Raw genomic sequence first — 56,485 nt, 5'->3', positions numbered from 1 at the left:
CTGACGGGTTACTTCCGTACCTTCGAACAGTCGATCACCACCCCGCACGGTGATGAAGTCCGTGGTTACCACAAGCCAATCATGTTGGCCGGCGGCATGGGTAACATCCGCGAGGAACACGTCAAGAAAGGCGAGATTCTCGTTGGCTCCAAACTGATCGTCCTCGGCGGCCCGGCCATGTTGATCGGTCTGGGCGGCGGCGCGGCCTCGTCCATGGCCACCGGCACCAGCTCGGCGGATCTGGACTTCGCTTCCGTACAGCGTGAAAACCCTGAGATGGAGCGCCGCTGCCAGGAGGTCATCGACCGTTGCTGGCAACTGGGCGACCAGAACCCGATCAGCTTCATCCACGACGTCGGCGCGGGCGGTCTGTCCAACGCCTTCCCGGAACTGGTCAACGACGGCGACCGTGGTGGCCGTTTCGAACTGCGTAATATTCCAAACGACGAGCCGGGCATGGCCCCGCACGAAATCTGGTCCAACGAATCCCAGGAACGTTACGTTCTGGCGGTCGGCCCGGCTGACTTCGAGCGCTTCCAGGCGATCTGCGAACGTGAGCGCTGCCCGTTCGCCGTCGTCGGTGAAGCCACCGCCGAGCCGCAACTGACCGTCACCGACAGCCATTTCGGCAACAACCCGGTGGACATGCCACTGGAAGTGTTGCTGGGCAAGGCGCCGCGCATGCACCGTTCGGTGGTTCGCGAAGCTGAACTGGGCGATGACTTCGACCCGAGCACGCTTAACATCGGCGAAAGCATCGAGCGGGTCCTGCACCACCCGGCCGTGGCGAGCAAAAGCTTCCTGATCACCATCGGCGACCGCACCATCACCGGCCTCGTGGCCCGTGACCAAATGGTCGGCCCGTGGCAGGTGCCGGTGGCCGACGTTGCCGTCACCGCCACCAGTTTCGACGTCTACACCGGTGAAGCCATGGCGATGGGCGAGCGCACCCCGCTGGCATTGCTGGACGCGCCGGCATCGGGCCGCATGGCCATCGGCGAAACCCTGACCAACATTGCCGCGTCGCGCATCAACAAGATCTCCGACATCAAACTGTCGGCGAACTGGATGTCCGCCGCCGGCCACCCGGGCGAAGACGCACGCCTGTACGACACGGTGAAAGCGGTCGGTATGGAACTGTGCCCTGAGCTGGGCATCACCATCCCAGTGGGCAAGGACTCGATGTCCATGGCCACGCGCTGGAACGATAACGGCGAAGACAAAACCGTCACCTCGCCGATGTCCCTGATCGTGACCGGTTTCGCGCCAGTGGCTGACATCCGTCAGACCCTGACCCCGGAGCTGCGCATGGACAAGGGCACCACCGACCTGATCCTGATCGACCTCGGTCGTGGCCAGAACCGTATGGGGGCCTCGATCCTCGCGCAAACCCACGGCAAACTCGGCAAGCATGCGCCGGATGTCGATGACGCCGAAGACCTGAAAGCCTTCTTCGCCGTGATCCAGGGCCTCAACGCCGACGGTCACCTGCTGGCTTACCACGATCGTTCCGATGGTGGTCTGTTGACCTCCGTGGTGGAAATGGCCTTCGCCGGCCACTGCGGTCTGAGCTTGAACCTGGACAGCGTTGCCGAGTCCTCGGCTGAAATCGCCGCCATCCTGTTCAACGAAGAACTGGGCGCCGTGATCCAGGTTCGCCAGGACGCCACGCCTGACATCCTCGCGCAATTCAGCGCGGCCGGTCTGGGCGACTGCGTGTCGGTGATCGGTCAGCCGATCAACAATGGCCAGATCAACATCACCTTCAACGGTGACACCGTGTTCGAAGGCCAGCGTCGTCTGCTGCAACGTCAGTGGGCCGAGACCAGCTACCAGATCCAGCGTCTGCGTGATAACGCCGAGTGCGCCGAGCAAGAGTTCGACGTGCTGCTGGAAGAAGATAACCCGGGCCTGAGCGTCAAGCTCAGCTACGACGTCAACCACGACGTTGCGGCGCCTTACATCAAGAAAGGCATCCGCCCACAAGTTGCCGTGCTGCGTGAGCAGGGCGTCAACGGTCAGGTGGAAATGGCGGCTGCGTTCGACCGTGCCGGATTCAGCGCGATTGACGTGCACATGAGCGACATTCTTGCCGGCCGTGTCGACCTGAACGAGTTCAAAGGTCTGGTGGCGTGCGGTGGTTTCTCCTACGGCGACGTCCTCGGCGCCGGTGAAGGCTGGGCCAAGTCGGCGCTGTTCAACAGCCGCGCCCGCGATGCGTTCCAGGGCTTTTTCGAACGCAACGACAGCTTCACCCTCGGCGTTTGCAACGGTTGCCAGATGATGTCCAACCTGCACGAACTGATCCCGGGCAGCGAGTTCTGGCCACACTTCGTGCGCAACCGCTCCGAGCAGTTCGAAGCGCGCGTGGCGATGGTTCAGGTTCAGGAATCGAACTCGATCTTCCTGCAAGGGATGGCCGGTTCGCGCATGCCGATCGCCATCGCTCACGGTGAAGGCCATGCCGAGTTTTCCAGCGAAGAAGCACTGCTGGAAGCGGATCTGTCCGGTTGCGTGGCGATGCGCTTTGTCGACAACCATGGCAAGGTCACCGAGAAGTATCCGGCCAACCCGAACGGTTCGCCGCGCGGGATCACCGGCCTCACCAGCCGCGACGGCCGCGTGACCATCATGATGCCGCACCCGGAACGTGTGTTCCGTGCCGTGCAGAACTCGTGGCGTTCGGAAGACTGGAACGAAGACGCGCCGTGGATGCGTATGTTCCGTAATGCTCGCGTCTGGGTGAACTAAGGCCTGTGTATAAGCTTGGTTTTTTTGTTCCCGACAGTCACGTCGAGGTGGTCAAAGAGGCTGTGTTTGCTGCCGGTGGCGGGCGAATCGGTGACTATGACCACTGCGCGTGGCAAGTGCTTGGCTCTGGTCAGTTTCGACCTCTGGACGGCAGTCAGCCGTTCATTGGCGAGGCGGGGCAGGTTGAGCAGGTCGAGGAATGGAAGGTTGAGCTTGTGGTGGCGGATGAGTTGATTGTGGCTGTTGTGGCCGCTCTCAAATTGAGCCATCCCTACGAGACGCCGGCTTATGAGGTGTGGCGGCTGGAAGAATTCTGATAGCCGTCTAAGCAAGAAACCCGCTGAAAGAAATTTCAGCGGGTTTTTTGTTGCCCTCAATTTGCTTTGTGAGCTGCCGCAGGCTGCGATCTTTTGACTCTGAGCCCCTACACAAAACTATGTTGATGCTTTTCTAATCGATGAGGCGTGGCGAAGGGTTCAGCGGTTGCCGGGGTTAACGGCGTTTGGGTATTACAGCTAACCGGGCTTTCCTTTGGCTTGCATGTGATTACGGCGAAAAACGAATGCTTGGTTTCCCCGCCGCTAACCTTCACGGTCGTACCGGGCTGATGTTTAAATTTGGAAGTCCTGTGCCTCTGCGACGGAGGTCGCGGGGCTCAGCTGATCATTTTCCTTGTGAGTGCTGGCTTGCTGGGCACCTTGTCCCTGTAGGAGATGCCGAAGGCTGCGATCTTTTGATCTGGTTTTATTGCCGACCAATGTCTACCAGCCGCATGGAGTGCAAACACAGGCGCTAATCTGCTGGGGTGTTCCGCGTCAGAAACTTTTCTAAATGTCAGTAATTGCCAGATTTTTCCTACCACTCTTTCAGGTTGTCCCTAGGAAGTTGCATCCCTACCTTGGTCGGGTCGCTATCAATAAAGCGACAGAACAACTCGCCGAAAGTGGCGATCAGCTCTTCGTTGAAGCAATTGATAGGACGCTGAGGTTCGTAATGGAATTATTTGATGTCATCACGCCCCGCATCAATACAAGTACTGCACTGGGGCAGGCGCTGGTATCGATGTCGATGCCGAGATTTACGAGGCTTGTGTTCCAAATGGGTTCGACCTTCAGGCGTTGCTTGCACAAGTTCCGGAACCCTTTATGGATGAGCGATCCGCTCGGATGATGGAGCTGAACTACGACCTGCAATACAACACAAGTTTTGGTCCGATTCATGAGGATTATTGGGCACGAAGTATGCCGTTGCCGGAATTTGCGCCGACGTCGCCTCTCCATGTTCACATCGCAGCGCCGGTCGATATCGCGATTTCCAAACTCGGGAGGGCTACCGATCACGATATTGGGGATATCAACGCGCTCCTCAGATCCGGTTCCATTCTGACCAATGACTTCCGTCGCCTGGCGTTGCAGGCAATTGATATATATGTTGGCAACAAAGAATCACCGACCTCGGTGCTAACCAATATTTTACGAGACTACTTGGAGGAACCCGATGTCAAAGTCCTTTGATGGTCAAGTCCTCTCATCAGCATTGGACGCGTTGGTCTGTCGCCCTCTGGATCAAGCCGATGGTGTGGCGCTGGTGAACGCGGCGAAAGAGGTCTGGTATTCGAATTCGAATCTTGAACACGAGATTAAAACGTTTCTGACGTCTCACAGCGATGAAATCGAGCTCCGTCGTGCGGCTTATCTGCTCGAACGATTCACTCGGTTTGCCTGTGTATCGGATGACCGAGTGTCGGAAACGTTTCACGCGCTTCAGTTGTTCACCCTGTCCACAGTCAAGCAAGATATACCGCAACATGCGGTTTCGCTGCGTAATCGCCGTGATGAGTTGGCCGTTGCCTGGGGTTTGAAGGAAAGTCTGGGATTGAAGGTTCAGGAACTCATGCCTTTCCAGACTCGGCATTACGAGGCAGAACAACGCTCGAGAGTGTCTTAAACCAGGCGGGCGTATCTAGAACCCGGCTGAACCGGTTTTTTAAGTCAGTGAAACCAACTCAAATCACCCCCGTATGTATTTGTTTCTGTAGGAGCGGCCGAACGCGGCCCGAGCCTGCGGCAGCTCCTACACGTTATGCGCTCTCTACACTTTCGCGCTGACTTCACTGCGATTGACCAACGCTTCAATCGCCCCGCTCAGGCTCTCAGCCTTTTCCCCCACCAGCAGATGCCAGACCCGATCTTCCAACTGGCTGACACCCTGACACCCCAATTCTTTCAACCGTGCTTCGGACATCGCTTTGCCATCCGCCAGTTGCAGACGAACTCGGGTCATGGCGATGCAACCCAGTTGCAGCACGTTGTCGCCGCCGCCGAGTGCTGTCAGCCATTGTTGGGCCTCGGGTGCGGCGACTATTTCGGGTTTCGACGCTTCAACAGCTACAGCAGGAATCGTCATAACTCCGAGTGCTGGCATCGCCAGACGAATTTCATCAGCAATGCTGTCCGCCATCGGCCCCACGACAACCTGCAAACTGCCGCCCTTGCCCGGGCGAACCACGGCCATGGCACCCAACGCTTTCAGGTCAGCGTCCGAAGCCTTGTTGCGATCAACCATTTCCAGTCGCAGCCGAGTGGTGCAGGCGCCCACTGTGAGCAGATTCTGCGCGCCACCCAGTGCCTTGATATAAGCCCCGGCGCGTTCGTTTTCGGTGACCACGGATTTTTCCGCGCCCGCGACGATGTCTTCACGCCCCGGTGTTTTCAGGTTGAAGCGGCGGATGCAGAAATCAAACACAAAGTAGTAAACGACCGCGTACGCCACGCCCACCGGCACCACCAGCCAACCATTGGTGGACTTGCCCCAGCCAAGCACCATGTCGATGAAACCACCTGAAAACGTGAAGCCCAAGTGGATGTTCAAGCCATTGGTGATCGCCATCGACAGCCCGGTCAGCAACGCATGCAGCAAAAACAACAGCGGCGCCAGGAACATGAAGGCAAATTCTATCGGTTCGGTCACGCCGGTGAGGAACGACGTCAGCGCCATCGACAGGAAGATCCCGCCCATGACTTTGCGGCGTTCCGGCAGGGCGTTGCGGTACATCGCCAGGCACGCGGCGGGCAGGCCGAAAATCATCATCGGGAACATGCCGGTCATGAACTGGCCGCCCTTCGGGTCGCCGGCGAAGTAGCGCGACAGGTCGCCGGTAACCAGTGCTCCGGTGGTCGGGTCGGTGAAGTTGCCGAAGACGAACCACGCCATGTTGTTGAGGATGTGGTGCAGGCCGGTGACGATCAGCAGCCGGTTGAACACGCCGAACACAAACGCGCCGAGGCTGCCGCTTTCCATCATCAGGGCGCCGAAGCTGTTGATGCCTTGCTGGATCGGCGGCCAGATGTAGCCGAACACAACGCCGAGGCCGACTGCCGCAAAACCAGTGACAATCGGCACGAAGCGGCGGCCGCCGAAGAACGCCAGGTATTCCGGCAGCTTGATGTCCTTGAAGCGGTTGTACAGCGCGCCGGCCATCAGACCGCTGACGATCCCGGCGAGCATGCCCATGTTGATCGTTGAGTCGAGCACCTTCAGCGTCGAGATCATCACCAGGTAACCGATCACTCCGGCCAGACCTGCGGTGCCGTTGTTGTCTTTGGCAAATCCGACGGCGATGCCGATGGCGAAGATCATCGCCAGGTTGGCGAAAATCACCTGGCCGGCATCGTGGATGATTGCGATATTCAGAAGGTCGGTATCGCCCAGACGCAGGAGCAGACCGGCAATCGGCAGGATGGCGATCGGCAGCATCAGTGCGCGGCCGAGGCGTTGCAGGCCTTCGATGAAGAGTTGATACATGGCGAGACTCCTTCTTGTTGTTATTAGCGCAAAGGCCAGTGCTGATGGCAGGCGTGGCGCACCGCCGCCGCGCTGTTCAGCTTGAGCAGGTCGCGGCTCAGGCGCGTGCAGTCGGCGACGTTCAGGTGGCGCACGCGATCCTTGATTTCACCGATCTGCACCGGGCTCACCGACAGTTCGGTGACGCCCAGTCCGATCAGCACAGGCGTCGCCAACGTGTCAGAAGCGAGCGCCCCGCAGACGCCAACCCAGCGTTTGTGTACGGCCGCGCCTTCGCAGGTCATGGCGATCAAACGCAGCAACGCCGGATGCAGGGCGTCGACCCGTGCGGCGAGGCCGGCGTGGTCGCGATCCATGGCCAGGGTGTATTGCGACAAGTCGTTGGTGCCGATGGAGAGAAAGTCCGCGTGCTCGGCCAGTTGTTCGGCCAGCAGCGCGGCAGCGGGGACTTCGATCATCACGCCGATTTCCGGGCGATCCTCAATGCCCAATTCAAGGCACAGCATCTCAACGCGTTGGCGGACGTGCAGCAATTCATCGACCTCGGTGATCATCGGCAACAGGATCCGGCAACGCAGCAGCGGGCTGACCCGCAACAAGGCACGAAGTTGCTGATCGAGGATTTCCGGGCGCACCTGAGCGAGGCGAATGCCGCGCAGGCCGAGCACCGGGTTCGCTTCAACCGGCAGCGGCAAATAGTCGAGTTGCTTGTCACCGCCGACGTCGATGGTGCGGATGATCACCGGCTGGTTGCCCATCTCATCGAGCACGGCTTGATAGGCGCTACGTTGCTCGTCCTCGTCCGGCGCAGTGTGGCGGTCGACGAAGAGGAATTCGGTGCGCAACAGGCCTACGCCATCGGCACCGTTGGCATGCGCATCCACCGCTTCGTGGCGGGAGGCAACATTGGCGGCGACATCGATTTGCACGCCGTCGCGGGTCACGGCCGGGGTGTGGGCCTGGGCTTGTTGTTCGGCGCGGCGTTGCCGGTGTTCGACTTGTGCCTGGCGCACGTCGGCCAAGCGCTCCGCGTTGGGTGTCAGTTCGAGGCGACCGCCATCGGCGTCGAGCACCACCGCTTGACCTTGCTCCTGATCGAGCAGCGCGGCGCCCAACGCCACAATGCACGGCAAGCCTTTGCCCCGGGCCAGAATCGCGACGTGGGAGGTCGCGCCGCCCTCGGCCATGCACAACCCGGCGACACCCTGGGCGCTGAGTTGCAGCAGATCCGATGGTGTCAGTTCATGGGCGGCCACAATGGCGCCGGTCGGCACGTCGTAATGCCAGGCTTCACCCAGCAAGGCACGCAATACCCGCTGCTTGAGATCGCGCAAATCGTTGGCACGTTCGGCGAGCAGAGCGCTGCCGGTTTGCTGCAAGACGTTGCACTGGATGTCGATCGACTGGCTCCAGGCATGCGTCGCTGCCGTGCCTTGGTCGATGGCGTCGTGTGCGGCATCGAGCAAGGCCGGATCTTCGAGCAAGGCGAGGTGCGCGGCGAAGATCGCTTCTTCGTCGGCGTTGTTGTGCTTTTTCGCTTGAGCGAGCGTGCAGTCGATTTCTCCACGCACCTCAATCAGCGCCGCTTCGAGTATTTGCCGTTGTTCTGCGCAATCATGGTTGCCAACGTCGGCCGGCAAGCTGATTTCGTTCAAACGAAACAGCGGGCCGGCGACCAATCCCGGCGCTGCGCAAACACCCTGCAACACACCGGCTTCAACCGAACGGTTGCGCGGAGCCAAGTTGACCGGCGCTGCAGCGTGGTGATCGTCCGGCAGGGCGGTGGCGAGTGCGGCGAGCAAGGCTTGCAACGCGGCGTTGGCATCCGGGCCCTGGCAACTGACGTAGACTTCGTCCTGCTCGCCAATCGCCAGCCCCATCAACCCGATCAGGCTGTTGCACGGCGCGGATTTGCCGGCGAAATGCAGGTGTGACTGACTGTTGAATCCTTGTGCGGTCTGGCGAATCAGCGCCGCAGGGCGGGCATGCAAACCACCGCGATGAGCGACGCGCATTGAGCCTTGAACTGATGGCCCGCTGATGTCTTCGGACTTCATTGCTGCCGTGTTACGCGCGACGATGTGCAGCAGCGGCTCACCGACGTTCACCGATTTGACCGTGATCGGCCGGGCCTGAAAATCGTTGCTGTTGGTGAGGATCAGCAGACTGACCAGGCTTTTGCATTGTCGGCCAACCTTGTCCAGGTCATAACGCAACAACGGCTGGCCGCTGCTCACCCGCGCGCCTTCCTTGACCAGCATCGAGAAACCTTCACCCTGCAATTCAACGGTATCGAGGCCCAAATGCAGGAGCAATTCGGCGCCATTGTCAGCGCGCACGGTCAATGCATGGCCGGTACGCGCGACGTGGATCACCACCCCGGCGCACGGCGAATACAGGGTGTCGTTGATCGGGTCGATGGCGATCCCGTCGCCCATCGCACCGCTGGCGAACACTGCATCCGGGACGTTGGCGAGCGTCAGCACCGGCCCGCTGAGCGGGGCGCTGAGGGTCAGCTCTTTATTGTTGTTGTGCATGGCTCGGTCTCATATGAAATTCACAGGGGCGCGTCCGTTTTTCAGTGGGTGCGGGTGACTTTGCTCAGGTGTCTTGGCTGATCCGGATCCATGCCGCGCGCCACGGCCAAACCGGCGGCCATCACGTAGAAACTCTGAATCGCGAGAATTGGATCGAGCGCCGGGTGTTCGGCGCGGGTCAGTGTCAGGTCACGTTCGAGCACGTCATCCGGCGCAGCCAGTAACACGCGGGCACCGCGCTGGCGCATTTCTGCCGCCAGGCTCAACAGACCGGCCTGCTCTGCGCCGCGCGGGGCGAAGACCAGCAAGGGGTAATGCTCGTCGATCAGCGCCATCGGGCCATGACGGACTTCGGCGCTGCTGAACGCTTCGGCCTGAATCGCCGAGGTTTCCTTGAACTTCAATGCCGCTTCCTGAGCGATGGCAAAACCGGCGCCACGGCCGATCACCATCAGTCGCTCGCAATCGCGCAGAACGTCGATGGCCGCGCTCCAGTCCTGTTGCGCGGCCTCGCGCAAACCTTGGGGCAGGGCGTTGCCCGCTTCGAGCAATTCGCTGTCCTCTTTCCAGTGTGCGATCAACCGTGCGCTGGCGCTGAGGGTGGCGATGAAGCTTTTGGTCGCGGCGACGCTGCTTTCGGTGCCCGCCAGCAGCGGCAGACTGAATTCGCACGCGGCTTCCAGTGGTGAATCGGCGGCGTTGACCATCGATACGCTGAGGGCGCCGCGTTTGCGCAACAAGCGCAGGCTATTGACCAGATCCGGGCTCTGCCCCGATTGCGAAAACGCGAACGCAACCTGGCCGCTGACCTTCAACGGCGCCTGTTGCATGGTCACCACCGACATCGGCAACGACGCCACCGGAATGCCCAGTTGCTGCATGGTCAGGTACGCGAAATAGCTCGCCGCATGATCGGAGCTGCCACGGGCGACGGTCATCGCCACCTGCGGCGGCTGCCGGCGCAGGCGCCCGGCGATCTCGATCATTGGCGGGTCGATCTGCTGCAACTGGGCTTGCACGGCCTCGAACGAGGACAACGCCTCTTCAAGCATTTTTGAAGTCAATGTCTTCTCCTTCGACCATGACGGCGGTCAGTGTCAGTGAGCGATCGAGCCGCACGCAGTCGGCCCAGGCGCCAGGTTCCAGGCGCCCGCGTTCGGTGATGCCGAGGTAGTCGGCGGGGAATTGCGAAAGACGTTGCGAGGCTTCGGCAATCGGCAAGCCGATCTTCACCAGATTGCGCAGCGCCTGATCCATGGTCAGGGTGCTGCCGGCCAGAGTGCCGTCGGGCAGGCGCACACCGCCCAGGCATTTAGTCACGGTGTGGCTGCCGAGCTTGTATTCACCATCGGGCATGCCGGCGGCGGCGGTCGAGTCGGTCACGCAATACAGGCAGGGAATCGAACGCAGGGCCACGCGAATCGCGCCGGGGTGTACGTGCAGCAAGTCCGGAATCAGCTCGGCGTACTTGGCGTGGGCCAGTGCCGCGCCGACGATCCCCGGCTCGCGGTGATGCAGCGGGCTCATGGCGTTGTACAGATGGGTAAAACTGCTGGCGCCGGCCTCCAGCGCAGCCACGCCTTCCTCGTAACTGCCGAGGGTGTGGCCGATTTGCATGCGGATGCCACGGCCGCTGAGTTCGCGAATCAACCCGTCATGGCCGGCAATTTCCGGAGCAATAGTGATCACCCGGATCGGCGCCAGCGCCAGATATTCTTCGACTTCCGCCATTAGCGCGCTGTGGGCGAAGTTCGGTTGTGCGCCGAGTTTGCCGGGGTTGATGTACGGGCCTTCGAGGTGCACGCCGAGTACCCGGGCGTTGCCTCGCGGACGCTGTTCGCAAAATTCGCCGACCGCTTTCAGGACACTGGAAATCTCCGCACTCGGGGCGGTCATGGTGGTGGCGAGCAGCGATGTAGTGCCGAACCGCACGTGGGTTTTGGTGATGGTTTCGAAGGCGCTTGCACCTTCCATGATGTCTTTGCCGCCACCGCCATGAACGTGCAGGTCGATGAAACCCGGCAGCAAATACGGCAGATCGTTATCGCTCGGGTCGCAAGGCACGCCTTCAATCGACACGACTCTGCCATATTCATGGATCAGCCGGCCACGAATCCAGCCGTGGGCGGTGAGGATGTTGTCTTCGGACATGTTCGGGTTCTCGGGTTAGCGGCGCAGCTCTGCGACAAAGTCGTAGTAATCGTTGCGGCAATAGGTGTCGGTGACCTCGATCGGCGTGTTGTCTTCGAGGTAGCCGACCCGGGTCATCAGCAGCATGGCAGTGCCGGGCGCAATGCCGACCAGCGCGGCGAACTCGTCCGAGGCATTGATCGCCTGGATGTGCTGCAAGGCGCGGACGATCGGTTTGCCAATGCTGTCGAGGTATTCGTAAAGGGAATCGCCGACCTGTTGTGGCTTGGGCATGATCGAGGCGGGCAGGGTGCTCATCTCGATAGCCATCACCGTGTCATCGGCTTTGCGCAGGCGTTTCATGCGCGCGACTTTGTCGTTCGGCGATAGGCCTAGGCGGATCAGTTCTTCGTGGGTTGGCAGCGTGATGTCGCGTTCCAGCCATTGAGAACTGGGCGCAAAACCCTTCAAGCGAAGCATTTCGCTGAAACCGGACAGTCGCGACAGCGGTTGTTCGAGGCGTGGGGTGATGAACGTGCCGGAACCCTGAAGACGACGGATCAGGCCTTGCTCCAGCAGGACTTCCAAGGCTTTGCGTGCGGTGACTCGGGAGATGCCGAGCAACTCACTGAGGCTTCGTTCCGACGGCATGGCCTGTTCGGCTTTCCACTGGCCGGCGTGAATCGCCGCTTCCAGATTGCGCGCCAGTTGCAGGTACAACGGCGTCGGCTGGGTGTCGTTCGGACGTAGGGCCTGAATGTCGATCATGTAGGTTTTGTCCGATGCGGATGTAGGTTTGTTGTAGCCCGCTTGTGAGGCGAAACCTAATACCACTTGAATACCATGTCAACGGAGTGAATTGGCGTTTGAGGCAGTAAATACGGCGGTTTTCGAGGGTTTTGAGAGAGGATGGTCTGGAGTGGTATTAGCGGTGGGTATTTCAAAAGCAAAGATCGCAGCCTGCGGCAGCGCCTACAGGTGAGAGTGGTATCACCTCTGTAGGAACTGTCGCAGGCTGCGATCTTTTGATTTATTTTTTTGCGGACGACCAACGGTCGGTCGTTATGGTCGAATCTCGATCATCGTCCCGTCCGGCACCAGTTCCCACACTTCGCGCATGTCGATATTGCGCATGGCGATGCAGCCGTCGGTCCAGTCCAGCGTATGCAACAGGTCTTCGGGATTTTCTTCAGAGTCCGGCGTGCCATGAATCATGATCATCCCGCCAGGGTCAACACCCTCACGACGGGCGCGGGCCGAATCGCTAATGTTCGGGTAGGAAATGTGCATCGACAGGTTGAATTTGTCACTGGTCTTGCGCCAGTCGATCCAATAGAAACCTTCGGGTGTGCGTTTATCGCCTTCAATCAGTTTCGGGCCTTTCTTCGCGCCCCGACCCAGCGAGATCCGATAAGTCCTTAGCGGCTTACCGTCGTTGATCAACTGCAATTGGTGGGCCGATTTGAGAACCAGAACTTTCTCGATGACTTTGCCGTTCAGGGTTTCCACGGCAGACGCCTGGGAGAACGTAACGAACGACAGGCAAAACAGGGCAAGCAACCAGCGCATTGAAACGATTCCCAAGGATTGACGCGAAGAGTGTAGGAGCTGCCGAAGGCTCGGGTCGCGTTCGGACGATCTTTTTGTCGGCCAACAGGCCGATGTCTTGATCAAATAATCACAGGCTGCACCAACGGCGGAATCGATTCCGACCGAACCGGATAAACCTCAACGCGCCGATCAGCAAAAAAGCATTCTAAAGTGCGGCCCACCGTGCGGAAAGCCAGCTCGTCCCAGGGAATGTCCGCTTCGTCGAATAGTTGCACTTCAAGGCTCTCCGGCCCGGCGGCAAAGTCAGGATCAATCAGTTCGGCGCGAAAGAACACATGCACCTGGCTGATGTGCGGCACGTCGATCAGGGTATAGATGCTCAGGTTGCGCACCCGCGCACAGGCTTCCTCGGCGGTTTCGCGGATGGCGGCCTGCTCGATGGTCTCGCCGTTCTCCATGAAGCCTGCCGGCAGCGTCCAGTAACCGAGGCGCGGCTCAATGGCGCGGCGGCACAGCAACACTTTATCGCCCCAGGTCGGCACGCAACCGGCGACGATATTGGGGTTTTGATAGTGAATGGTCTGACAGCTGCCACAGACAAATCGCAGTCGCGAATCGCCTTCGGGAATGCGCTGGGTGACCGGGTTACCGCACTGGCTGCAAAATTTCATGCTGAGGTTCCTGAATGCAGCGCCTATCTTGGCGTGCGGCGGTGCCGGTCGGCAAGTTGTCGTTTCGCGACACGCCACGATCCGGGGGCTTGGGCGGTCGCGGCGATTGGTGCATGATGCAGGGCAAGGATCAGATCGAGAACACTCATGCTGGATGAGCTACTGCATCGGGTAAGCAATCACACACCGCGCACGCTGGAGACCGACGCACGTTTTCCGGAAGCCGCCGTTCTGGTGCCGATCACCCGCAGTGACGAACCGGAACTTGTCCTGACCCTGCGCGCCAGCGGGCTCTCGACCCACGGCGGTGAAGTCGCTTTCCCTGGCGGGCGGCGCGATCCGGAAGATCCGGATTTGATCTTTACCGCGCTGCGCGAAGCCGAAGAAGAAATTGGCCTGCCGCCCGGCCTGGTCGAAGTGATCGGGCCGCTCAGTCCGTTGATCTCACTGCATGGCATCAAGGTCACACCGTACGTTGGGGTGATTCCTGACTTTGTCGAATACCAGCCCAACGATGCCGAGATCGCCGCCGTGTTCAGCGTGCCGCTGGAGTTCTTCCGCAAGGATCCGCGTGAGCACACCCATCGCATCGACTACCAGGGCCGCAGTTGGTACGTACCCAGTTACCGGTTTGGCGAATACAAGATCTGGGGGCTGACCGCGATCATGATTGTCGAGTTGATCAACCTGCTCTATGACGCGAAGATCAGCCTGCACCATCCCCCGAAAAGCTTTATTAACACCTGAAGCCATCGTTCGAATGGCCGACATCGAAAGCCCTGAGGAAACCGTCATGAAATACCGCTTGGGCGACGCCCGTGTCGACACCCATCCACAGAGCTGGGTTGCGCCCAATGCCGTGCTGGTGGGCAAGGTCAAACTGGAAGAGGGCGCCAGCGTCTGGTTCAACGCCGTGTTGCGCGGCGACAACGAACTGATCCTGATCGGCAAGAACAGCAACGTCCAGGACGGTACGGTCATGCACACCGACATGGGCTATCCACTGACCATCGGCACTGGCGTGACCATCGGCCACAACGCGATGCTCCATGGCTGCACCGTCGGCGACTACAGCCTGATCGGCATTAACGCGGTCATCCTCAACGGCGCGAAGATTGGCAAAAACTGCATCATCGGCGCCAACTCGCTCATCGGTGAAGGCAAGGAAATCCCTGACGGTTCGCTGGTGATGGGCTCGCCCGGCAAGGTCGTGCGTGAACTGACCGAGCCGCAGAAAAAAATGCTCGAAGCCAGTGCCGCGCACTATGTGCACAACTCGCAGCGCTATGCGCGGGATCTGGTCGAGCAGGAAGGATGAACGATTGCGAGAAACCGGTGAAATCGCCCTGCGTGAATATTTGTGCGCTGGATGACGATGATATCTGCACCGGATGTCAGCGCACGGTGGCAGAGATCACGGGCTGGAGCCGTATGAGCAACGAAGAGCGCCGTGTAGTTTTAGGGTTGTGTCATGAGAGGGCGGAGGCGAGTGGGATGGTGTGGAAGGTGCCCAAGTCGTCTTAAGATCAAAAGATCGTCCGAAGGCCCGGGCCGCGTTCGGACGATCTTTTGATTCTGCGCAGGCTAACGTAATCTGTGCGCCAATCTGACAGGCCGCCCCCATGATTTTCCTGATTTCCTACATCAGCAGCGTCGTGCTGATCAACTTCGCCTTCTCCACCGCCCCCCACCTGGACATCATCTGGTCGGCCTGGGGCGGGCTGGTGTTCGTGCTGCGCGACATGGTGCAAACCCGTTTCGGCCACGGCGCCATCGTGGCAATGCTGGCGGCGCTGGTGTTGTCTTACGTCACTTCCGATCCGTCCATCGCATTGGCCAGCGCCACGGCGTTCGCGGTCTCCGAGTGCATCGACTGGCTGGTATTCAGCATCACCAAACGCCCGCTGCACGACCGTTTGTGGATCAGTTCGGCCCTGAGCATTCCGCTCGACACCTTCATTTTCTTCGGCATGATCGACTTGCTGACACCGCCGGTCATCATCACCGCCCTGGCCTCGAAGTTTGCCGGTGTTACCGCCGTCTGGCTGATCATGGCCTGGCGCGTGCGCAAACAGGCTGTCGCTGGCTGAAGCCAAACCCTGCGGTTCATGTAAAATGCCGCGCTTTCTCCCTATGGAAAGCGTGCATGGCGCCGCTTTCCTCGATGATCCGCTTCCTTGAGGACCTTCAGATGACCCGTATCGGAACTCCATTGTCGCCAACCGCGACCCGCGTATTGCTGTGTGGCTGTGGCGAGTTGGGCAAGGAAGTGGTGATCGAGCTTCAACGCCTGGGCGTTGAAGTCATCGCTGTCGACCGTTACGCCAATGCGCCGGCCATGCAGGTTGCCCATCGCAGCCACGTCATCAACATGCTCGACGGCGCCGCGCTGCGTGCCGTGATCGAAGCCGAGAAGCCACACTTCATCGTGCCGGAAATCGAAGCCATCGCCACCGCGACCCTGGTTGAGCTGGAAGCCGAAGGCTTCACCGTGATCCCGACCGCGCGCGCCGCGCAACTGACCATGAACCGCGAAGGCATCCGTCGCCTGGCTGCCGAAGAGCTGGATCTGCCGACCTCGCCGTACCACTTCGCCGACACCTTCGAGGACTACAGCAAAGCCGTTGAGGATCTGGGCTTCCCGTGCGTAGTCAAACCGGTCATGAGTTCGTCGGGCAAGGGCCAGAGCCTGCTGCGCAGCGTCGATGACGTGCAAAAGGCCTGGGACTACGCGCAAGAGGGCGGTCGTGCCGGCAAGGGGCGCGTCATCGTTGAAGGCTTTATCGATTTCGACTACGAAATCACTCTGCTGACCGTGCGCCACATTGGCGGCACCACGTTCTGCGCGCCGGTCGGTCATCGTCAGGAGAAGGGCGATTATCAGGAATCCTGGCAGCCACAGGCCATGAGCCCGGTTGCATTGGCCGAGTCCGAGCGTGTTGCCAAAGCGGTGACCGAAGCGCTGGGCGGTCGTGGCATGTTCGGCGTCGAGCTGTTCATCAAGGGCGATCAGGTGTGGTTCAGCGAAGTGTCGCCGCGCCCGCATGACACGGGTCTGGTGACGCTGATTTCCCAGGATCTGTCGCAATTCGCCCTGCACGCCCGGGCGATTCTGGGACTGCCGATTCCGTTGATCCGTCAGTTCGGCCCTTCGGCTTCGGCGGTGATACTGGTGGAAGGCCAGTCGACCCAGACCGCATTCGCCAATCTCGGCGCTGCGCTGAGCGAACCGGATACGGCGCTGCGTCTGTTCGGCAAGCCTGAAGTCAACGGCCAGCGCCGCATGGGCGTGGCGCTGGCGCGGGATGAGTCGATTGAAACTGCACGCGCCAAGGCGACCCGTGCTGCTCAGGCTGTGGTGGTAGAGCTGTAAACCGAGTCGCGACATTCGCGAGCAAGCCCGCTCCCACAGGGAAATGCATTCCAAATGTGGGAGCGGGCTTGCTCGCGAAGCTTTTGCTCTTTCTGTCAGGCAACCTGATTCAAATCGTTATTCCTCGTCTCTTTCAGGCACAGCACGGCGATCAAGCTAAGCACCGCTGCCCCCGACACATACCCGCCGACATAACTCAAACCACCCATCGCCACCAGTTTCTGCGCGAAGAACGGTGCCGCCGATGCGCCGACAATACCGCCGAGGTTGTAGGCTGCTGACGCGCCGGTATAACGCACGTGAGTCGGGAACAGCTCCGGCAGCAGCGCGCCCATCGGTGCGAACGTCACGCCCATCAAAAACAGCTCGATGCACAGAAACAGCGCCACGCCCCAGGTCGAGCCTTGGGTCAGCAGCGGTTCCATCAGGAATCCGGACAAAATCGCCAGCACGGCACCGATGATCAGCACCGGTTTGCGCCCGTAGCGGTCGCTTGCCCAGGCCGACAGTGGCGTGGCTGCGGCCATGAACAACACCGCAAAACACAACAGGCCGAGGAACGTCTCGCGGCTGTAGCCCAGGGTCGAAACACCGTAGCTCAATGAAAACACCGTCGAGATGTAGAACAACGCGTAACACACCACCATGGCCGCCGCGCCCAGCAGGGTGGGCATCCAGTACTGGCTGAACAGCTCAACCAGCGGCACCTTGACGCGTTCCTGACGCGCGACTGCGTTGGCGAACACCGGGGTTTCATGCAGCTTCAGGCGCACGTAGAGGCCGACCATCACCAGCAACGCACTCAGCAGGAACGGAATGCGCCACCCCCAACTGCGGAATTGCTCGTCATTGAGCGTCATCGCCAGCGTCAGGAACAGACCATTGGCCGCGAGAAAACCGATCGAAGGGCCGAGTTGCGGGAACATGCCAAACCACGCCCGTTTGCCCTTCGGTGCGTTTTCGGTGGCGAGCAGCGCGGCGCCGCCCCATTCACCGCCAAGCCCCAATCCCTGGCCGAAGCGCAGCACGCAGAGCAAGATTGGCGCCCACGCGCCAATGCTGTCGTACCCCGGGAGTACGCCGATCAGGGTCGTACAAACACCCATCAGCAGCAAGGATGCAACCAGTGTGGACTTTCGTCCGATACGGTCGCCGAAATGGCCGAACAGCGCCGAACCCAAGGGACGGGCCAGAAAGGCAATACCAAACGTGAGAAACGCCGAAAGCATCTGCGCGGTGCCGGAGGTCTGCGGGAAGAAAACAGGCCCGATCACCAGCGCAGCGGCGGTGGCGTACACATAGAAATCGTAGAACTCGATGGCGGTGCCGATGAAACTCGCGGTGGCCACACGGGTGGCGGAGTTGGTCGGCTGGGCCGGCGCCGTGGCGCTGTAGGCGGTGCTGGTCGTCATGCGGTTTATCCCTGACAGTCATGTGCTCCGTTGGAGCGAATTATTATGGTCGAACACCCAGGGATGTGGGATGAGGCGCGAGCGCTGTCTCAGGTAGGAACAGTCGTCGGTGTGATGCGGATATTGCCGTTACACCTGCCGGAAGCTGTCGGGTGCGGGGTAAGCACGGAGCGCGGCGGGGCTTGGGTAAGCGACTCGATTATAGGAAGGACGCTAACAATCAAACAAGAGCAAAGATCGCAGCCTGAGAACCCATTCCCCCTGGGATCTTTTGATCTTTATCGCGCGCCCGCCAGGGCCGGAACCGAGCTCGTATGCCAGACCAGCACCTTGCTCACCCGATTGTCCTCTGTCTCCAGAATCTCCAGCCGATACCGCCCGATCTTCAGGCACACCGCACTCTCGGGAATGGTCTCCAGCGCTTCGGTCACCAGCCCGTTCAGGGTTTTCGGCCCATCGCTGGGCAGATGCCAGCCAAGGCTCTTGTTCAATTCGCGAATCGACGCCGTGCCATCAACGACCAGGCGACCATCGGCCTGCGGATGAATATGCGGATTGTCGAGGCTGTGCTCGCTTTCGAACTCGCCGACGATCTCTTCGAGAATGTCTTCCAGGGTGACGATGCCGAGCACTTCGCCGTACTCGTCCACCACCATGCCTAAACGTCGCTGCTGTTTGTGAAAGTTGAGCAGTTGCAGTTGCAGCGGCGTGCTTTCCGGTACGAAGTAAGGTTCGTAACTGGCGGCCAGCAGCGCTTCGCGGGTCAGGCTGTCATTGTCCAGCAGATGGCGAACCTGGCGAGTATTGAGCACCGCCTCGACCTGATTGATGTCGCTGTGGAACACCGGCAGGCGCGTACGCTTGTTATGGCGCAGTTGTTCGATGATCTGTTCGAGCGGGTCGTCGAGATTGATCCCGTCGACATCGCTGCGCGGCACCAGAATGTCATTGACCGTGATGTTGTCCAGCGCATGAATGCCTGAAACCGGGTGTGGATGGCTGGCCGGTTGTTCCGGATCGTCTTGGCGATCCATGGGCATGTCATCTTCACTTTGTTGCACCACCTGCGGCTTGCGGGCGAACGGCCGCATCAGCGCACGGCTGATGCCTGCCAGCAACCAGGCGGCGGGGTAGAGGATTTTCAGCGGCACCGCCAGCAACGTGTTGCCGAATGAAAGAACGGCATCCGGATAGCGCTGGGCCAAAGTGCGCGGCGCGTAGTCGGCGAATATCAGCAGCAGGGCGCCAGCACCAAGGCACCCCAGCCACGGGCCGTTCTCTTCGCAGAGAAAAAAAGCCAGCAGTGTGGCGACCACCATGGCGAGTGCGCGGCACAGGGTATTGCAGAGGATCAGGCTGTCGAGCGGGAAGCTCAGCTGCGCCAGCGGCTTGTCGCTGGCGCGGGTGGCGGTGCGCTGGGCCAGCAAATACTGCTGGGCGCTTTCAACGGCGGTAAATAGCCCCGACCATAAAATCAGCAGGGCAAATACCGCGAGCATCGGCCCTATGGGCAAACCGTCCATTTAACCCGCCCGTCAGATGTGCAGAATGTATTCGCGAACCAGCTTGCTGCCGAAATACGCCAGCATCAGCAGGCAAAAACCGGCAAGGGTCCAGCGAATGGCTTTGTGGCCGCGCCAGCCGAGGCGATTGCGGCCCCACAACAACACACTGAAGACGATCCAGGCCAGACACGCCAGCAGGGTCTTGTGTACCAGGTGTTGGGCGAACAGGTTTTCGACAAACAGCCAGCCGGAAATCAGCGACAGCGACAATAGCGTCCAGCCGGCCCAAAGGAAGCCGAACAGCAGGCTTTCCATGGTTTGCAGCGGCGGGAAGTTCTTGATCAGGCCCGACGGGTGCTTGTGCTTGAGCTGGTGATCCTGCACCAGCAGCAGCAAGGCCTGGAACACCGCAATGGTGAACATGCCGTAAGCGAGGATCGACAGCAGGATGTGGGCGAGGATGCCCGGCTCTTCGTCGATGATCTGCACGGTGCCGGCCGGCGCGAATTGCGCCAGCAACACGGTGATCGCCCCCAGTGGGAATAGCAGTACCAGCAGGTTTTCCACCGGAATGCGTGAACAGGCGATCAAGGTGAGGGCGATGACGGCGGCGGCGATCAGGCTCGAGGCGCTGAAGAAATCCAGGCCCAGACCGATCGGCGTCAGCAGGTGCGTGATCAGGCTGGCGCTGTGGGCGAGCACGGCGACGACGCCGAGCGTAACCAGCAGGCGCTTGTTCGCCTTGGCGCCGGACGCCAGACGGGTGCTCTGATAAATGGTCGCAGCGGCGTATAGAAGGGCGGCGGCGAGGGTGGTCAGCAAACTGGGTGACAAGGGGAGCATAAATCCTGTTAGGCAAGCCCGAAAGGCGCTGAGTTTGGCATAGAACCGCCACGGCACGAAAGTGCGAGGTGTCCGCCCGACGCAGTCTTCGCTATAATCCGCGACCTGCCCACGCCGCAGGCTCGCCGAGCACATGTTGAATCCGGTCTGGGCCGCCATTATCCCGGTTCGTACAGGGCCTGAAAGGATCGCGCAATGTTTGAAAACTTAACCGACCGTCTCTCGCAGACGCTGCGCCATGTCACCGGCAAGGCGAAGCTGACCGAGGACAACATTAAAGAGACCCTGCGTGAAGTGCGCATGGCATTGCTCGAAGCTGACGTCGCACTGCCGGTGGTCAAGGACTTCGTCAATTCGGTCAAGGAACGCGCCGTTGGCACCGAGGTGTCGCGCAGCCTGACACCAGGCCAGGCATTCGTGAAGATCGTCCAGGCCGAACTTGAAAGCCTGATGGGCGCGGCCAACGAAGATTTGAACCTGAGCGCCGTGCCGCCAGCCGTCGTCTTGATGGCCGGTCTGCAAGGCGCTGGTAAAACCACCACCGCCGGCAAGCTCGCGCGCTTCCTTAAGGAGCGCAAGAAGAAGTCGGTCATGGTCGTGTCGGCGGACGTTTATCGTCCTGCGGCGATTAAGCAGCTGGAAACCCTGGCCAACGACATCGGCGTGACGTTCTTCCCGTCCGACCTGAGCCAGAAGCCGGTCGACATCGCCAACGCGGCTATTAAAGAAGCAAAACTCAAGTTCATCGACGTGGTCATCGTCGACACCGCCGGTCGTCTGCACATCGACGAAGAGATGATGGGCGAGATCAAGGCGCTGCACGCCGCGATCAACCCGGTCGAAACCCTGTTCGTGGTCGATGCCATGACCGGCCAGGACGCCGCCAACACGGCCAAGGCCTTCGGTGATGCACTGCCGCTGACTGGTGTGATCCTGACCAAGGTCGACGGCGACGCTCGTGGCGGTGCCGCATTGTCGGTACGTGCGATTACCGGCAAGCCGATCAAATTCATCGGTATGGGCGAAAAGACCGAGGCGCTGGAGCCGTTCCACCCCGAGCGTATCGCTTCGCGAATCCTCGGCATGGGCGACGTGCTCAGCCTGATCGAACAGGCTGAAGCGACCCTCGACAAGGACAAGGCCGACAAACTGGCCAAGAAGCTGAAGAAGGGCAAGGGCTTCGATCTCGAAGACTTCCGCGATCAGCTGCAACAAATGAAGAACATGGGCGGCCTCGGCGGCCTGATGGACAAGCTGCCGAACATGGGCGGCGTCAACCTGGCGCAAATGGGCAATGCCCAGGGTGCGGCAGAGAAGCAGTTCAAACAGATGGAAGCCATCATCAACTCCATGACCCCGGCCGAGCGCCGCGACCCTGAGCTGATCAGCGGTTCGCGCAAGCGCCGGATCGCTATGGGTTCCGGCACGCAGGTGCAGGACATTGGCCGCTTGATCAAGCAGCACAAGCAGATGCAGAAGATGATGAAGAAGTTCTCCGCGAAAGGCGGAATGGCGAAAATGATGCGCGGCATGGGCGGTATGTTGCCCGGCGGCGGCATGCCGAAAATGTAAAGACTTTGCGCCGGTCGTCGCACCGGCGCAGGCCCCGCAAGGATGCGGGATCAACAGCAAACCCGCACTTGGCGGGAGCTGACCGGCCGTTTTCATCGACGGCTCTATATGCAGATCTGCACGGCATGCCATAGGCGCCGGAAAAAGACATTTGCAAAAGTCCGGATATTCCTTAGAATATGCGGCCTTTCGGGCACCCATGCCCGCTGTGCATTTAGATTTGCAGCACCGACTACAGGAACGATGTTCACATGCTAACAATCCGTCTTGCCCTTGGCGGCTCCAAAAAGCGCCCGTTTTACCACCTGACCGTAACCGACTCGCGTAACCCGCGTGACGGCTCCCACAAAGAACAGATTGGCTTCTTCAATCCTGTTGCCCGTGGTCAGGAAATCCGTCTGTCCGTGAACCAAGAGCGCGTTGCCTACTGGCTGAGCGTTGGTGCACAACCTTCTGAGCGTGTTGCTCAGTTGTTGAAGGAAAATGCCAAGGCTGCGGCCTGAGCAATATGAACGCGACGCCGACTGTTGCCGATGATTTGATCGTTATTGGCAAAATCTATTCTGTTCACGGCGTTCGCGGCGAAGTGAAGGTGTATTCCTTTACTGATCCGACTGAAAACCTGTTGCAGTACAAAACCTGGACGCTCAAGCGCGAAGGCAATGTCAAACAGGTCGAGCTGGTCAGTGGACGCGGGAGCGACAAGTTCCTGGTCGCAAAGCTCAAGGGTCTTGATGATCGTGAAGAAGCTCGTCTTCTGGCCGGTTATGAGATTTGCGTGCCGCGCAACCTGTTCCCTGAATTGACCGACGGCGAGTACTACTGGTACCAGCTTGAAGGTCTGAAGGTCATCGATCAACTGGGGCAATTGCTCGGGAAAGTCGATCATCTTCTGGAGACCGGCGCCAATGATGTAATGGTAGTCAAGCCTTGCGCTGGCAGCCTGGATGATCGCGAACGCCTGTTGCCCTATACGGCGCAATGCGTGTTGGCAGTCGACCTCGCAGCGGGCGAGATGAAGGTGGATTGGGACGCGGACTTCTAAGCGTGGCTAATTTGCGCGTAGAAGTGATCAGTTTGTTTCCCGAAATGTTTTCCGCCATCGGCGACTACGGCATCACCAGTCGTGCGGTCAAACAGGGGCTTTTGCAGCTGACCTGTTGGAATCCGCGAGATTACACGACCGATCGGCATCACACTGTGGATGATCGCCCGTTTGGCGGTGGTCCGGGCATGGTGATGAAGATCAAGCCCCTGGAAGATGCACTGGCTCAGGCCAAGGCAGCAGCCGGGGAGGCGGCGAAGGTGATTTACCTGTCCCCCCAAGGCCGTCAACTGAATCAGTCGGCGGTACGCGAGTTGGCGAATGAGGACGCATTGATCCTGATTGCCGGCCGTTATGAAGGCATCGACGAGCGTTTTATTGATGCTCATGTCGATGAAGAGTGGTCGATTGGCGACTATGTACTGTCTGGCGGCGAGCTGCCGGCCATGGTGCTGATCGATGCGGTTACACGGCTGCTGCCCGGAGCTTTAGGGCATGCGGACTCCGCGGAGGAAGATTCCTTTACGGATGGTTTGCTGGATTGCCCGCACTACACCCGGCCGGAGGTGTATGCGGATCAGCGTGTTCCCGACGTGTTGCTAAGTGGCAACCACGCGCATATCCGGCGTTGGCGTTTACAGCAGTCCCTTGGTCGGACCTATGAACGACGCGCCGATCTTCTGGAAAGCCGCTCGCTTTCTGGAGAAGAGAAGAAGCTGCTCGAGGAATACATCCGCGAGCGGGACGATAGTTAACAACGTATCGATGGTAGATCCGACGATTTACCTTAGGAGCACAGCATGACTAACAAAATCATCCTTGCACTCGAAGCAGAGCAGATGACCAAAGAAATCCCTACCTTTGCCCCGGGCGACACCATTGTCGTTCAGGTTAAAGTGAAGGAAGGTGACCGTTCCCGTCTGCAAGCGTTCGAAGGCGTTGTCATCGCCAAGCGTAACCGCGGCGTGAACAGTGCATTCACCGTTCGTAAAATCTCCAACGGTGTTGGCGTAGAGCGTACTTTCCAGACCTACTCCCCGCAGATCGACAGCATGGCTGTTAAACGTCGCGGTGACGTACGCAAAGCCAAGCTGTACTACCTGCGCGACCTGTCGGGTAAAGCAGCACGCATCAAGGAAAAACTGGCTTAAGTCCAGCTTCCGATGCAGAAAAAAGCAGCCTACGGGCTGCTTTTTTGTTGCCCCCATTTTTTCGCCCCGCCCCTGTGGGAGCTGCCGCAGGCTGCGATCTTTTGATCTGGCTCGGAAAAACAAAAAGATCGCAGCCTTTGGCAGCGCCTACCTGAGGGTTGCTGTGTGCCGATTATCGTGACCGTTGACGCTGGGTTGCCTGCGAAGCGATCAATATTCAATGAAGCTTTTGTTCCTTGAAGCTACGGGCTATGAAAGACTAGCGGCGATTTTTCAACGTTCATGTTTATGCGCGCGCCGCCCTCAGGCTCGCGTGCTCCGAGTGCCCATGCCTGCCATCGACCACCCGCTGATTGACCAATTCCTCGACGCCCTGTGGCTGGAAAAGGGCCTCTCCGATAACACCCGTGGCGCCTATCGCAGCGATCTGGCGCTGTTCAACGGCTGGCTGCAGGAGAAAAATATCGAGCTGAGCAACGCCGGCCGCGAGTTGATCCTCGATCACCTGGCCTGGCGCCTGGAACAGAACTACAAGCCGCGCTCCACCGCGAGATTTCTCTCCGGCGTACGTAGCTTTTATCGCTATTTGCTGCGGGAAAAACTGATCACCGTGGATCCGACGCTGCGCGTCGATATGCCGCAACTCGGTAGGCCGTTGCCTAAATCCCTGTCGGAATCCGATGTCGAAGCGTTACTCGCCGCGCCGGATCTCAGCGAAGCCATCGGTCAACGTGATCGCGCCATGCTTGAAGTGCTGTACGCCTGCGGCTTGCGGGTAACCGAGCTGATCAGCCTCACGCTGGAACAGGTGAACTTGCGTCAGGGCGTATTACGCGTGATGGGCAAGGGCAGTAAGGAGCGGCTTGTGCCAATGGGCGAGGAGGCGATTGTCTGGGTCGAGCGCTACATGCGTGATGGCCGTGACGAGTTGCTCGGCGGGCGCCCCAGTGATGTGCTGTTCCCCAGCCTGCGCGGAGAGCAGATGACCCGCCAGACCTTCTGGCACCGCATCAAGCATCAGGCGCAGGTGGCCGGGATCAGCAAGTCGCTGTCGCCGCACACCTTGCGCCATGCCTTCGCCACGCATCTGCTCAACCACGGCGCCGACCTGCGCGTGGTGCAGATGCTGCTGGGCCACAGCGACTTATCCACCACCCAGATCTATACCCACGTCGCCCGGGCACGGTTGCAGGAATTGCACGCCAAACATCACCCCAGAGGCTGAACCCGGTTCGCCCCGTGTAGGAGTTGCCGCAGGCTGCGATCTGATCGTTCCCACGCTCCGCGTGGGAATGCAGCCCGCGACGCTCCGCGCTCCCTTGAGGTCAAAAGATCGTCCGATCGCGGCCCGAGCTTGCGCAGCGCCTACACACGGGAAAGTGTGGATCATCAGGTGCATTCGGTCGTGCGAGCCTTCTGTGGTAGGCTTTGCCGGTTTGCACGATGGGCGGTTATGACCCGGTGTTTCGGCACGGGCGTTCTGATCGTTCCGTTTGTCCGCCTTAGGAGTTCTCATGCGTCTGACCCAGATTTTCGCCGCCGCAGCCATTGCGTTGGTCAGCACCTTTGCCGTCGCCGATGACGCGGCCGACAAAGCGATTCGTAAAAGCCTGGAAAACCTCCAGCTCGAAGTGCCAGTAGACAGCATCTCCGCCAGCCCGCTGGCCGGTCTGTACGAAGTCAAACTCAAGGGCAGCCGCGTGCTCTACGCCAGTGCCGATGGCCAGTACATCGTTCAGGGCTACATGTTTGAGCTCAAGGACGGCAAACCGGTCAACCTGACCGAAAAAACCGAACGCCTGGGCGTGTCCAAGCTGATCAATGCCATTCCCGTCGCCGAAACCGTGGTCTACCCCGCCGTGGGCGAGACCAAATCGCACATCACCGTCTTCACCGACACCACTTGCCCGTACTGCCACAAACTGCACGCCGAAGTGCCTGAGCTGAACAAGCGAGGCATCGAAGTGCGTTACGTGGCGTTCCCGCGTCAGGGCCTGGGTTCGCCGGGTGACGAGCAACTGCAAGCGGTGTGGTGCTCGAAAGACAAGAAAGCGGCCATGGACAAAATGGTCGACGGCAATGAAATCAAAGCCGCCAAATGCGAAAACCCGGTGTCGAAACAGTTCGCCCTCGGTCAGTCGATTGGCGTGAACGGTACGCCGGCCATCGTTTTGGCTGACGGACAGGTGATTCCGGGCTACCAGCCTGCGCCACAAGTCGCCAAACTGGCGCTGGGCGCGAAGTAAATTCGCCTCGTTACGGTGAGCCTGTGACGAGCGTGGTCCGGCGGCAACATCGCCGGGCCATCAATAGAGAGCCGCGATTCTGCGGTTGTTTTCACGGCCGGCCTTGCGTCGGCCGTTTTATGGGGAGTTCACAGTGAAACCGGTCAAAGTAGGCATCTGTGGGTTAGGGACCGTCGGTGGCGGAACCTTCAACGTACTTCAGCGCAACGCCGAGGAAATTGCTCGTCGTGCCGGGCGTGGGATCGAAGTGGCACAAATTGCCATGCGCACGCCAAAGCCTCAGTTCCAGACGACCGGTATTGCGATTACCAACGATGTCTTCGAAGTGGCCACGAACCCTGAGATCGACATCGTCATAGAGCTGATGGGCGGCTACACCGTTGCCCGCGAGCTGGTACTCAAAGCCATCGAGAATGGCAAGCATGTGGTCACCGCGAACAAGGCACTGATTGCCGTTCACGGTAATGAAATTTTCGCCAAGGCACGCGAGAAAGGCGTGATCGTGGCATTCGAAGCGGCGGTCGCCGGTGGCATTCCGGTGATCAAGGCAATCCGTGAAGGCCTGTCGGCCAACCGGATCAACTGGGTCGCCGGCATCATCAACGGCACCGGCAACTTCATCCTCACGGAAATGCGCGAGAAAGGTCGCACCTTCGAAGACGTGTTGGCCGAAGCTCAAGCATTGGGTTACGCCGAAGCCGATCCGACCTTCGACGTTGAGGGTATCGACGCCGCCCACAAGCTGACGATCCTGGCGTCCATCGCGTTCGGCATTCCGCTGCAATTCGATAAGGCTTACACCGAAGGCATCACCAAACTGACCACTGCCGACGTCAACTACGCCGAAGCGCTGGGCTATCGCATCAAGCACCTTGGCGTGGCCCGCAGCACAGCGGCCGGCATCGAGTTGCGCGTACACCCGACGCTGATTCCGGCCGATCGCCTGATCGCCAACGTCAACGGCGTGATGAACGCCGTGATGGTCAACGGTGACGCTGCGGGTTCTACGTTGTTCTACGGCGCCGGCGCCGGCATGGAGCCGACCGCATCGTCGGTGATCGCCGACCTGGTGGACGTGGTTCGCGCCATGACCTCGGATCCGGAAAACCGTGTGCCGCACCTGGCCTTCCAGCCGGATTCGCTGTCGGCTCATCCGATCCTGCCGATCGAAGCCTGCGAAAGCGCCTACTACCTGCGCATTCAGGCCAAGGATCATCCGGGCGTTTTGGCCCAGGTTGCGAGCATCCTGTCGGAACGCGGTATCAACATCGAATCGATCATGCAGAAAGAAGTCGAAGAGCATGACGGTCTGGTGCCGATGATCCTGCTGACCCATCGCGTGCTGGAGCAGCACATCAATGATGCCATCGCTGCCCTCGAAGCGTTGGCCGGCGTGGTCGGGCCGGTTGTACGGATCCGTGTCGAGCATCTGAATTAACAGCAGCTGCCAGCTTCAGGCTGCAGGCCGCAAGTGAAAGCAGAACCGCTTTTCACTTTCTGCTTGCAGCTCGACGCTTCAAGCTCAAACCAAAGGTTTGCCCCCTATGCGCTATATCAGTACTCGCGGCCAGGCACCGGCCTTGAATTTCGAAGACGTCCTGCTGACCGGTCTTGCCACCGACGGCGGTCTGTACGTTCCGGAATGCCTGCCACGTTTCACTCAGGAAGAAATCGCTTCCTGGGCCGGCCTGCCGTATCACGAGCTGGCGTTCCGCGTGATGCGTCCGTTCGTGACCGGCAGCATCCCCGATGCCGATTTCAAAAAGATCCTTGAACAAACCTACGCCGTGTTTTCCCACAGCGCCGTGGCCCCGCTGCGTCAGCTGAACGGCAATGAATGGGTGATGGAGCTGTTCCACGGCCCGACCCTGGCGTTCAAGGACTTCGCCCTGCAACTGCTCGGTCGTTTGCTCGACTACGTGCTGGAAAAACGCGGCGAGCGTGTGGTCATCGTTGGCGCCACTTCCGGTGACACCGGTTCGGCGGCCATTGAAGGCTGCAAGCACTGCGAAAACGTCGACATCTTCATCCTGCACCCGCATAACCGGGTGTCTGAAGTGCAGCGTCGGCAGATGACCGCCATTTACGGCGAGAACATCCACAACATCGCCATTGAAGGCAACTTCGATGACTGCCAGGAAATGGTCAAGAACAGCTTCGCCGACCAGAGCTTCCTCAAAGGCACGCGTCTGGTGGCAGTGAATTCGATCAACTGGGCGCGGATCATGGCTCAGATCGTTTACTACTTCCACGCATCGCTGCAATTGGGCGGGCCGGCGCGTTCGGTGTCGTTCTCGGTGCCGACCGGCAACTTCGGCGACATTTTTGCCGGTTACCTGGCGCGCAACATGGGCCTGCCGATCAACCAGTTGATCGTCGCCACCAACCGCAACGACATCCTGCACCGCTTCATGAGCGGCAATCAGTACGTCAAGGAAACCTTGCACGCTACGCTGTCGCCGTCGATGGACATCATGGTTTCGTCGAACTTCGAACGTCTGTTGTTCGACCTGCACGGTCGCAACGGCGCGGCGATTGCCGGCCTGATGGATTCGTTCAGGCAGGGTGGCGGTTTCAGCGTTGAACAGGAACGCTGGACCGAAGCGCGCAAGCTGTTCGACTCGCTGGCGGTGGACGACGCGCAAACCTGCGAAACCATTGCCGAAGTCTACGAGCAATGCGGCGAAGTGCTTGATCCGCACACGGCCATCGGCGTCAGGGCTGCGCGTGAATGCCGTCGCAGTCTGGACATCCCGATGGTGATCCTCGGCACGGCGCATCCGGTCAAATTCCCTGACGCAGTGGAAAAAGCCGGTGTAGGAAAAGCTCTCGAACTACCTGCACATCTTTCTGATTTGTTTGAGCGAGAAGAACGTTGCACCGTTTTGCCAAACGACCTGAAAGCCGTGCAGGCCTTTGTCAGCCAGCATGGCAACCGCGGCAAGCCACTTTAACGCCGTAACGCTGTCACATTTTGAAGCCCGTCTCCTGACGGGCTTTCTTGTTTTTGCGTGCCACACTGCCCGGGTTTTCACCCCTTGAAGGATGGGTGAGTCGATTACGAAGGAAGTGGCAATGCTGTTTGAAAGAGGACTGAAGCCAGCCCTGCGCTGGATTTTATTGTTATGCCTGTTGGGAGGCTTGCGCTGGAGCATGGCCGCGCAACTTGTGCTGCATGAACAGGAAACCGGGCTGCGGATCGCGCCTGTCGCGCTGAACGACAGGGAGCGGCAATGGATACGCGATAACCCGCAAGTCATTGTCGCGTCGGTGCAATATCCGCTGTATCTGTTCCAGGATGAGCATGGTCACTGGAACGGTTTGAACAATGATGTGCTCAAGCGCATCAGCGCTATGACCGGATTGCAGTTTGTACATCGCGAGTCGTTCTCCACGGATCAGATGCTGGAACGCCTGGAAAACGGTGAGGCGGACATCAGCACGACACTGGCGATGAACGATGAGCGCAAGGCGTTTCTGGATTTCAGCCATGCCTTTGGCGGGGCCGGTTGGGTATTTGTCGGTCGGGCAGGAGAGCCTGCGGTGCAATCGCTGGATCAACTGGCCAAACGGGTGCTCGTCTTGCCGGCCCGACACGCGCTGGAGGACATCATCAGGCGCGAATACCCGTCCATCGCAGTGCGTTCGGTCAAGACATACGCCGAAGCCCGTGCGCTGGTGGAAAGTGGTGAAGCCTACGCCACCATCGAAAATGAAATCGGTGCGCAGTTATACCCGTCGGGCCTGCTCAGGGTCGGAGCACTGCTGGAAGGCAAGTGGGAAGCGGATCACTTGGCGATGCGCAAGGGCATGCCGGAACTATTAAGTATTCTCAACAAGGCGCTGGAAGTGTTCCCCGCTGCCGAGTTGCGCGCGCTTCGCCATAAATGGCTGGGCGGTATCGCGCCGCCCGTGGCGCCGACGATCTGGCAACGTTTGGGCGAATGGGGTTGCTGGGGAATGTTGGTGGTCGGGATCTTCGGTGGGCTGTCGTTGATCTGGAACCGCCGATTGTCCTCGGTGATCAAGCAGCGCGGCGAGGCCGAGAAAGACTTGGGCGATCAATTGGCATTTCAGCATGCGCTGATCAATGCCATGCCCGATCCGATGTTTGTCCGGGATCTGGAAGGGCGCCTGGTGACCTGCAACCGCAGCTATGAAGAGGCGCTGTCGGTACGTTTCGATCAGATTCAGGGGCGGCGGCTGACCGACGTCGATATCCTTCCCCAAGCCACCGCCGTGATGCTGCACGACGAGTTCATGGTGCAACTGAACACGCGCAAGACCCGGTTCAGTAAACGGCAGTTGTTGTTCAAGTGCGGCCCCAAGGATATCTACCAATGGACGGTGCCTTTTTACGGCACCGACGGCAAGATGCGCGGGTTGCTCGGTGGCTGGACGGACATTGGTCAGCGCAGGATGGAGGGACGGTGCCGATGTCTGCCCTAAAGTTCGGAAATGTCCTATGCGAAACGTGTCCTTTTCCGATGGGAGCCTAAGGAAGCCTGCCCTAGAGTGAACGGCAACTGCGGTGAGAGTCCGCGATTTCCGTGCCAGAGGTCGCTCATGCGCTCACTTAAAGTCCTGATCCTAGAACACAACCCGTTCCAGTTGATGGCGTTGCACCAGATGCTCAATGCCATCGGCATCTACGACGTACTGACCGCACCGTCCCTTCCATCGGCACTGACATCGCTGGGGCGGCGGGGCACGGTCGATATAGCGATCTGTGATCCGCAACTCAAGGGTGGCGAGGGAATGGCGTTGATCCGTCATCTGACGGCGCATCAGGACGCTCGGGCGCTGATTTTGCTCGGCACTGTGGCGCCGAGCCTGCTCCGCGACCTGAACGGCTTGCTGGAGGACAGCGAGCTGGAACTGCTGGGCAAGCTGCATACACCCGTTTCGGCGGTGTTGATGAGGGACTTGCTGGATCGTTTTCTGCAAACGACGAGGCAAGCGACCGGCGTGTAGGCAGCGGTTATTTTTCTGTCATCTTCTTCGTCCATGCTCTGAAAGACCGGTAACACCTTGCGTAAAGCGTCAGGGTTTGCAGAACTTTCTTCTCGGGCCGGTGGTCATTTACTGTGAACACGCCCCAGGCACTATGTTTTCGGACTAATGAGTGGAGATCGAGATGGAAAGTATCAGTCTATTGCTCGGTGAGGCTCTAAGCCCGTATCAGGTGACGTTGACCCCTTGCGGTGCCCATGGCGAATGCCTGGTGACCTTGAAGAACGGTAGCGGCGCCATTGTTGTGGAACGCGAATTCAATCAGACGCAGTTGAGCGACAAGCGCTTGCTGACCGATGTCGTCGATGGCTTGCATCGCGACGTGCTGATTGCTGAAGGACGGCTGGAACCCTGCGTGATCGCGGCATTGCGCAATGCGGCCCAGGACAAGCGCCCGGCGCTGTGAATTTGAAACGTTTTCTGTGGGAACCTTCCTGCAGCCGTGTCGGTCAGACCACGTAACAGCAGGATCAAGCATTGTGCTCCGGTGCTTGTCGCTTGCTGCTACGGGCCTCTAATTACAGGCCACGTTTAACCCCGAGTCGTCTCCCCACTTCTCGGGGTTTCTTTTTGTCCGCAATGTGTCAATGAGCGGCCTGTTGCTCGAAGAAAATTCGCGCCTGTTGCAGATAGTCCTCGCGGCGCCCGGGCTCAAGCCAATCGGCGTAGCGCTGGTTCAGAGAGTCATGTGGCAGGGTGCGCAGCAACTGGTTGATCTCCTTGATCGCCTGACGGCCCAAGGCCGTGCCGGAACAACCGATGTGGCCTGAAAGGTATTTGCCGGTGCCTTTTACCTGCAACAACACCAGTTCGTCCTCGGCAATCTGCGCTTGCCGTGCCTGATAATCGATTTCCGGCCAATAACCCAACACCACCTGCAATCGCCCGAGCCGCTGCATCGACAGCAAACTGCTCAAGGCATCGTTGCCGTAATGCGGCAGCAAGGAGCCTGTCGGGGCTTCACGCAACAAAGTGTCGAGAAATTCCCCATAGCTGCGCTCGGCGACCACGCCGACCTTGCTTTTGCCGTCCGCCAGAAATGCCGTGAGGTCGACTTCGCCGTTGACCATGAACGGCTCAAGCACCTGACGATCCTGCTGACGCACGACCAGGCCGTTGCTGACCGCACGGAACGCTGGAATGGAAAACGACAGCCACTGCGCCCGCTCCTTGTTCCAGATCAGCGAAGGGTCGCAGGCAAACGGCTGCTCACGCAGCATTTGAGTGCCGCGGGCACGGTTGACCCGCATCAGTATGTGTTCGTACTGGGGCATGCCGGCGATCAGTTGCGGCAGCAGTTGGTCGATCACGCCCTGGCCCTTTTTCGGCCCTTCGAAGATCGTCAGCGGTGGCAGGTCGCGCAACAGCCATATGAGCGTCGGCTTCGCCTGCGCCCAAGTGGGCAGCGCCAGCAGGAAAAGCACACTGAACACTCGCCATACGTGGCTGGCGACGCTGATTTGCCGGCGCCTCAGCTTAAATGGCTCCGTCTTCACGCAGCCGTGCGATCTGTCTCTTGTCGTAGCCAAGATCGTGAAGTACCTGCGCATTATGTTCACCGAGCGTCGGCCCGACCCATTCGGAAGTGCCCGGTGTCTCTGAGAGTTTCGGCACGATCCCCGGCATCTTGAATGGCTTGCCGTCGGGCAGCCTGGCATGGAGGAACATCTCCCGTGCCAGATATTGTGGATCGCTGAACATGTCCTCGGCGCTGAAGATGCGGCTGACCGGTACGTCGGCCTGATTCAGCAGGTCGAGCACCGTTTGCAGCGGCTGCGAATTCACCCAGCGATCAATCACGCCATATAACTCGTCGCGGCGGTTGTCGCGGCCGTCATTGCTGGCCAGGGCCGGATCATGCGCCAGGTCTTCGCGGCCGATGATCAACATGAAGCGCTTGAAGATCGCATCACCGTTGGCGCCGATCTGCACATGTTTGCCGTCGGCACTGGTGTGGATCGACGACGGCGTAATGCCGGGCATGATGTTGCCGGTACGTTCGCGGATGAAACCGAACACGTCGAATTCCGGCACCATGCTTTCCATCATCGCGAAAATGGCCTCGTACAACGCCACGTCGACCACTTGGCCGAGGCCGCCGTTGACTTCACGGTGACGCAACGCCATCAGCGCACCGATCACGCCCCACAGAGCGGCAATCGAGTCGCCGATGGAAATCCCGGTGCGAACCGGCGGCCGATCCTCGAAACCGGTGATGTAACGCAGACCGCCCATGGACTCGCCGACAGCACCGAACCCCGGTTGATCCTTCATCGGCCCGGTCTGGCCGAAACCGGACAGGCGCACCATGACCAGTTTCGGATTCAGTGCATGCAGGGTTTCCCAGCTCAGGCCGAGCTTTTCAAGCACCCCGGGGCGGAAGTTTTCAATGAGGATGTCGGCTTCACTGAGGAGTTTCTTCAGGATCGCCAGGCCATCGGGGTGCTTCAGGTTCAGGGTCAGCGACTTTTTATTGCGCGCCTGAACAAACCACCACAGCGAAGTACCTTCGTATAACTTGCGCCACTTGCGCAGTGGATCGCCGCCGTCCGGGGATTCGATCTTGATCACCTCGGCGCCAAACTCGCCGCAAATGCGCGAGGCGAACGGGCCGGCAATCAGCGTGCCCAATTCAATGACTTTCAGACCTGAGAGCGGTTTGTTGGCGAACGGCATGCAGAATCCTGTAGGACATGGTTGAACGGATACAGGGTTTTAACATAGCCGACTGTCAGACGCTCAAGCTTGATCGCCATCAATTCGTGGATTGCCTACCGCATCGGTTAGACTTGCCGACTTTCTCCGTATCAAGAAGCCCGTTCATGGCCCAGCCGTCCACCACGTACAAGTTTGAACTGAACCTCACCGACCTCGACCGCAGCGTCTATGAGAGCGTGAAGCAGACCATCGCCCGTCACCCTTCGGAAACCGAAGAGCGCATGACCGTGCGACTGTTGGCCTACGCGCTCTGGTACAACGAGCAGCTGTCGTTTGGCCGTGGTCTGTCGGACGTGGATGAACCTGCGCTGTGGGAAAAAAGCCTGGATGATCGCGTTTTGCACTGGATTGAAGTCGGACAGCCCGACGCCGACCGTCTGACCTGGTGCTCGCGTCGCACCGAGCGCACCAGTCTGCTGGCGTACGGCAGCCTGCGTGTCTGGGAAACCAAGGTGATCCCGGCGATCAAGAACCTGAAAAACGTCAATATCGCTGCCGTGCCTCAGGAAGTGCTGGAAACCCTGGCCAAAGACATGCCCCGCGTTATCAAGTGGGACGTGATGATCAGCGAAGGCACGGTTTTCGTCACCGACGACCGTGGCCAGCACGAAGTCCAGTTGCAATGGTTGCAGGGCGAGCGCGGCTAATCAGCGCCTCCCCGGAAAAGTCCCACATATCCAAGAGAATTAGCTGTCAGCCCATGCGTATTGAACCTCGTCAGTTGCCCGCCACCCTGCCATTTCTCGGTGACCTGCCACCGCTGTTGACCCGCTTGTATGCGGCGCGGGGTGTGAAGTCCGAGGCAGAGCTGGACAAGAGTCTGGCGCGGCTGATTCCGTTCCAGCAGCTCAAGGGCATCGACGCGGCGGTGGATCTGCTGGTGACTGCACTGGAGCAGCGTCAGCGCATCTTGATCGTCGGCGATTTCGATGCGGACGGCGCGACCGCCAGCACGGTCGGCATGCTCGGTTTGCGCCTGCTGGGCGCCGCACACGTCGACTATCTGGTGCCGAACCGCTTCGAATACGGCTACGGCCTGACCCCGGAAATCGTCGAAGTCGCGCTGACCCGCGAACCGCATCTGCTGGTCACCGTCGACAACGGCATTTCCAGCGTTGACGGTGTAGCGGCGGCGAAACGCGCCGGGCTTAAGGTGCTGATCACCGACCACCACTTGCCCGGCGAAGAACTGCCGCAAGCCGATGCGCTGGTCAATCCGAACCAGCCTGGCTGCGAATTTCCGAGCAAGGCATTGGCCGGGGTCGGGGTGATTTTTTATGTGCTGATGGCGTTGCGCGCGCGTTTGCGCAGCCTCGGCTGGTACGAAAACAAGCCGCAACCGAACATCGGTGAATTGCTCGATTTGGTGGCGCTGGGCAGTGTTGCCGACGTGGTGCCGCTGGATGCCAACAACCGGATTCTAGTGCACCAAGGCCTGGAGCGTATCCGCGCCGGTCGGGCACGGCCGGGGATCAAGGCGATTCTCGAAGTCGCCAAACGTGATGCTTCGCGCATCACCTCCACCGACCTCGGCTTCATCGTCGGCCCGCGCCTCAACGCGGCGGGGCGTCTGGACGACATGAGTCTGGGTATCGAATGCCTGCTGACCGGCGACGCAGCGTTGGCCCGGGAAATGGCCGCGCAACTGGACGGCATGAACCAGGATCGCAAATCCATCGAACAGGGCATGCAGCGCGAGGCGCTGGCCCAGCTCAAGGATTTGCCGGTGGAATCGATGCCGTTCGGCCTGTGCCTGTTTGATCCGGAATGGCACCAGGGCGTCATCGGCATCCTCGCGTCGCGTATGAAAGAACGCTATTTCCGCCCGACCATTGCGTTCGCCGATGCTGGTGATGGTTTGCTCAAGGGCTCGGGGCGTTCGGTACAGGGTTTCCATATTCGTGACGCCTTGAGTGTCGTGGCGGCGCAGCATCCGGAGCTGATCGCCAAGTACGGTGGTCACGCGATGGCGGCGGGCCTGACGTTGCGTCAGGAGCATTTTCCGTTGTTCGCCGAGGCTTTTGACGCTGAAGTGCGTAGGCAACTTCGCGAAGACGACCTGACTGGCCGATTGCTGTCGGACGGTACATTGGCCGTCGAGGAGTTCCACCTCGAACTCGCCCGCGCCTTGCGCCATGCCGGTCCCTGGGGCCAGCACTTTCCTGAACCGTTGTTTCATGGCGTGTTTCAGTTGGTCGAGCAGCGGGTCGTGGGCGAGCGGCACCTGAAAGTGGTGCTGAAAAGCGAGTGTGGTTCAGTGAAGCTCGATGGCATTGCTTTTGGTATTGATCGTGATATCTGGCCGAACCCGACGATCAAATGGGTCGAACTGGCCTACAAACTTGATTTGAACGAGTTTCGTGGCAATGAAACCGTGCAATTGATGATTGCCCACATCGAACCGCGTTGAAGATCAAAAAATCGCAGCCTGCGGCAGCTCCTTCAGGAAATCGCATTCCAGTGCAGGAGCTGCCGCAGGCTGCGATCTTTTCAGGAACCCCCCGTGATCCCCGGTTGTCGACTAGGCTCTAAGCACTGCTTGATTGGCCTTGTGACGTCTTGTCGAATTTTTTGCCCGCGGGGGCGGGTGTTGCACCTTTTTCCTGTCACTCGTCGACTTTTCAAACAGAACCCTGGAGCCTGACCACTGATTGAGAGGTGCCCCATGAGTCTGCTGCTTGAACCCTTTTCCCTTCGCCAATTGATTTTGCCCAACCGCATCGCCGTATCGCCGATGTGCCAGTACTCCAGCGTCGATGGCCTGGCCAATGACTGGCACCTGGTGCACCTCGGCAGCCGCGCAATTGGCGGTGCCGGCCTGATATTCACCGAAGCCACGGCGGTCACGGCCGACGGGCGCATTACCGCCGAAGACCTCGGCTTGTGGAACGACGAGCAGATCGAGCCGTTGCAGCGCATCACCCGGTTCATCGCGGCTCAAGGCGCGGTGGCCGGCATTCAACTGGCTCACGCAGGGCGCAAGGCCAGCACCTATCGTCCGTGGCTGGGCAAGCATGGCAGCGTCAAACCGGAGGAGGGCGGCTGGGTGCCGGTCGGGCCGTCACCGATTGCCTTTGATCCGCAGCACACCCGACCCGAGCAGCTCGATGAAGGGCAAATAAGCGACGTCATCCAGGCCTTCGTCGCCTCTGCCAAGCGTGCGTTGACCGCCGGATTCAAAGTTGTCGAAGTGCATGCGGCGCACGGTTATCTGTTGCATCAGTTTCTGTCTCCACTGAGCAACCAGCGCCGCGATCAGTACGGTGGTTCGTTCGAAAACCGTATTCGGCTGGTGCTGCAAGTGACCGAAGCGATTCGTGCCACATGGCCGGAGGAATTGCCGGTGTTTGTGCGAGTCTCGGCTACGGATTGGGTCGAGGACGGCTGGAACCCTGATGAAACCGTGGAACTGGCGCGACGCTTGAAAAACCTCGGTGTCGATCTGATCGACGTGTCGTCGGGCGGCACGGCGGCAAATGCCGAAATTCCGGTTGGCCCCGGCTACCAGACGCGATTTGCCGAACGTGTTCGCAAAGAGTCAGGCATTGCCACCGGCACTGTGGGAATGATTACCGAACCGGCGCAGGCCGAGCACATTTTACGAACCTGTCAGGCCGACATCATCTTCCTCGCCCGCGAACTGCTGCGCGATCCGTACTGGCCGCTGCATGCCGACGATGACCTGGGCGGGCGCAAAGCGGTGTGGCCGGCGCAATATCAGCGTGCAACGCACCGGGATCAGCCGATTCATGAGTCTGATTTGCGCGATTGAGTGAACTGTTGAAAAAAAAAGCCCCGGCCAGTGATGGTCGGGGTTTTTTGTTTTGCCTGGGGATTGTTTGTCGGTTGTGCTGCCCGCGAAGAGGCCCGCCCAAACAACAACCTCGATCAGGTGTACTTGCGCTTTTCCGGCGCTGGCGGGAAATACTGGTACAACCAGGTTTCACTCAACGTGCGCTCATTGGTACGGATGAATAGCCGCAGCTCGACAGGCTCTACGCTGTCACTGGTCGGATACCAGTCGAACAGGATCCGATAACCCTTGATGTCGTCCAGCACCAGAACGCTGAAATCCTTGACCTCGCCATTCGAGCACGTCACTACCGGCTCAATGCCGGTACCTTGCGGCAAGCGATCCAGACCGCCGCCGGTGAAGTCCACGGCAAAACGCCGTGCCCAGACTTCAGGATAATGTTCACCCGGCGCCCAGCCTTCGGTGAAACCGCCCATGCCCGAACGCGTGGCCTGCACCCGTGCCAGTGGCGTACTCACCGGCGGCAGCGCGCTCCAGTAAAGTTTGTAACCGAAGTTCAGCGAGTCCCCGGCAGCCACCGGTTTTTTCGGCGTCCAGAACGCCACGATGTTGTCGAGGGTTTCGCCGGTTGTAGGAATTTCCAGCAGGTCGATAGAGCCTTCGCCCCACGCAGTTGTAGGTTCCACCCACAGGCTCGGGCGCTTGCTGTACCAGTCGACCGTGTCCTGGTAGTTGGCAAACTCATGATCGGTCTGCACCAGGCCAAACCCTTTCGGATCCTTGTCGGTGAACGCGTTGAATTGCAGCGTGGCCGGGTTGTTCAGCGGGCGGCAGATCCACTCGCCGTTGCCGCGCCACATCGCCAGACGATCAGAGTCGTGGATCTGTGGATGGATGGTGTCGCACATGCGCCGTTCGTGGGTGCCGCAACTGAACATGCTGGTCATCGGCGCGACGCCCAGTTGTTCAATGGCAGTGCGCGCGTTGATGTGGGCGTCGATGTCCATCACCACACGCTCGGCCTGGCAATCGATGTCAAAACGATACGCGCCCGTCGCGCTCGGCGAATCGAGCAGGGCATAGACCACGAAGCGCGTGGCGTTCTGATTCGGCGTCTCGAACCAGAACTTGGTGAAATCAGGAAATTCTTCGCGCTTCTTGGCGTAGGTGTCGATGGCCAGGCCGCGCGCCGACAAGCCATATTGGCCAGACGCATCCACCGCGCGGAAGTAGCTCGCGCCAAGGAACGACACCACGTCATGGCGATCGAGTTCCGGCGCCTTGAACAGCTTGAAGCCGGCGAAGCCCAAGTCACCCTTTAGCTGTTGAGTGTCGACCGACGTGTTCTCGTAATTGAACAGCGGCGGACGGAAATGCACCTCGCGGGCCATGCGCGTCTTGGCGTCGACGCTGTACATACGCACCGGTTGGCGGAAACCCATGCCGACGTGGAAAAACTGCACGTCCAATTGGCCCTTGAGTTCCTTCCACAGCGAATGATTGGCGTCGTAGCGGATCGCGTTGAAATTTTGCGGCGTCATGGTCGCGAGCGTCGGTGGCAGCACCTGTTTGGTGTCCTGGTACGCCGTGCCGGCCAATTGCTTGGCCTGACGCTTGAGCGCATCGAAATCGAAGGGCTCGGCTTCGCCATCAGCCGCGCCACCTTTGGCGGCCCAGGCCTGGGCCGTGAGCAGACCGGTGGCTGAGAGACCGGTGTAAGCCGCAATGGCCATGGACGCTTTGAGCAGATTCCTGCGGTGCATAAATACAACCTGTCGTGAGCAATCCCGCGCCGTTCCTGGCACGTGCTGGATCAGAATTTACGGTTCGGACGTGCCTTCGGCCAAACACAACGGACTATAAACAGATGCCGGCAAGCTTAAACCGTTCGGTCGTCATGCAAAAATCCTTGATTCAAAGTCGCAGAGTCTCAATGAAACAAGACGTTTCGGTTAACTTTCTGACAGGCTCTTCTGATTTGAAGGGCATAACTGCTTTTCTTGACTAATTACTCTAAAAAAGACTTTCCAGCGCCGATTAAATTTCTATTCTATAGCTCATGACCGGTGCCGAACCTTCGGCCCGGCACAGCTCACGGCGCTGCTGTAAGGAGCAGGGCGATGCGGCTTTCAAGGCAGATTTGAAGTATTGGAGAGGGACATCGTCCATGGCAAAAGTACAAGGCATCACCGAAATACTGGGCATCTTCCCTTGCCTCAACGGCGGCTGGCGCAAACGCAAACTCAGCTCCGACGAACTGAAACTGGTGGAGCGTTATCGGGAGTTGTCGGAGAGCGACCGCATTGCGATGCGGTATCTGGTGGATGCGATGAGGAGTGTTTCGCGGTTTTGATCGAGTGAATGAAAGGGACAGGCTGTGAAGCCTGTCCCTTTTTTATTTTCGCTGGTTCAGCCTCAGCGACAAGTTGCTGTCACCGGATAAGCCCGCTGCCCTTGCATGACTTCAGGAATATCACGCCATTTGACCCACGCCTGTTGCTGCCAGTGCAGTAGTGAAACCGTAACGCCGGACCAGCGCACCAAACTCAGGCTCGGTCGGTTATCCACAGGCATCGTGCTGTTTTCGCGCAGCATCGGGATGACTTCATCGCTCAGCCATCGACGCAGGTTGCGGTTTTCCGGGACGAAGTGGTGGACGAGCAGCGCGAACATGCCGGACTCGCTGACCATTGGCGATTCGATGATTTTGCCGTCCTTGCGCAACAAGACATTACGGCGCTGATCGGGATCGAGTTTCAGGGTGAGGCGTTCATTCAGTGGCTGGCCCATCAAGCGACCGAGATCCTGGACGCAGAACCATGCCTGGTGGTCTTGGAAGAAGGCGTGGAGGAAGCGGTTGTGGCGGGTGAAGACGGTGGGGTTGAGGTGGGCGTTCGGTGGATTCTGGACGTTAACTGGCATTGACTGACTTCCGTTTTGAGTATGAAAGTCGCCACCAACTCTTCGACAAGTTGGGTGGCGAACCGAGTGGCGTTCGAAGTCGGAATTCTTCCGTCAAAACGGTAAAGCAGGAAGGCCCGCGCCACACGGCCCGCCATAAAGCAGAACTGAGCTGTGAAACCGCCGCAGTTCTATGGGGGCACGCTAGCACCGTTTTGAAATTTCCCGGCTTCGACCCCGGGCCGCTGATTTTGCAGCGACGGGACAAAGCCTATCGGTCAGGCGCTAGCGGCGCCAAGTCTACTCTGCCGACGCGCCTCGTAGGAAACGAGGCTTTCTGCAGAAGGCTGCGTCTGTAGGAATTTCCTGATTTTGCACTGAGCGCAGAAGCAGCCTCCCCGAGGTGTTGTTTTTGCTTTATCTATTGCAGATTCAGGAATGAACCGCAGGTGTTTCACATGCTGATCGAATTCTCGGTTTCCAACTATCGCTCGTTCCGTGGCAAACAAACGCTGTCGATGGCGGCAGCTCCTTTGCTGGGCAAAACGCACAATCTTCTCCGGCCTTCGGTAGGTGGAGAGGAGCTGCCCGACTTGTTGAAAGTGGCAGCGATCTATGGGGCTAATGCTTCCGGTAAGTCTTCCCTGATTCAAGCAATGGCAATTGCCGGACGTCTGCTCGCGCCGTCAGCCGGCTCAAGCGACGAGCCATTACCGGTTTCACCTTTTCGTTTTGATCCTGCGTTGGAGGTGTTGCCGAGCGTCTTTGAATACAACTTCGTTCAGGCGGGATTGCGCTATCGGTTCCTGCTCGAAATGACGGTGCAACGAATAGTTCGGGAACAGTTGCTTTCCTATCCGCAAGGCCAGGAAACGCTGCTCTATGACCGTCAATTCGGTACTGAGGGAGAGCACTATGTCTTCGGTCAGACGCTTGAAGGTGGCAAGGAAGTTCATTGCGCATGGCGGCGTCTGACGAGCCCGCGAATGCTGTTTCTTGCGCAAGCAGTGACCAACAGCAGCGAAGAGCTGAGCCAGTTACGAGCGCCGTTCAGTTGGTTTCAGACCGGGTTGCTTGTGGTTGAACAGAACAACATGACCGGTTTGTCTGCAGCTTCGATTCGCTTTCTTAAAACAGTCTCGAATCACACGGATGATCTGCGGGAATTTCTCAGTGCGCTGGATGTGCCTGTGTCGGCGATTGCGCTCAATGTTGATGATTCGGAGCGTGCCGAAGGCAACAGGAAACTCACATTGAAAGAGTTCTTCGCAGCTGCACAAAAGGACAAAGCGACGCTGACGCATTCCAGTTTTTTAGGTGATGCGGAGTTTGATTTTTCCGAGGAGTCAGGAGGCACCAAGAACCTGATCGGTTTCTGGCTACCGTGGTTCATGATGAATCAGGCCGCAGGCAGCGGCGTACTGTGTGTGGATGAGTTGAACAGCAGTCTTCACCCTACAATCGTCGCCAATCTTATCGGCCGGCATTTGGCGAACGGGTTAGACACACAACTGATTTTTACCACTCATGACACCCATTTAATGGACGAAAAAATCCTTCGCCGTGACCAGTTCTGGATCACTGAGCGCGATCGTAACGGCGCGACAAATCTGTTTTCCATTCACGACTTCGAGGGGGAGGAGAGCGAAGACGTCGAAGCGCGTTACTTCGACGGGCGTTATCGCGGACTGCCGTTGATAAGGCATGGGTGAAAAGAATGAATTCAACCAGACTCTTCGAACGGAAACCTTCACGTTTCAAGCCTCAACCCAAAGTACTGGTGCTTTGTGAGGACAGTAAGTCAGGGAAACAATATCTGGAGGAGGCTGCATCTTATTTTCGAGCGAGCGCTCATGTTGAGATAGTTCATTGTGGCGTTACGCACCCGAGTGGCATTGTCGAGCGTGCAGTCATACGGCAAAGGAGATTCGACAAGGTCTTTTGCGTATTGGATCGTGATACGCACCTCTGTTTCGAACGCGCCCTGGATCTCGCTAAATCCCATCCGAAAATTCAAGTCATCGCATCGTATCCCTGCTTCGAGTTCTGGCTGTTGCTGCATTTCGGTTTCAATCGAAAGCCCTTCAGAGCGGTGGGAAAGTATTCGCCTGCCGACCTGGTCATAAAGAGCCTTCGCACAAAGCACGGAATGGATCGGTACGAGAAAGGCAGGACGATAGGCTACTTTGCGCAATTGTCGGGAGAGCCGTTTACCACCGCGAGAATTTTGGCCCCAAAAATACTTGAGGATGTTGTCCTGAGTGGTGAGCCTAATCCCAGTACCGATATCCATTTGTTGATGGATGAGTTCGAAATTCTGGCCCAGCCGCAGATGATCTGATGACAAACAATGCCCGCATTTCTGCGGGCCGTGCATTCGAACCGTAGTTAAATTCTCAGCGCCCCACCTTCCAGGCATCCCCAGCCGGCGCCTTCCCATGGTCGTACGGCTTGCCCATCCACATGTACAACAACCCCAAACCAATCACGATGGCGGTGCTCAGCACCATTGCGTAGTTGATGTACCACGCCGCATCCGGGGTGCGCGGCCAGGCCATGTTGATGATGGCGCCGACCCCGTAGACGAGGGCGCCGATGTTGACCGGCCAGCCCCAGGCGCCGAGGGTGAATTTGCCGTTGGGTTTCCAGCCTTTGCTGCGAGCGTACAGCGCGGCGAGGACGATCATCTGGAACGCGAGGTAGATGCCGATGGCGGCGAAGCTGACGATGGTTGCGACGGCGTCTTGCAGGAAGAAGCCAAGGACGATGATCAGGCCGGGCAAAACGCCGGGCACAAACAGCGCGGCAACCGGAACCTGTGTTGCAGGAGAGATCTTTTTCAGCAGCCGGCTGCCGATGACCATTTCATCGCGAGCGTAGGAATACAGCAGACGACTCGCCGCCGCTTGCAGGCTGATGACGCAGGAGATGAAGGAAATCATCACCACGCCCATCACCACTTTCGAACCGACCGGGCCGAAGGCGTTGTTGAGGATGGTGGTGACAGGATCCTTGTCGGTGCCGTTGATCACGGCTTGCATGTCCGGCACCGCGAGGATCAGCGCCAGGCAGGCGAACATTGCCGCGATGCCGCCGATGTAGATGGTCATGCGCATGGCAATCGGGATTTGCTTGCTCGGGTTCGGGGTTTCTTCGGCGACGTCGCCGCAGGCCTCGAAGCCGTAGTAAAGAAACATCCCGGCGAGCGACGCGGTGAGGAACGCCGGCAGGTACGAACCGTCGACGCTGATGTCGAACGTGTTGAACAACACGCTGAGCGGCTGATGGCGTTCAAAGATCAGCAGGTATACGCCGACGATCACCGCGCCGACCAGTTCGCAGACAAAGCCGAACATGGCAATGCGCGCCAGCACTTTGGTGCCGCTGAGATTGACCAGCGTGGCGAACAGCGTCAGCACCAGAGCGATGACGATGTTGGTGTTGTTGCTCGGCTCGAACCCGAGCATTGCGGCAAGATACGGGCCGGCACCGACCGCGACGGCGGCAATAGTGACGCATAGGGCGATGGAGTAGATCCAGCCGACCATCCACGCCCATTTTTTACCCACCAAGCGGCGCGCCCATGGGTAGACGCCGCCGGAAATCGGAAACTGCGAAACCACTTCGCCGAAGATCAGGCAGACCAGCAACTGGCCGCAACCGACCAGCAAATACGCCCAGAACATCGGTGGCCCGCCAGCGGCGAGGCACAGGCCGAAGAGGGTATAAACCCCTACGACCGGTGACAGATAAGTGAAACCCAACGCGAAGTTTTCCCACAGGCTCATGCTGCGGTTGAAGTTTGAGGTGTAGCCGAGTTGACGCAGTTGTTCGGCATCGCTGTCGGCAACGGCGGCTGAGAGATCGGGTGATGCACTCATGGGTTTTACTCCGTGAAATCGGCAGATTTCGGATGGCCGACACCGTGGCGGGGCCATGCAGGCGCCGCCCGGATCGGTGGTTATTGTTTGGGTGCTGAAGCCTGCTCGCGAAGCTTTTAGTGCTTGAACATCACATGCCGAACGGTGGTGTAGTCCTCCAACCCATACATGGACATGTCTTTCCCATAACCGGACAGTTTCTGACCGCCATGGGGCATTTCGCTGACGAGCATGAAGTGCGTGTTTACCCAGGTGCAGCCGTACTGCAAACGTGCGGCCAAGCGATGGGCGCGTCCTACATCCGCTGTCCACACCGATGACGCGAGGCCGTAGTCCGAATCGTTGGCCCATTCCAGTGCCTGGGCTTCGTCGATGAATGGGGTCACCGACACCACCGGCCCGAACACTTCGCGACGAACAATTTCGTCGTCCTGCTGCGCATCGGCCAACACCGTCGGCTCGAAGAAGAAACCGTCGCCATCCACAGCCTTGCCGCCGGTGATCAGGCGAATGTGCGGCTGTGCCACGGCGCGCTCGACGAACGCTGCTACCCGGTCGCGATGTTGCGCCGTGATCAGCGGCCCCAATTCGGTGGACGGATCATTCTGCATGCCGTACTTGATCGTGCTGACCGCCGCGCCAAGCTTCTCGACGAATTTGTCGTAAATGCCTTGTTGCGCATAGATCCGGCACGCCGCCGTGCAGTCCTGCCCGGCGTTGTAGAAACCGAAGGTGCGAATGCCTTCCACGGCCGCATCGATGTCGGCGTCGTCGAAGATGATCACCGGCGCCTTGCCGCCCAGTTCCATGTGCATGCGTTTGACGCTGTCGGCGGTGCTGGAAATGATGTTCGAACCGGTGGCGATGGAGCCGGTCAGCGACACCATGCGCACTTTCGGGTGTGTCACCAGCGAACTGCCCACAGTCGGCCCACGGCCAAACACCAGATTGAGCACGCCGGCCGGAAAGATTTCCGACGCCAGTTCGGCCAGACGCAACGCGGTCAGCGGGGTTTGTTCCGACGGCTTGAGCACCACGGTATTACCGGCGGCCAGCGCGGGGGCGATTTTCCAGGCGACCATCATCAGCGGGTAGTTCCACGGCGCGATGGAGGCGACGACGCCGACCGGATCGCGGCGGATCATCGAGGTGTGGCCGGGCAGGTATTCGCCGCCCGCCGAGCCGCTCATACAACGGCTCGCGCCGGCGAAGAAGCGGAACACGTCGGCGATCGCCGGGATCTCGTCGTTGAGCGCGGCACTGTAGGGTTTGCCGCAGTTGTCGGATTCGAGTTTCGCCAGTTCTTCACCATGGGCTTCGATAGCGTCGGCAAGTTTGAGCAACAGCAACGAACGGTCTTTCGGCGCGGTCTGCGACCAGGACGCGAAAGCGCTGTCGGCGGCACGCACAGCGGCATCGACCTGGGCTTCGCTGGCTTCGTGGATTTCCACCAGCACCTGGCCGAGCGCCGGGTTGAGCACCGGTTGCGCCGGGCCTTCGCCGTTGACCAGTTGACCATTGATCAAGAGTCGGGTTTGCATGATTTTGTCCTCTTCGAAGCAATTGTTATTTTTCTGAAGAAACCACTATCCCTGAGGGAGCGGGCTTGCCCGCGTAGGCAATGTGTCAGCCGCCATCCATGCTGGATGTGACGGCCTCTTCGCGGGCAAGCCCGCTCCCACAGGGATAGTGGTGACTGTTAGATATTCATTTCCCGCCACTACCCGCCACGCTTTCGCCACCCCGGGTCAGGTAATAGGCGCCGAGAATCGGCAGCATGGTTACGATCATCACCAACATGGCCACCACGTTGGTCACTGGCACATCCCGTGGGCGGCTCAACTGGTTGAGCAGCCACAGCGGCAAGGTGCGTTCATGGCCGGCGGTGAACGTGGTCACGATGATTTCATCGAATGACAAGGCAAACGCCAACATGCCGCCGGCCAGCAACGCCGAGCCAAGGTTCGGCAGGATGATGTAGCGAAACGTTTGCCAGCCATCGGCGCCGAGATCCATCGACGCCTCGATCAAACTGTGCGAAGTGCGGCGCAATCGGGCGATGACGTTGTTGTAGACGATCACCACGCAGAAGGTCGCGTGGCCGACGATGATGGTGAACATCCCCGGCTCGATGCCCAGCGTCTTGAACGTCGCCAGCAAGGCAATACCGGTGATGATCCCCGGCAGCGCAATCGGCAGGATCAGCATCAGCGAAATCCCCTGCTTGCCGAAGAAGTCCCGGCGATACAGGGCCGCCGAGGCGAGGGTACCGAGCACCATGGCGATCAGCGTGGCAATCGCAGCAATCTGTAACGACAACTTGATCGCCTCCAGCACGTCCGGTCGCGAAAACGCCACGCTGAACCAGTGCAGGGTGAAGCCCTTCGGCGGAAAGCTGAACGCGGCATCTTCGGTGTTGAAGGCGTAAAGGAAGATGATCAGGATCGGGAAGTGCAGAAACACCAGTCCGCCCCACGCTGCGATTCGAAGTCCGATTGAAGCCTTCTCAGAGTGCATCGAAAGCCCCCAGTCGTTTGACGATGGACAGGTAAATGGCGATCAGCACAATCGGCACCAGGGTGAACGCCGCCGCCATCGGCATGTTGCCAATCGCGCCTTGCTGGGCGTACACCATGCTGCCGACGAAGTAGCCCGGCGGGCCCACCAGTTGCGGCACGATGAAGTCGCCCAGGGTCAGGGAAAACGTGAAGATGGAACCTGCGGCAATGCCCGGCACCGACAGTGGCAGAATCACCTGCATGAAGGTCTGGCGCGGCTTCGCGCCGAGGTCAGCGGAGGCTTGCAGCAGTGACGGCGGCAGGCGTTCCAGCGAAGCCTGAATCGGCAAAATCATGAACGGCAACCAGATGTAGACGAAGACCATGAAACGCCCCAGGTGCGAAGTCGACAAAGTACTGCCACCGACCCCGGGAATCCCCAGCACAAACTGCAACACCGGCTCCAGCCCCAGGTGCTGAACGAACCATTGCGCCACGCCGCCCTTGGCCAGCAGCAATGTCCACGCATAAGCCTTGACGATGTAACTGGCCCACATCGGCATCATCACCGCGATGTAGAAAAACGCCTTGGTCTTGCCCGTGGTGTAGCGCGCCATGTAGTAGGCGATCGGGAACGCGACGACGGCGCTGGCAATCGACACGACGATGGCCATGCTCAAGGTGCGCAGAATGATGTCGAAGTTCGACGGCTGAAACAGCGCGGCGAAGTTGGCCAGGGTCAGGTCGGGCGTGACCGCCATGGTGAAGTCGTCGAAGGTGTAGAAACCCTGCCAGAGCAGGGTCAGCAGCGAGCCGAGATAGATCGCGCCAAACCAGATCAGCGGCGGCACCAGTAGCATCGACAGGTACAGGTTCGGTCGGCGATAGAGCAGATTGGAAAACCTGCGCAGCGGCGGCGATTGAGCAATCGCAAGGGTGTTCATTTCACACTCCACTCGCTACGGCGTCGTGCAGCGGCGTCATCGCTTCCCGCGCCCAACGCGCGTTGAGACGCTGGCCGGTCTGATGCTGTGCGCTGGTGTCCAGCCATTGGCTGTTGGCTTGGCTGATGCTCAGGGTCTGGCCGTTTTCCAGGGTCAGTTCATAGCGGGTCGCGCTGCCCTGATATTGAATGTCATGAAGCACGCCGCTGACTTCGATTTCATGGCTCGCCAGCGGCCCATCGGCGAAACGCACATGCTCCGGGCGAATCGAAAACGGTCGCGGATGGCCGCTGAGCTGTTGCGCCAGATCGCCGCGGATTACGTTGGACGTGCCGACGAATTCAGCAACAAACGTAGTGGCCGGTTTCATGTACAGGTTGCGCGGCGTGTCGACCTGTTCGATGCGGCCCTTGTTGAACACCGCCACGCGATCGGACATCGACAGCGCTTCGGTCTGATCGTGGGTGACGAAGATGAAAGTGATGCCGAGCTGGCGTTGCAACTTCTTCAATTCGCTCTGCATTTGCTCGCGCAATTTCAGGTCGAGTGCGCCGAGCGGCTCGTCGAGCAACAGCACGCGAGGTCGATTGACCAGGGCGCGGGCGAGGGCGACGCGCTGGCGCTGGCCCCCGGACAACTGCACCGGTTTGCGCGCGCCATAACCGCCGAGGGCGACCATCGCCAAGGCTTCTTCGGCACGGTGGCGGCGTTCGGTCTTGCCGACGCCTTTGACTTTCAAGCCATAGGCCACGTTGTCCAGCACGTTCATGTGCGGGAACAGTGCGTAATCCTGAAACACCGTGTTGACGTCACGCTGATACGGCGGCAACCCGGCCGCTTCGGCGCCGTGGATGCGGATCGAGCCGGCGCTCGGTTGTTCGAACCCGGCGATCAGGCGCAGGCAGGTCGTCTTGCCCGAGCCTGAAGGGCCGAGCATGGAAAAGAACTCACCGTCCTGGATATCGATGGAAACCCGGTCAACGGCCTTCACTTCGCCGAACTGACGGGAAACGTTGGTGAACTGGACTGCAAGCGTCATGGTGCGGTGCTCCAAAAAGGCGAGAGTCGTCGCAGCGGCCCGTGCCTGGACTTCTGAAAAACGGTGATCAATGCAGGAGCGAGCCTGCTCGCGAAGACGGAGTGTCAGTCACCGGCAATATTGACTGTGATGGACGCTTCGCGAGCAGGCTTGCTCCTACAGGGGGCCGGCTTAACGCCCACCCATGATCGCGATGTAATCCTGCGTCCAGCGGCTATACGGCACGAACTTGCCACCTTCAGCCTGAGGCGTTTTCCAGAAAGCAATCTTGTCGAACTGATCAAACCCGTTGGTCTTGCAACCCTCGGCGCCAAGCAATTCGCTCTCTTGGCACGCCGCCGGAACCGCCGGCAGCGAACCGAACCACGCCGCCACATCGCCCTGGACTTTCGGTTGCAGCGACCAGTCCATCCACTTGTAGGCGCAGTTCGGGTGCTTGGCTTCGGCGTGCAACATGGTGGTGTCGGCCCAACCGGTGGCGCCTTCTTTCGGGATGGTCGAGGCGATCGGCTGCTTCTCGTTCATCAGGCCGTTGACCTGATACGGCCATGCGCTGGACGCAACCACACCTTCGTTTTTGAAGTCGCTCATTTGTACGGTGGTGTCGTGCCAGTAGCGGTGGATCAGCGGCTGCTGGGCGCGCAACAGATCGAGCACGGCTTTGTACTGATCTTCGGTGAGTTGGTACGGATCCTTGATGCCCAGTTCAGGCTGGGTGGACTTCAGATACAGCGCGGCGTCGGCGATGTAGATCGGGCCGTCGTAAGCCTGCACGCGACCCTTGTTCGGTTTGCCATCGGGCAGGTTCTGCGCGCCGAACACCACGTTCCAACTGGTCGGCGCGGTCTTGAACACGTTGGTGTTGTACATCAGCACGTTCGGCCCCCACTGGTACGGGGTGCCGTAAGTCTGTTTGTTGACTACGTACCACGGCGCGTCCTTCAGGCGCGGGTCGAGGGTTTTCCAGTGCTTGATCAGGTCGGTGTTGATCGGCTGCACACGCTTGCCGACGATCAACCGCAGCGACGCGTCGCCCGACGCGGTCACCAAGTCGTAACCGCCCTTGGCCATCAGGCTGACCATTTCGTCAGAGGTGGCGGCGGTTTTCACGTTCACCTTGCAGCCGGTTTCCTTCTCGAAACCGGTCACCCAGTCGTAGGCTTTATCGCTTTCGCCACGTTCGATGTAGCCCGGCCAAGCGACGATATCCAGCTGACCTTCGCCTGCGCCGACGGCTTTCAACGGCTCGGCGGCTTGCAGGCTGGCGCTGGCCAGCAAGGCTGTGGTGATTGCACTGAGCAATGCGGTCTTGTGCACGAACATGGGAACCTCTCTTCTTGTTTATTAAGTTGGGTTGAGAGTAGCTGCAAGCGGTGAGCCGCAAGCTGCAAGTGAAAGCAATTTGCGCACCGCTTGTAGCTTGTGGCTTGCCGTTTAAAGCTGTTGTCCGTGCCTGGCCATGATGTGCCGCACCACGCTGTAGTCCTGCAGTGAATCACTGGATAAGTCTTTGCCGTAACCCGAGCGTTTCAGCCCGCCGTGGGGCATTTCGCTGACCAGCATGAAATGGCTGTTAATCCAGGTGCAGCCGTATTGCAGGCGTGCGGCCACTTGCATGGCCTTGTCCAGATTCTGCGTCCACACCGACGAAGCGAGGCCATATTCCGAGTCATTGGCCCAGTCCACCGCTTGCGACAACTCATCGAAGCGCGTCACGGTCACCACCGGGCCGAACACTTCGCGTTGGACGATTTCATCGGTCTGTTTGCAGCCGGCCAACAACGTCGGTTGATAGAAGAAACCGGCGCCGGAATGCACCGCCGCGCCGGTCACGCGTTCGATGTGCGGCTGACCGAGGGCGCGTTCGACAAAGCTCGCCACGCGGTCGCGCTGGCGGGTGCTGATCAGCGGGCCGATCTCGTTGTCGGCGTCGCGTTTGCCGGCGAAGCGCAGGCTGCTGACGGCCGCACCGAGTTCGGCGACCAGTTTGTCGTGGATGCCGGTTTGCGCGTAGATCCGGCACGCGGCGGTACAATCCTGGCCGGCGTTGTAGTAGCCATAGGTGCGCACGCCGTCGACGACCGCTTTGATGTCGGCGTCGTTGCAGACGATCACCGGGGCTTTACCGCCGAGTTCGAGGTGTGTGCGTTTCAGGGTTTTCGCGGCGGCCTGGAGGATTTTCTGGCCGGTGACAATATCGCCGGTCAGCGACACCATGCGGATTTTCGCGTGACTGACCAAATGGCTGCCGACGCCTTCGCCGCCGCCACAAATGATGTTAATCACCCCGCGTGGCAGGATCTCGGCCAACGCCTGCGCGAGGGCCAGAATCGACAGCGGCGTGTGCTCGGAAGGCTTGAACACCAGCGTGTTGCCGGCGGCCAGCGCGGGCGCGATTTTCCACGCGGCCATCATGATCGGGTAATTCCACGGCGCAATCGATGCGACCACGCCAATCGGGTCGCGCCGCACCATGCTGGTGTAACCCGGCAGGTATTCGCCGCTGAGCTGCCCGGTCTGGCAACGCACGGCGCCGGCGAAGAAACGGAACACGTCGACGGTGGCGCTCAAGTCGTCCTGACGCGCCAAATGCAACGGCTTGCCGCAGTTCAGGGATTCAAGGCGGGCGAGGTGATCGGCGTGTTTTTCGACAGCGTTGGCGATCTCCAGCAGCAGGTTCGAACGTTGCTGCGGCGTGGTGCGCGACCATTCGGCAAAGGCGCGATGGGCGGCGAGGATCGCGGCTTCGACCTGTTCTGTACTGGCTTCGGCGATGTGCGTGAGCACTTCACCGGTGGCCGGATTAAGAATCGGCTCGACAAAACCTTCGCCCGCGACCAGTTCACCATCGATCAACAACGCGGTACACATCGGGGTCTGCGCGCCTGCCATTTTCCGCGATCTCTTATCTTGGGTGTTCATAACGCTCCCTGTGACCGGGAGCCGAACGTCTTATAGATGCAGCAAGACTAGTGCGCGGCTCCGAGGTCGACAAATTCTAAATACTGAAGGTGGCATTCGATTAAATAGATGGCTTGCGCCCGCCGTGGGGTTGCTCGCGTGCGACAGTCAAAAACGGATCAACCAACGCCGGCCGCGCCGTGCCCCGGCGCCATGCCAGACCGACGTCGAGGGTCTGACTGAGGTCGGCAATCGGCCGCGCCTCAATGATGTCGCCCTCCAGCGACCACGGGCGATAAGTCATGTCCGGCTGAATCGAAACGCCCAGACCGGCAGCGACAAGGCTTCGCACCGCTTCGGTCGACGCCGTCTTCAGCGTGATGTGCGGCTGCAAACCGGCGCCGCGCCACATGCGCTGGGCATTGCGATCCATCTCATCGACGTTCAGCTGAATCAACGGCTCGCGGGCGACATCGGCAAGATTGATGCTGTCGTGCTCCAGCAATGGATGTTGCGCCGGCAACCACAATCGATGCGGTGAGTGAGTCAGCACCTCAGTCTGCAAGGCATGACGATCCTCGAGGTTGGAGAGAATCAACACGCCGACGTCAATCTCGCCGCTGACTAGCAAATGCTCGATGTATGGCCGCTCGTCCTCCATTACCCGGATCTCGACGTTGGGGTAGGCGCGCTGAAACCGAGTGACCAGATCGGCGAGGTAATAACCGGCGACCAGACTGGTCACTCCCACGATCAACTGGCCAGCAACCTGATCAGTGCTCTGTTGCAGACTGCGCTTGGCGTTATCCACGGTCGCCAGAATCAAATGCGCCTGGCGCAGGAATTGATGCCCCTGATGCGTCAGCGTCATGCCCTTGGCATGACGGTTGAACAAGCTGACGCCGATCTCTTCTTCCAGTTGCTGGATCGCCAAGGTCAGGGTCGATTGGGAAATGAACGCAGTTTGCGCGGCAGCGGAGATCGAGCCCGTCTCGGCTACGGCGATGAAATGACGAATCTGACGCAAGGTCATCATGGGAGGAATACCCTGTGGTCGGTTTTTATAGATTGGCTGGAGTGTATATCGGTTTTTTAGAAGGGAAGCTGCAAGCGGTGAGCTTTGAGCTAAAAGCGCGAGCAACATCTGGAAGCACACTCGCGGGACGGTGCCGGGCACTTTCGAACTAGGCTGAGGGCCTTACGGATCCGGATACCCTGCTTTGGAGGCGGAAACATGAACACCCGTGGATTGCTCGATCAACTACTGAAGTCCGGCCAGGATCTGTTGCAGAACAAGACCGGCGGCTCGCAGAACACATCCTCAGCCGGCGGCCTGGGCGGATTGCTCGGCGGCGCCGGTGGCTCAAACGGCCTCGGCGGTCTGCTCTCCGGCGCGGGCGGTGGCGCATTGGCGGCCGGCGCGATGGGCCTGCTCCTTGGTAATAAAAAAGTGCGCAAAGTCGGCGGCAAGGTCGCCCTCTACGGTGGCCTCGCCGCGCTGGGCGTCCTCGCCTACAAAGCCTACGGCAATTGGAACGCACAGCAGGGCAGGGCACCACAAACTGAGCCGCAAACGCTTGATCGCCTGCCCCCCGCCCAAGTCGAACAACACAGCCAGGCCATCCTCAAAGCCCTCGTCGCAGCGGCCAAGGCTGATGGCCACATCGATGACCGGGAACGGCAATTGATCGAGGGTGAATTCACCAAACTGGATAACGATCAGGAACTGCAGCATTGGCTGCATGCCGAACTCAACAAACCCCTCGACCCGGCCGATGTTGCCCGTGCGGCGAGCACGCCGGAAATGGCTGCTGAGATGTATATCGCTAGTGTGATGTTGGTGGACGAGGAGAGCTTTATGGAGAAGAGCTATCTGGATGAACTGGCGCGGCAGTTGAAGCTTGAACCGGGGTTGAAGGTTGAGTTGGAGCGGCAGGTGAGGGTGGCGATGAGTTGAGTTGAGTCTTGTGGGGCGTGGGGCTGATGGTGCTGGGAATGGCTCTGCGCTCTGCGGTTGATAACTTTAGCTTTCTGCTTCCCACAGACGGTGCGCTTCATACGCCTTTTTTAGCCACTCCTCGAAGCTGGGATAAACTTCATGCAGTTCCCATCTGGTAGAGGCATAAGCGTGAATTATCAAAACCTCTGGATTGGCTGACTCATCGTTTCCATCAAAACAGGCTATATCGTCATTTGCATTAGTACTCACGCAGGATATCTAGATGCAATTTTAATGGCAGTTGTCGGTCATCTTGGATATTAGATTCTGTTTGCGTGGAGAGAAGTTCTTGTTGCGGTGAGTTCAATAAAGACTGGCAAGGTTGATTTGACTTTGTCTAGTGATATTAAAGTTATAGAATCGTCAATGTTGATTGCTCCGCAGCCACCCTCTTCGAATGCAATTAACTCGGCGGTGATTTGAAGATTGTCTGAGTTAAAGCTTATAGAGGGGGCGGTTTCTTTTGAGATTCTCAAGTTTTCATTCCACTTGAATTCGTCATCTATGTCGAGCTCTACATCATAGAAATGATTTTTTAGAGGTTCAAAACTATGGAAATAAGACAAGCCATTGCCGAAGGCTGTGGAGAACTCTACGAGCGCGCCAGATGGTGACGATTCGATTGTACGTAATAACAGGATTTTCATTTGTCAGCCTCCAATCTTAAATGACAGCTTATTCAAGCTAGGTCATCTTTATTTTGCACCTGCGCTCAATAAATCCAAATAGTGTTTAAGTGTTGAGAATAACTTTTCCTAATTTTTCCAAATCATACGTTGAATGGTTAAAAAAGATGTAAGGTTTTTACGGCTTTTATTCAGGGCCTATATTTCAATCATGAAGGACTCAATCTTATCAATGAGCTCAGCTTTGATTTTTGTTCTAAACTCACTTAGATGCACTTCTGAGTTCTTGAGTGGTTTACCTTTGTGATCGTATTGTATGGTTGAAAAATCAATTACAAACTCGCCATCGGGATCCCCTTCAGGATCCACGCGTGCATCAAAACAGTGTCCCGTGCTCCGTCGAACTCCGCCGATTAAGACTGAACTGCTAAACCAAGCGACCGTTGCCGGTGTTAGTGAAACCTCAAACAGATTATTTATTGTTATAGTCCATCCGCTTGGAATGCGTATAGGTTGTAGCTTATATTCTAGTTCTTCTCTCATTTTATTTTACTTTTCCATATTTTTTTTGAATCGATAGGTTGAGGCGGTTAAGCTATGAAACACAGACTCTCCCGCTTTCGTTAACTCTATCCTTATCCCGTTCGTCAATTCGCCATTATTGTAACCAGCCGGAGTTTCCGAGCGGGGAAGATAAGTTTAGAACCGCCTTAGTCAAGAACGTTTCTGTCAGAAAACGTCCAGTCCCGGATTGTAGTAGCGGTGGAGGTTGTAATGTAACCTTGTTTCCGCATCGAAATACTGCCCCTGGAACTGCAACGAATTGTCGATTCGCTGACGTTGAGCGCTGCGAGGTTGCCGTAGGACGCGGTATTTGGCCGACAAAAAATGTGTCGCCGCTGTGGTCGGTGAGTTCTTGTGGTGTAACTCCGTCGCCGATAAAGCGCGTTTGGAATAAGGTCTGTTTTTATTTTATCTAGTAACATTGCGGGAATTTAATTTTTTTTAAAGTCCGCTCTAGGGCTGTTTCTAGTTCTGCCCAGTTTTTTGCGTTTTCAGTGTAATGGGGTTTTTCCCAATTCTGATTTAAGATAAGTGAGATTCGAAATTGGCCGCTTTCGCAGAATTCAGGATACCAGCCAATATCTAATATTTGCTCTGCCGGGAATGATGCTTGGAATAAGTCTTCTTTTAAGTCGCCTATGATTGTAGATGTTTTGACGGTCTGGTCTAGCTGCGAAATATCATCAAGTGTAATTTTTCCACCTAAGGCTATAATTTTAATTTTGTTCATGAATAAATTTATCTTTTTCGGTTGATCAAGCTATTGGCGAGATGAGCTATGATTGACAACTGTGTGATTGGTTTCTCTGGTGTGAGCTTGTCGCCTTTTTCTAAACGTTGCCAGGAAATAATTACCAGTTCGATGGGTCTTCCCCTGAAGATTTAATTAAGTCTGACTTCCATGTGTCTTTGGCGAGCTTAAGAATTTCTTCAAAAAAAGCTCGATGATTATCTATATGATCCGCTGGCCACGTAGACGAGGACGGCTCATCAGTTTCGTAGCCATATTCAAAGGGCGAAGTAAAGTCATAGTCCTTGTTTTCTACCGCGTTGGTA

At 58.8% G+C, this 56,485-nt stretch carries 54 protein-coding genes and 2 pseudogenes (1 of these 56 cut by a window edge); 29 read left to right on the top strand and 27 right to left on the bottom strand.

The window, feature by feature from the left end; translation table 11 throughout:
- The 4 genes from purL to GIW69_RS00265 form a co-directional block, all read left to right on the top strand.
- Positions 1-2,751, top strand: partial view of a phosphoribosylformylglycinamidine synthase gene (gene purL / locus GIW69_RS00280; protein WP_236480158.1) — the 3' portion only. 1,146 nt of this gene lie to the left of the window's left edge; only the last 2,751 of its 3,897 coding nucleotides appear in the window; its start codon lies off the left edge, out of view; its stop codon occupies positions 2,749-2,751.
- 5 nt (positions 2,752-2,756) lie between these two features.
- Positions 2,757-3,068: a Nif3-like dinuclear metal center hexameric protein gene (locus tag GIW69_RS00275; protein ID WP_236480157.1), complete on the top strand. Its 312-nt coding sequence runs from the start codon at positions 2,757-2,759 to the stop codon at positions 3,066-3,068.
- Positions 3,069-3,896: 828 nt separating this feature from the next.
- Positions 3,897-4,265 carry a DUF6036 family nucleotidyltransferase gene (locus tag GIW69_RS00270; protein ID WP_236480156.1) on the top strand — a complete coding sequence of 123 codons (369 nt, stop codon included), beginning with the start codon at positions 3,897-3,899 and terminating at the stop codon, positions 4,263-4,265.
- Positions 4,249-4,698 (top strand): hypothetical protein, encoded by a 450-nt coding sequence (locus GIW69_RS00265; protein WP_236480155.1) that lies wholly within the window; start codon positions 4,249-4,251, stop codon positions 4,696-4,698. Before GIW69_RS00270 ends, GIW69_RS00265 begins: the two co-directional genes overlap by 17 nt.
- 144 nt (positions 4,699-4,842) lie before the next feature.
- On the opposite strand, the gene nagE is transcribed toward GIW69_RS00265, so the two are convergent.
- From nagE to GIW69_RS00230, 7 genes are all read right to left on the bottom strand, one after another.
- Entirely contained in the window at positions 4,843-6,555 is a 1,713-nt protein-coding gene (gene nagE, locus GIW69_RS00260) for an N-acetylglucosamine-specific PTS transporter subunit IIBC (RefSeq protein WP_236480154.1), read from the bottom strand.
- 23 nt (positions 6,556-6,578) lie between these two features.
- Positions 6,579-9,092 (bottom strand): phosphoenolpyruvate--protein phosphotransferase, encoded by a 2,514-nt coding sequence (ptsP, locus tag GIW69_RS00255; protein ID WP_236480153.1) that lies wholly within the window; start codon positions 9,090-9,092, stop codon positions 6,579-6,581.
- A gap of 41 nt (positions 9,093-9,133) precedes the next feature.
- A complete protein-coding gene (locus GIW69_RS00250) occupies positions 9,134-10,144 on the bottom strand; it encodes an SIS domain-containing protein (RefSeq protein WP_496570879.1) in 1,011 nt (336 codons plus the stop codon).
- Positions 10,137-11,243: an N-acetylglucosamine-6-phosphate deacetylase gene (nagA, locus tag GIW69_RS00245; protein WP_236480151.1), complete on the bottom strand. Its 1,107-nt coding sequence runs from the start codon at positions 11,241-11,243 to the stop codon at positions 10,137-10,139. Before nagA ends, GIW69_RS00250 begins: the two co-directional genes overlap by 8 nt.
- Before the next feature lie 15 nt (positions 11,244-11,258).
- Positions 11,259-11,990 (bottom strand): GntR family transcriptional regulator, encoded by a 732-nt coding sequence (locus tag GIW69_RS00240; RefSeq protein WP_236480150.1) that lies wholly within the window; start codon positions 11,988-11,990, stop codon positions 11,259-11,261.
- Between the two features lie 294 nt (positions 11,991-12,284).
- Positions 12,285-12,791, bottom strand: a complete 507-nt coding sequence (locus tag GIW69_RS00235; RefSeq protein WP_236480149.1) for a L,D-transpeptidase family protein — start codon at positions 12,789-12,791, stop codon at positions 12,285-12,287.
- 101 nt (positions 12,792-12,892) lie between these two features.
- On the bottom strand, positions 12,893-13,444 hold the full coding sequence (locus tag GIW69_RS00230) for an NUDIX hydrolase (protein WP_236480148.1): 552 nt from the start codon (positions 13,442-13,444) through the stop codon (positions 12,893-12,895).
- A 14-nt stretch (positions 13,445-13,458) separates the two neighbouring features.
- On the opposite strand from GIW69_RS00230, the gene GIW69_RS00225 reads away from it, so the two are divergent.
- The 6 genes from GIW69_RS00225 (at position 13,459) to purT (ending at position 16,817) form a co-directional block, all read left to right on the top strand.
- Positions 13,459-13,602, top strand: a complete 144-nt coding sequence (locus GIW69_RS00225) for a hypothetical protein (RefSeq protein ID WP_236480147.1) — start codon at positions 13,459-13,461, stop codon at positions 13,600-13,602.
- On the top strand, positions 13,592-14,191 hold the full coding sequence (locus tag GIW69_RS00220; RefSeq protein ID WP_236480146.1) for a CoA pyrophosphatase: 600 nt from the start codon (positions 13,592-13,594) through the stop codon (positions 14,189-14,191). The genes GIW69_RS00225 and GIW69_RS00220 overlap by 11 nt, the downstream gene beginning before the upstream one ends.
- Before the next feature lie 46 nt (positions 14,192-14,237).
- On the top strand, positions 14,238-14,762 hold the full coding sequence (locus GIW69_RS00215) for a gamma carbonic anhydrase family protein (RefSeq protein WP_236480145.1): 525 nt from the start codon (positions 14,238-14,240) through the stop codon (positions 14,760-14,762).
- On the top strand, positions 14,759-14,968 hold the full coding sequence (locus GIW69_RS00210; RefSeq protein ID WP_236480144.1) for a DUF1289 domain-containing protein: 210 nt from the start codon (positions 14,759-14,761) through the stop codon (positions 14,966-14,968). The genes GIW69_RS00215 and GIW69_RS00210 overlap by 4 nt, the downstream gene beginning before the upstream one ends.
- A gap of 98 nt (positions 14,969-15,066) precedes the next feature.
- Positions 15,067-15,534, top strand: coding sequence for a VUT family protein (locus tag GIW69_RS00205; RefSeq protein ID WP_236480143.1), 468 nt, complete (start codon positions 15,067-15,069; stop codon positions 15,532-15,534).
- 101 nt (positions 15,535-15,635) lie between these two features.
- A complete protein-coding gene (purT, locus tag GIW69_RS00200) occupies positions 15,636-16,817 on the top strand; it encodes a formate-dependent phosphoribosylglycinamide formyltransferase (RefSeq protein WP_236480142.1) in 1,182 nt (393 codons plus the stop codon).
- Between the two features lie 95 nt (positions 16,818-16,912).
- Here the strand turns inward: purT and GIW69_RS00195 are convergent, their stop codons facing one another.
- The 3 genes from GIW69_RS00195 to GIW69_RS00185 all read right to left on the bottom strand — a co-directional run bounded on the left by GIW69_RS00195 (position 16,913) and on the right by GIW69_RS00185 (position 20,577).
- On the bottom strand, positions 16,913-18,229 hold the full coding sequence (locus GIW69_RS00195) for an MFS transporter (RefSeq protein ID WP_236480141.1): 1,317 nt from the start codon (positions 18,227-18,229) through the stop codon (positions 16,913-16,915).
- Positions 18,230-18,507: 278 nt separating this feature from the next.
- The gene (locus GIW69_RS00190; protein WP_236480140.1) at positions 18,508-19,752 is read right to left on the bottom strand and encodes a transporter associated domain-containing protein; all 1,245 of its coding nucleotides are present in this window, start codon (positions 19,750-19,752) and stop codon (positions 18,508-18,510) included.
- A 12-nt stretch (positions 19,753-19,764) separates the two neighbouring features.
- A complete protein-coding gene (locus tag GIW69_RS00185) occupies positions 19,765-20,577 on the bottom strand; it encodes a cytochrome c biogenesis protein CcsA (RefSeq protein WP_236480139.1) in 813 nt (270 codons plus the stop codon).
- A 195-nt stretch (positions 20,578-20,772) separates the two neighbouring features.
- Between GIW69_RS00185 and ffh the strand changes: the two genes are divergently transcribed.
- From ffh to GIW69_RS00125, 12 genes are all read left to right on the top strand, one after another.
- Positions 20,773-22,149, top strand: coding sequence for a signal recognition particle protein (gene ffh / locus GIW69_RS00180; protein ID WP_236480138.1), 1,377 nt, complete (start codon positions 20,773-20,775; stop codon positions 22,147-22,149).
- A 251-nt stretch (positions 22,150-22,400) separates the two neighbouring features.
- The gene (rpsP, locus tag GIW69_RS00175) at positions 22,401-22,652 is read left to right on the top strand and encodes a 30S ribosomal protein S16 (protein WP_236480137.1); all 252 of its coding nucleotides are present in this window, start codon (positions 22,401-22,403) and stop codon (positions 22,650-22,652) included.
- Between the two features lie 5 nt (positions 22,653-22,657).
- Positions 22,658-23,194, top strand: coding sequence for a ribosome maturation factor RimM (rimM, locus tag GIW69_RS00170; RefSeq protein WP_236480136.1), 537 nt, complete (start codon positions 22,658-22,660; stop codon positions 23,192-23,194).
- Between the two features lie 2 nt (positions 23,195-23,196).
- Positions 23,197-23,949: a tRNA (guanosine(37)-N1)-methyltransferase TrmD gene (trmD, locus tag GIW69_RS00165; protein ID WP_496570873.1), complete on the top strand. Its 753-nt coding sequence runs from the start codon at positions 23,197-23,199 to the stop codon at positions 23,947-23,949.
- Positions 23,950-23,994: 45 nt separating this feature from the next.
- A complete protein-coding gene (gene rplS / locus GIW69_RS00160; RefSeq protein ID WP_003175895.1) occupies positions 23,995-24,345 on the top strand; it encodes a 50S ribosomal protein L19 in 351 nt (116 codons plus the stop codon).
- A 328-nt stretch (positions 24,346-24,673) separates the two neighbouring features.
- A complete protein-coding gene (xerD, locus tag GIW69_RS00155; protein WP_236480135.1) occupies positions 24,674-25,570 on the top strand; it encodes a site-specific tyrosine recombinase XerD in 897 nt (298 codons plus the stop codon).
- 289 nt (positions 25,571-25,859) lie between these two features.
- A complete protein-coding gene (dsbC, locus tag GIW69_RS00150) occupies positions 25,860-26,591 on the top strand; it encodes a bifunctional protein-disulfide isomerase/oxidoreductase DsbC (protein ID WP_236480134.1) in 732 nt (243 codons plus the stop codon).
- Positions 26,592-26,724: 133 nt separating this feature from the next.
- Positions 26,725-28,029 (top strand): homoserine dehydrogenase, encoded by a 1,305-nt coding sequence (locus GIW69_RS00145; protein ID WP_018926703.1) that lies wholly within the window; start codon positions 26,725-26,727, stop codon positions 28,027-28,029.
- 106 nt (positions 28,030-28,135) lie between these two features.
- Positions 28,136-29,545, top strand: a complete 1,410-nt coding sequence (gene thrC, locus GIW69_RS00140; RefSeq protein WP_236480133.1) for a threonine synthase — start codon at positions 28,136-28,138, stop codon at positions 29,543-29,545.
- 121 nt (positions 29,546-29,666) lie between these two features.
- A complete protein-coding gene (locus tag GIW69_RS00135) occupies positions 29,667-31,040 on the top strand; it encodes a transporter substrate-binding domain-containing protein (protein ID WP_236480132.1) in 1,374 nt (457 codons plus the stop codon).
- A 117-nt stretch (positions 31,041-31,157) separates the two neighbouring features.
- Positions 31,158-31,565 carry a response regulator gene (locus GIW69_RS00130; RefSeq protein WP_236480131.1) on the top strand — a complete coding sequence of 136 codons (408 nt, stop codon included), beginning with the start codon at positions 31,158-31,160 and terminating at the stop codon, positions 31,563-31,565.
- A gap of 163 nt (positions 31,566-31,728) precedes the next feature.
- On the top strand, positions 31,729-32,010 hold the full coding sequence (locus GIW69_RS00125; protein WP_236480130.1) for a DUF3509 domain-containing protein: 282 nt from the start codon (positions 31,729-31,731) through the stop codon (positions 32,008-32,010).
- A gap of 178 nt (positions 32,011-32,188) precedes the next feature.
- Here GIW69_RS00125 and GIW69_RS00120 read toward each other — a convergent pair whose 3' ends face one another.
- Both GIW69_RS00120 and GIW69_RS00115 read right to left on the bottom strand, forming a co-directional pair.
- Positions 32,189-33,100 carry a TIGR02285 family protein gene (locus GIW69_RS00120; RefSeq protein WP_236480129.1) on the bottom strand — a complete coding sequence of 304 codons (912 nt, stop codon included), beginning with the start codon at positions 33,098-33,100 and terminating at the stop codon, positions 32,189-32,191.
- Positions 33,081-34,280: a CaiB/BaiF CoA transferase family protein gene (locus tag GIW69_RS00115; protein ID WP_236480128.1), complete on the bottom strand. Its 1,200-nt coding sequence runs from the start codon at positions 34,278-34,280 to the stop codon at positions 33,081-33,083. Before GIW69_RS00115 ends, GIW69_RS00120 begins: the two co-directional genes overlap by 20 nt.
- Positions 34,281-34,426: 146 nt before the next feature.
- Between GIW69_RS00115 and GIW69_RS00110 the strand changes: the two genes are divergently transcribed.
- The 3 genes from GIW69_RS00110 (at position 34,427) to GIW69_RS00100 (ending at position 38,094) form a co-directional block, all read left to right on the top strand.
- Positions 34,427-34,969 (top strand): YaeQ family protein, encoded by a 543-nt coding sequence (locus GIW69_RS00110; protein ID WP_236480127.1) that lies wholly within the window; start codon positions 34,427-34,429, stop codon positions 34,967-34,969.
- Between the two features lie 53 nt (positions 34,970-35,022).
- The gene (gene recJ / locus GIW69_RS00105) at positions 35,023-36,732 is read left to right on the top strand and encodes a single-stranded-DNA-specific exonuclease RecJ (protein WP_236480126.1); all 1,710 of its coding nucleotides are present in this window, start codon (positions 35,023-35,025) and stop codon (positions 36,730-36,732) included.
- 255 nt (positions 36,733-36,987) lie between these two features.
- Positions 36,988-38,094 (top strand): NADH:flavin oxidoreductase/NADH oxidase, encoded by a 1,107-nt coding sequence (locus tag GIW69_RS00100; RefSeq protein WP_236480125.1) that lies wholly within the window; start codon positions 36,988-36,990, stop codon positions 38,092-38,094.
- Between the two features lie 116 nt (positions 38,095-38,210).
- Here GIW69_RS00100 and GIW69_RS00095 read toward each other — a convergent pair whose 3' ends face one another.
- Positions 38,211-39,839 carry a glucan biosynthesis protein D gene (locus GIW69_RS00095; RefSeq protein WP_236480124.1) on the bottom strand — a complete coding sequence of 543 codons (1,629 nt, stop codon included), beginning with the start codon at positions 39,837-39,839 and terminating at the stop codon, positions 38,211-38,213.
- 404 nt (positions 39,840-40,243) lie between these two features.
- Between GIW69_RS00095 and GIW69_RS00090 the strand changes: the two genes are divergently transcribed.
- Positions 40,244-40,429, top strand: a complete 186-nt coding sequence (locus GIW69_RS00090; RefSeq protein WP_236480123.1) for a hypothetical protein — start codon at positions 40,244-40,246, stop codon at positions 40,427-40,429.
- Positions 40,430-40,491: 62 nt separating this feature from the next.
- Here GIW69_RS00090 and GIW69_RS00085 read toward each other — a convergent pair whose 3' ends face one another.
- Positions 40,492-40,998: a BRO-N domain-containing protein gene (locus tag GIW69_RS00085; protein WP_236480122.1), complete on the bottom strand. Its 507-nt coding sequence runs from the start codon at positions 40,996-40,998 to the stop codon at positions 40,492-40,494.
- A gap of 437 nt (positions 40,999-41,435) precedes the next feature.
- Here GIW69_RS00085 and GIW69_RS00080 point away from each other — a divergent pair, with 437 nt between their 5' ends.
- On the top strand, positions 41,436-42,689 hold the full coding sequence (locus GIW69_RS00080; RefSeq protein WP_236480121.1) for an ATP-binding protein: 1,254 nt from the start codon (positions 41,436-41,438) through the stop codon (positions 42,687-42,689).
- A 5-nt stretch (positions 42,690-42,694) separates the two neighbouring features.
- On the top strand, positions 42,695-43,318 hold the full coding sequence (locus tag GIW69_RS00075) for an RloB family protein (RefSeq protein ID WP_236480120.1): 624 nt from the start codon (positions 42,695-42,697) through the stop codon (positions 43,316-43,318).
- Positions 43,319-43,373: 55 nt separating this feature from the next.
- Here the strand turns inward: GIW69_RS00075 and GIW69_RS00070 are convergent, their stop codons facing one another.
- The 8 genes from GIW69_RS00070 to GIW69_RS00035 all read right to left on the bottom strand — a co-directional run bounded on the left by GIW69_RS00070 (position 43,374) and on the right by GIW69_RS00035 (position 53,276).
- Positions 43,374-44,858: an amino acid permease gene (locus GIW69_RS00070; RefSeq protein ID WP_236480119.1), complete on the bottom strand. Its 1,485-nt coding sequence runs from the start codon at positions 44,856-44,858 to the stop codon at positions 43,374-43,376.
- A gap of 116 nt (positions 44,859-44,974) precedes the next feature.
- Complete coding sequence (locus GIW69_RS00065) at positions 44,975-46,399, bottom strand: gamma-aminobutyraldehyde dehydrogenase (RefSeq protein ID WP_236480118.1); 1,425 nt, start codon at positions 46,397-46,399, stop codon at positions 44,975-44,977.
- A 166-nt stretch (positions 46,400-46,565) separates the two neighbouring features.
- The gene (locus GIW69_RS00060) at positions 46,566-47,375 is read right to left on the bottom strand and encodes an ABC transporter permease (protein WP_236480117.1); all 810 of its coding nucleotides are present in this window, start codon (positions 47,373-47,375) and stop codon (positions 46,566-46,568) included.
- Positions 47,365-48,300 carry an ABC transporter permease gene (locus tag GIW69_RS00055; protein ID WP_236480116.1) on the bottom strand — a complete coding sequence of 312 codons (936 nt, stop codon included), beginning with the start codon at positions 48,298-48,300 and terminating at the stop codon, positions 47,365-47,367. Before GIW69_RS00055 ends, GIW69_RS00060 begins: the two co-directional genes overlap by 11 nt.
- A 1-nt stretch (position 48,301) precedes the next feature.
- Positions 48,302-49,339, bottom strand: coding sequence for an ABC transporter ATP-binding protein (locus GIW69_RS00050; RefSeq protein WP_236480115.1), 1,038 nt, complete (start codon positions 49,337-49,339; stop codon positions 48,302-48,304).
- Positions 49,340-49,510: 171 nt separating this feature from the next.
- A complete protein-coding gene (gene ydcS, locus GIW69_RS00045; protein ID WP_236480114.1) occupies positions 49,511-50,662 on the bottom strand; it encodes a putative ABC transporter substrate-binding protein YdcS in 1,152 nt (383 codons plus the stop codon).
- A 111-nt stretch (positions 50,663-50,773) separates the two neighbouring features.
- Positions 50,774-52,231: a gamma-aminobutyraldehyde dehydrogenase gene (locus tag GIW69_RS00040; RefSeq protein WP_236480113.1), complete on the bottom strand. Its 1,458-nt coding sequence runs from the start codon at positions 52,229-52,231 to the stop codon at positions 50,774-50,776.
- A gap of 130 nt (positions 52,232-52,361) precedes the next feature.
- Positions 52,362-53,276: a LysR family transcriptional regulator gene (locus tag GIW69_RS00035; RefSeq protein ID WP_236480112.1), complete on the bottom strand. Its 915-nt coding sequence runs from the start codon at positions 53,274-53,276 to the stop codon at positions 52,362-52,364.
- A gap of 198 nt (positions 53,277-53,474) precedes the next feature.
- Here GIW69_RS00035 and GIW69_RS00030 point away from each other — a divergent pair, with 198 nt between their 5' ends.
- Positions 53,475-54,197, top strand: a complete 723-nt coding sequence (locus GIW69_RS00030; protein ID WP_236480111.1) for a tellurite resistance TerB family protein — start codon at positions 53,475-53,477, stop codon at positions 54,195-54,197.
- 302 nt (positions 54,198-54,499) lie between these two features.
- Here the strand turns inward: GIW69_RS00030 and GIW69_RS00025 are convergent, their stop codons facing one another.
- The 5 genes and pseudogenes from GIW69_RS00025 to GIW69_RS00005 all read right to left on the bottom strand — a co-directional run.
- Positions 54,500-54,886, bottom strand: a complete 387-nt coding sequence (locus GIW69_RS00025; RefSeq protein WP_236480110.1) for a hypothetical protein — start codon at positions 54,884-54,886, stop codon at positions 54,500-54,502.
- Between the two features lie 177 nt (positions 54,887-55,063).
- On the bottom strand, positions 55,064-55,408 hold the full coding sequence (locus GIW69_RS00020; RefSeq protein WP_236480109.1) for a hypothetical protein: 345 nt from the start codon (positions 55,406-55,408) through the stop codon (positions 55,064-55,066).
- A gap of 184 nt (positions 55,409-55,592) precedes the next feature.
- A pseudogene (locus GIW69_RS26260) lies at positions 55,593-55,790 on the bottom strand (RHS repeat-associated core domain-containing protein); the annotation flags it as partial.
- Positions 55,791-55,841: 51 nt separating this feature from the next.
- Entirely contained in the window at positions 55,842-56,159 is a 318-nt protein-coding gene (locus tag GIW69_RS00010; RefSeq protein ID WP_236480108.1) for a hypothetical protein, read from the bottom strand.
- 121 nt (positions 56,160-56,280) lie between these two features.
- Positions 56,281-56,485: pseudogene (locus tag GIW69_RS00005) on the bottom strand (hypothetical protein); the annotation flags it as partial.

Source organism: Pseudomonas syringae (assembly GCF_021605415.1).
Taxonomy (GTDB): Bacteria; Pseudomonadota; Gammaproteobacteria; order Pseudomonadales; family Pseudomonadaceae; genus Aquipseudomonas; species Aquipseudomonas syringae_S.
The sequence above is the reverse complement of the archived record's forward strand: the minus strand, read 5'-3'. Positions and strand labels throughout refer to the sequence as shown.

Excerpts from the sequence above, each read along its gene's own strand:
- GIW69_RS00270 (WP_236480156.1), top strand. The coding sequence starts at position 3,897 with ATGGATGAGCGATCCGCTCGGATGATGGAGCTGAACTACGACCTGCAA.
- GIW69_RS00265 (WP_236480155.1), top strand. The coding sequence starts at position 4,249 with ATGTCAAAGTCCTTTGATGGTCAAGTCCTCTCATCAGCATTGGACGCG.
- nagE (WP_236480154.1), bottom strand. The coding sequence starts at position 6,555 with ATGTATCAACTCTTCATCGAAGGCCTGCAACGCCTCGGCCGCGCACTG.
- ptsP (WP_236480153.1), bottom strand. The coding sequence starts at position 9,092 with ATGCACAACAACAATAAAGAGCTGACCCTCAGCGCCCCGCTCAGCGGG.
- GIW69_RS00250 (WP_496570879.1), bottom strand. The coding sequence starts at position 10,144 with ATGCTTGAAGAGGCGTTGTCCTCGTTCGAGGCCGTGCAAGCCCAGTTG.
- nagA (WP_236480151.1), bottom strand. The coding sequence starts at position 11,243 with ATGTCCGAAGACAACATCCTCACCGCCCACGGCTGGATTCGTGGCCGG.
- GIW69_RS00240 (WP_236480150.1), bottom strand. The coding sequence starts at position 11,990 with ATGATCGACATTCAGGCCCTACGTCCGAACGACACCCAGCCGACGCCG.
- GIW69_RS00235 (WP_236480149.1), bottom strand. The coding sequence starts at position 12,791 with ATGCGCTGGTTGCTTGCCCTGTTTTGCCTGTCGTTCGTTACGTTCTCC.
- GIW69_RS00230 (WP_236480148.1), bottom strand. The coding sequence starts at position 13,444 with ATGAAATTTTGCAGCCAGTGCGGTAACCCGGTCACCCAGCGCATTCCC.
- GIW69_RS00225 (WP_236480147.1), top strand. The coding sequence starts at position 13,459 with ATGCAGCGCCTATCTTGGCGTGCGGCGGTGCCGGTCGGCAAGTTGTCG.
- GIW69_RS00220 (WP_236480146.1), top strand. The coding sequence starts at position 13,592 with ATGCTGGATGAGCTACTGCATCGGGTAAGCAATCACACACCGCGCACG.
- GIW69_RS00215 (WP_236480145.1), top strand. The coding sequence starts at position 14,238 with ATGAAATACCGCTTGGGCGACGCCCGTGTCGACACCCATCCACAGAGC.
- GIW69_RS00210 (WP_236480144.1), top strand. The coding sequence starts at position 14,759 with ATGAACGATTGCGAGAAACCGGTGAAATCGCCCTGCGTGAATATTTGT.
- GIW69_RS00205 (WP_236480143.1), top strand. The coding sequence starts at position 15,067 with ATGATTTTCCTGATTTCCTACATCAGCAGCGTCGTGCTGATCAACTTC.
- purT (WP_236480142.1), top strand. The coding sequence starts at position 15,636 with ATGACCCGTATCGGAACTCCATTGTCGCCAACCGCGACCCGCGTATTG.
- GIW69_RS00195 (WP_236480141.1), bottom strand. The coding sequence starts at position 18,229 with ATGACGACCAGCACCGCCTACAGCGCCACGGCGCCGGCCCAGCCGACC.
- GIW69_RS00190 (WP_236480140.1), bottom strand. The coding sequence starts at position 19,752 with ATGGACGGTTTGCCCATAGGGCCGATGCTCGCGGTATTTGCCCTGCTG.
- GIW69_RS00185 (WP_236480139.1), bottom strand. The coding sequence starts at position 20,577 with ATGCTCCCCTTGTCACCCAGTTTGCTGACCACCCTCGCCGCCGCCCTT.
- ffh (WP_236480138.1), top strand. The coding sequence starts at position 20,773 with ATGTTTGAAAACTTAACCGACCGTCTCTCGCAGACGCTGCGCCATGTC.
- rpsP (WP_236480137.1), top strand. The coding sequence starts at position 22,401 with ATGCTAACAATCCGTCTTGCCCTTGGCGGCTCCAAAAAGCGCCCGTTT.
- rimM (WP_236480136.1), top strand. The coding sequence starts at position 22,658 with ATGAACGCGACGCCGACTGTTGCCGATGATTTGATCGTTATTGGCAAA.
- rplS (WP_003175895.1), top strand. The coding sequence starts at position 23,995 with ATGACTAACAAAATCATCCTTGCACTCGAAGCAGAGCAGATGACCAAA.
- xerD (WP_236480135.1), top strand. The coding sequence starts at position 24,674 with ATGCCTGCCATCGACCACCCGCTGATTGACCAATTCCTCGACGCCCTG.
- dsbC (WP_236480134.1), top strand. The coding sequence starts at position 25,860 with ATGCGTCTGACCCAGATTTTCGCCGCCGCAGCCATTGCGTTGGTCAGC.
- thrC (WP_236480133.1), top strand. The coding sequence starts at position 28,136 with ATGCGCTATATCAGTACTCGCGGCCAGGCACCGGCCTTGAATTTCGAA.
- GIW69_RS00135 (WP_236480132.1), top strand. The coding sequence starts at position 29,667 with ATGCTGTTTGAAAGAGGACTGAAGCCAGCCCTGCGCTGGATTTTATTG.
- GIW69_RS00130 (WP_236480131.1), top strand. The coding sequence starts at position 31,158 with ATGCGCTCACTTAAAGTCCTGATCCTAGAACACAACCCGTTCCAGTTG.
- GIW69_RS00125 (WP_236480130.1), top strand. The coding sequence starts at position 31,729 with ATGGAAAGTATCAGTCTATTGCTCGGTGAGGCTCTAAGCCCGTATCAG.
- GIW69_RS00115 (WP_236480128.1), bottom strand. The coding sequence starts at position 34,280 with ATGCCGTTCGCCAACAAACCGCTCTCAGGTCTGAAAGTCATTGAATTG.
- GIW69_RS00110 (WP_236480127.1), top strand. The coding sequence starts at position 34,427 with ATGGCCCAGCCGTCCACCACGTACAAGTTTGAACTGAACCTCACCGAC.
- recJ (WP_236480126.1), top strand. The coding sequence starts at position 35,023 with ATGCGTATTGAACCTCGTCAGTTGCCCGCCACCCTGCCATTTCTCGGT.
- GIW69_RS00100 (WP_236480125.1), top strand. The coding sequence starts at position 36,988 with ATGAGTCTGCTGCTTGAACCCTTTTCCCTTCGCCAATTGATTTTGCCC.
- GIW69_RS00095 (WP_236480124.1), bottom strand. The coding sequence starts at position 39,839 with ATGCACCGCAGGAATCTGCTCAAAGCGTCCATGGCCATTGCGGCTTAC.
- GIW69_RS00090 (WP_236480123.1), top strand. The coding sequence starts at position 40,244 with ATGGCAAAAGTACAAGGCATCACCGAAATACTGGGCATCTTCCCTTGC.
- GIW69_RS00085 (WP_236480122.1), bottom strand. The coding sequence starts at position 40,998 with ATGCCAGTTAACGTCCAGAATCCACCGAACGCCCACCTCAACCCCACC.
- GIW69_RS00080 (WP_236480121.1), top strand. The coding sequence starts at position 41,436 with ATGCTGATCGAATTCTCGGTTTCCAACTATCGCTCGTTCCGTGGCAAA.
- GIW69_RS00075 (WP_236480120.1), top strand. The coding sequence starts at position 42,695 with ATGAATTCAACCAGACTCTTCGAACGGAAACCTTCACGTTTCAAGCCT.
- GIW69_RS00070 (WP_236480119.1), bottom strand. The coding sequence starts at position 44,858 with ATGAGTGCATCACCCGATCTCTCAGCCGCCGTTGCCGACAGCGATGCC.
- GIW69_RS00065 (WP_236480118.1), bottom strand. The coding sequence starts at position 46,399 with ATGCAAACCCGACTCTTGATCAATGGTCAACTGGTCAACGGCGAAGGC.
- GIW69_RS00060 (WP_236480117.1), bottom strand. The coding sequence starts at position 47,375 with ATGCACTCTGAGAAGGCTTCAATCGGACTTCGAATCGCAGCGTGGGGC.
- GIW69_RS00055 (WP_236480116.1), bottom strand. The coding sequence starts at position 48,300 with ATGAACACCCTTGCGATTGCTCAATCGCCGCCGCTGCGCAGGTTTTCC.
- GIW69_RS00050 (WP_236480115.1), bottom strand. The coding sequence starts at position 49,339 with ATGACGCTTGCAGTCCAGTTCACCAACGTTTCCCGTCAGTTCGGCGAA.
- ydcS (WP_236480114.1), bottom strand. The coding sequence starts at position 50,662 with ATGTTCGTGCACAAGACCGCATTGCTCAGTGCAATCACCACAGCCTTG.
- GIW69_RS00040 (WP_236480113.1), bottom strand. The coding sequence starts at position 52,231 with ATGGCAGGCGCGCAGACCCCGATGTGTACCGCGTTGTTGATCGATGGT.
- GIW69_RS00035 (WP_236480112.1), bottom strand. The coding sequence starts at position 53,276 with ATGATGACCTTGCGTCAGATTCGTCATTTCATCGCCGTAGCCGAGACG.
- GIW69_RS00030 (WP_236480111.1), top strand. The coding sequence starts at position 53,475 with ATGAACACCCGTGGATTGCTCGATCAACTACTGAAGTCCGGCCAGGAT.
- GIW69_RS00025 (WP_236480110.1), bottom strand. The coding sequence starts at position 54,886 with ATGAAAATCCTGTTATTACGTACAATCGAATCGTCACCATCTGGCGCG.
- GIW69_RS00020 (WP_236480109.1), bottom strand. The coding sequence starts at position 55,408 with ATGAGAGAAGAACTAGAATATAAGCTACAACCTATACGCATTCCAAGC.
- GIW69_RS00010 (WP_236480108.1), bottom strand. The coding sequence starts at position 56,159 with ATGAACAAAATTAAAATTATAGCCTTAGGTGGAAAAATTACACTTGAT.